33 protein-coding genes, 6 pseudogenes and 1 riboswitch are annotated in these 43,623 nt (G+C 69.2%); of the genes and pseudogenes, 27 read left to right on the top strand and 12 right to left on the bottom strand.

Going from position 1 to position 43,623, the window contains the following annotated elements; all coding sequences use genetic code 11:
- Nucleotides 1-89: 89 nt before the first annotated feature.
- The gene (locus OX89_RS01475) at nt 90-842 is read left to right on the top strand and encodes an alanyl-tRNA editing protein (RefSeq protein WP_047349293.1); all 753 of its coding nucleotides are present in this window, start codon (nt 90-92) and stop codon (nt 840-842) included.
- Between the two features lie 52 nt (nt 843-894).
- Nucleotides 895-3,111, top strand: coding sequence for a protein-disulfide reductase DsbD (locus tag OX89_RS01470; RefSeq protein WP_199856186.1), 2,217 nt, complete (start codon nt 895-897; stop codon nt 3,109-3,111).
- Here the strand turns inward: OX89_RS01470 and OX89_RS01465 are convergent, their stop codons facing one another.
- Nucleotides 3,112-4,158: a formylglycine-generating enzyme family protein gene (locus OX89_RS01465; RefSeq protein WP_047349292.1), complete on the bottom strand. Its 1,047-nt coding sequence runs from the start codon at nt 4,156-4,158 to the stop codon at nt 3,112-3,114.
- A gap of 181 nt (nt 4,159-4,339) precedes the next feature.
- On the opposite strand from OX89_RS01465, the gene nhaA reads away from it, so the two are divergent.
- From nhaA to OX89_RS01445, 4 genes are read left to right on the top strand one after another with little or no spacing between them, the layout of a single operon-like run.
- Nucleotides 4,340-5,590, top strand: coding sequence for a Na+/H+ antiporter NhaA (gene nhaA / locus OX89_RS01460; RefSeq protein WP_047349300.1), 1,251 nt, complete (start codon nt 4,340-4,342; stop codon nt 5,588-5,590).
- A gap of 49 nt (nt 5,591-5,639) precedes the next feature.
- Entirely contained in the window at nt 5,640-6,155 is a 516-nt protein-coding gene (locus tag OX89_RS01455) for a CoA-binding protein (protein WP_047349291.1), read from the top strand.
- Nucleotides 6,156-6,209: 54 nt separating this feature from the next.
- A complete protein-coding gene (locus tag OX89_RS01450; protein ID WP_047349290.1) occupies nt 6,210-7,538 on the top strand; it encodes an O-acetylhomoserine aminocarboxypropyltransferase/cysteine synthase family protein in 1,329 nt (442 codons plus the stop codon).
- Between the two features lie 36 nt (nt 7,539-7,574).
- Entirely contained in the window at nt 7,575-11,300 is a 3,726-nt protein-coding gene (locus OX89_RS01445) for a DNA methyltransferase (protein WP_047349289.1), read from the top strand.
- A gap of 39 nt (nt 11,301-11,339) precedes the next feature.
- On the opposite strand, the gene OX89_RS01440 is transcribed toward OX89_RS01445, so the two are convergent.
- Nucleotides 11,340-12,320, bottom strand: coding sequence for a TerC family protein (locus tag OX89_RS01440; protein WP_047349299.1), 981 nt, complete (start codon nt 12,318-12,320; stop codon nt 11,340-11,342).
- Nucleotides 12,321-12,478: 158 nt separating this feature from the next.
- Between OX89_RS01440 and OX89_RS01435 the strand changes: the two are divergent.
- The 7 genes and pseudogenes from OX89_RS01435 to OX89_RS01415 form a co-directional block, all read left to right on the top strand.
- Nucleotides 12,479-13,378: pseudogene (locus OX89_RS01435) on the top strand (LysR family transcriptional regulator); the annotation flags it as partial.
- 146 nt (nt 13,379-13,524) lie between these two features.
- Complete coding sequence (locus tag OX89_RS01430; RefSeq protein WP_047349288.1) at nt 13,525-14,676, top strand: glycerophosphodiester phosphodiesterase; 1,152 nt, start codon at nt 13,525-13,527, stop codon at nt 14,674-14,676.
- 83 nt (nt 14,677-14,759) lie between these two features.
- On the top strand, nt 14,760-15,881 hold the full coding sequence (gene hemE / locus OX89_RS01425) for a uroporphyrinogen decarboxylase (RefSeq protein WP_047349287.1): 1,122 nt from the start codon (nt 14,760-14,762) through the stop codon (nt 15,879-15,881).
- Nucleotides 15,882-16,521: 640 nt separating this feature from the next.
- A pseudogene (locus OX89_RS19325) lies at nt 16,522-17,574 on the top strand (DEAD/DEAH box helicase); the annotation flags it as partial.
- 159 nt (nt 17,575-17,733) lie between these two features.
- A pseudogene (gene priA / locus OX89_RS19320) lies at nt 17,734-18,618 on the top strand (primosomal protein N'); the annotation flags it as partial.
- A gap of 1 nt (nt 18,619) precedes the next feature.
- Nucleotides 18,620-18,830, top strand: a 211-nt coding sequence (locus tag OX89_RS18920; RefSeq protein WP_234305469.1) for a hypothetical protein, incomplete at its 5' end; no start/stop codon positions are given.
- 118 nt (nt 18,831-18,948) lie between these two features.
- Nucleotides 18,949-20,070 (top strand): asparaginase, encoded by a 1,122-nt coding sequence (locus tag OX89_RS01415; RefSeq protein ID WP_047349286.1) that lies wholly within the window; start codon nt 18,949-18,951, stop codon nt 20,068-20,070.
- 208 nt (nt 20,071-20,278) lie between these two features.
- Here OX89_RS01415 and OX89_RS01410 read toward each other — a convergent pair whose 3' ends face one another.
- On the bottom strand, nt 20,279-21,235 hold the full coding sequence (locus OX89_RS01410; RefSeq protein WP_047349285.1) for an AEC family transporter: 957 nt from the start codon (nt 21,233-21,235) through the stop codon (nt 20,279-20,281).
- 176 nt (nt 21,236-21,411) lie between these two features.
- Between OX89_RS01410 and OX89_RS01405 the strand changes: the two genes are divergently transcribed.
- The 4 genes from OX89_RS01405 (at nt 21,412) to OX89_RS01390 (ending at nt 25,774) form a co-directional block, all read left to right on the top strand.
- The gene (locus tag OX89_RS01405; protein ID WP_011806952.1) at nt 21,412-23,481 is read left to right on the top strand and encodes an ATP-dependent helicase; all 2,070 of its coding nucleotides are present in this window, start codon (nt 21,412-21,414) and stop codon (nt 23,479-23,481) included.
- Between the two features lie 4 nt (nt 23,482-23,485).
- Nucleotides 23,486-23,920: a hypothetical protein gene (locus OX89_RS01400; protein WP_047349284.1), complete on the top strand. Its 435-nt coding sequence runs from the start codon at nt 23,486-23,488 to the stop codon at nt 23,918-23,920.
- Nucleotides 23,921-23,961: 41 nt separating this feature from the next.
- Nucleotides 23,962-25,146 (top strand): phospholipase A, encoded by a 1,185-nt coding sequence (locus tag OX89_RS01395; protein WP_047349297.1) that lies wholly within the window; start codon nt 23,962-23,964, stop codon nt 25,144-25,146.
- Between the two features lie 241 nt (nt 25,147-25,387).
- Complete coding sequence (locus OX89_RS01390) at nt 25,388-25,774, top strand: hypothetical protein (protein ID WP_011806955.1); 387 nt, start codon at nt 25,388-25,390, stop codon at nt 25,772-25,774.
- 75 nt (nt 25,775-25,849) lie between these two features.
- Here OX89_RS01390 and OX89_RS01385 read toward each other — a convergent pair whose 3' ends face one another.
- Nucleotides 25,850-26,338, bottom strand: a complete 489-nt coding sequence (locus tag OX89_RS01385; RefSeq protein WP_047349283.1) for a universal stress protein — start codon at nt 26,336-26,338, stop codon at nt 25,850-25,852.
- Between the two features lie 102 nt (nt 26,339-26,440).
- Between OX89_RS01385 and tgt the strand changes: the two genes are divergently transcribed.
- Together tgt and OX89_RS01375 are read left to right on the top strand one after the other, a co-directional pair.
- Nucleotides 26,441-27,613 (top strand): tRNA guanosine(34) transglycosylase Tgt, encoded by a 1,173-nt coding sequence (gene tgt, locus OX89_RS01380; protein WP_015914401.1) that lies wholly within the window; start codon nt 26,441-26,443, stop codon nt 27,611-27,613.
- A 79-nt stretch (nt 27,614-27,692) separates the two neighbouring features.
- A complete protein-coding gene (locus OX89_RS01375) occupies nt 27,693-28,442 on the top strand; it encodes a DUF72 domain-containing protein (protein ID WP_047349282.1) in 750 nt (249 codons plus the stop codon).
- Here OX89_RS01375 and OX89_RS01370 read toward each other — a convergent pair.
- The 5 genes from OX89_RS01370 to OX89_RS01350 all read right to left on the bottom strand — a co-directional run bounded on the left by OX89_RS01370 (nt 28,439) and on the right by OX89_RS01350 (nt 32,083).
- Entirely contained in the window at nt 28,439-29,599 is a 1,161-nt protein-coding gene (locus tag OX89_RS01370; protein WP_047349281.1) for a serine endopeptidase, read from the bottom strand. The two genes, OX89_RS01375 and OX89_RS01370, sit on opposite strands and share 4 nt — an antisense overlap.
- Nucleotides 29,600-29,677: 78 nt before the next feature.
- On the bottom strand, nt 29,678-30,478 hold the full coding sequence (locus OX89_RS01365) for a DUF2145 domain-containing protein (protein WP_047349280.1): 801 nt from the start codon (nt 30,476-30,478) through the stop codon (nt 29,678-29,680).
- Between the two features lie 2 nt (nt 30,479-30,480).
- The gene (locus OX89_RS01360; protein ID WP_084001961.1) at nt 30,481-30,939 is read right to left on the bottom strand and encodes a hypothetical protein; all 459 of its coding nucleotides are present in this window, start codon (nt 30,937-30,939) and stop codon (nt 30,481-30,483) included.
- Nucleotides 30,940-30,962: 23 nt separating this feature from the next.
- Nucleotides 30,963-31,445, bottom strand: coding sequence for a YiaA/YiaB family inner membrane protein (locus OX89_RS01355; protein WP_015914406.1), 483 nt, complete (start codon nt 31,443-31,445; stop codon nt 30,963-30,965).
- Between the two features lie 128 nt (nt 31,446-31,573).
- Nucleotides 31,574-32,083, bottom strand: coding sequence for an Lrp/AsnC family transcriptional regulator (locus OX89_RS01350; protein ID WP_015914407.1), 510 nt, complete (start codon nt 32,081-32,083; stop codon nt 31,574-31,576).
- A gap of 140 nt (nt 32,084-32,223) precedes the next feature.
- On the opposite strand from OX89_RS01350, the gene OX89_RS01345 reads away from it, so the two are divergent.
- A complete protein-coding gene (locus OX89_RS01345; protein ID WP_015914408.1) occupies nt 32,224-33,240 on the top strand; it encodes a 1-aminocyclopropane-1-carboxylate deaminase in 1,017 nt (338 codons plus the stop codon).
- A 39-nt stretch (nt 33,241-33,279) separates the two neighbouring features.
- Here the strand turns inward: OX89_RS01345 and OX89_RS01340 are convergent, their stop codons facing one another.
- Nucleotides 33,280-35,235 carry an MFS transporter gene (locus tag OX89_RS01340; protein WP_047349279.1) on the bottom strand — a complete coding sequence of 652 codons (1,956 nt, stop codon included), beginning with the start codon at nt 35,233-35,235 and terminating at the stop codon, nt 33,280-33,282.
- A gap of 134 nt (nt 35,236-35,369) precedes the next feature.
- On the opposite strand from OX89_RS01340, the gene OX89_RS01335 reads away from it, so the two are divergent.
- Nucleotides 35,370-36,113 (top strand): helix-turn-helix transcriptional regulator, encoded by a 744-nt coding sequence (locus OX89_RS01335; RefSeq protein WP_047349278.1) that lies wholly within the window; start codon nt 35,370-35,372, stop codon nt 36,111-36,113.
- A 105-nt stretch (nt 36,114-36,218) separates the two neighbouring features.
- On the opposite strand, the pseudogene OX89_RS17865 reads toward OX89_RS01335, so the two are convergent.
- Together OX89_RS17865 and OX89_RS01330 are read right to left on the bottom strand one after the other, a co-directional pair.
- Nucleotides 36,219-36,572 (bottom strand): annotated as a pseudogene (locus OX89_RS17865) (alcohol dehydrogenase catalytic domain-containing protein); the annotation flags it as partial.
- A gap of 25 nt (nt 36,573-36,597) precedes the next feature.
- Nucleotides 36,598-37,005 (bottom strand): host attachment protein, encoded by a 408-nt coding sequence (locus OX89_RS01330; protein WP_047349277.1) that lies wholly within the window; start codon nt 37,003-37,005, stop codon nt 36,598-36,600.
- Nucleotides 37,006-37,367: 362 nt separating this feature from the next.
- Between OX89_RS01330 and OX89_RS01325 the strand changes: the two genes are divergently transcribed.
- From OX89_RS01325 to OX89_RS01300, 6 genes and pseudogenes are all read left to right on the top strand, one after another.
- Nucleotides 37,368-37,784: a YXWGXW repeat-containing protein gene (locus OX89_RS01325; RefSeq protein WP_011806969.1), complete on the top strand. Its 417-nt coding sequence runs from the start codon at nt 37,368-37,370 to the stop codon at nt 37,782-37,784.
- Between the two features lie 166 nt (nt 37,785-37,950).
- Nucleotides 37,951-38,148, top strand: a pseudogene (locus tag OX89_RS01320) (tripartite tricarboxylate transporter substrate binding protein); the annotation flags it as partial.
- A gap of 268 nt (nt 38,149-38,416) precedes the next feature.
- Nucleotides 38,417-39,205, top strand: a pseudogene (locus OX89_RS01315) (Bug family tripartite tricarboxylate transporter substrate binding protein); the annotation flags it as partial.
- A 32-nt stretch (nt 39,206-39,237) separates the two neighbouring features.
- Nucleotides 39,238-40,716 (top strand): NAD(P)-binding domain-containing protein, encoded by a 1,479-nt coding sequence (locus OX89_RS01310; protein ID WP_047349275.1) that lies wholly within the window; start codon nt 39,238-39,240, stop codon nt 40,714-40,716.
- Nucleotides 40,713-41,825 (top strand): peroxidase-related enzyme, encoded by a 1,113-nt coding sequence (locus tag OX89_RS17860; protein WP_084001960.1) that lies wholly within the window; start codon nt 40,713-40,715, stop codon nt 41,823-41,825. The genes OX89_RS01310 and OX89_RS17860 overlap by 4 nt, the downstream gene beginning before the upstream one ends.
- Nucleotides 41,826-41,996: 171 nt before the next feature.
- A riboswitch (glycine riboswitch) is annotated at nt 41,997-42,108 on the top strand.
- A gap of 93 nt (nt 42,109-42,201) precedes the next feature.
- Nucleotides 42,202-43,512 carry a D-amino acid dehydrogenase gene (locus OX89_RS01300; RefSeq protein WP_047349274.1) on the top strand — a complete coding sequence of 437 codons (1,311 nt, stop codon included), beginning with the start codon at nt 42,202-42,204 and terminating at the stop codon, nt 43,510-43,512.
- Nucleotides 43,513-43,623: the final 111 nt, after the last annotated feature.

Below are 43,623 nucleotides of genomic sequence, written 5' to 3'. Positions count from 1 at the left end.
CGTCCCTGATGCGTTCGAAAAGCACTTTTTCAACGGCCTGTTAGAGCCTGTCCACGCACTCCTGGGCGGACGCTCTACCATTGCCCACCATGACCCACGACCTTTTCCGCGCCGACAGCTACCTGCGCGAATGCAGCGCCACCGTCACCGCCCTCACGCCCGAAGGTGGCGTGGTGCTGGACCGCACCGTGTTCTACCCGCTGGGCGGCGGCCAGGCAGGCGATGCCGGCGTGTTGCTGCGCCCCGATGGCACGGCACTGGCCATCGCCGACACGCGCAAGGGCAAGGACGCCGAGGGGCGGCCCACCGCGGACATCGTGCACCTGCCCGCGCCAGGCCAGGCGCTGGGACTGGCGGTGGGCGACGCGGTCACAGCGCGCATCGACTGGGAGCGCCGCCACCGGCTGATGCGCTTTCACACCACCACGCACCTGCTGTGCCACATCGTCGCGCAGCCGGTGAACGGCTGCTCCATCACGCCCGACTACGCGCGCCTGGACTTCCACATGGACGGTGCGCTGGACAAGGACGCGCTCACCGCCGCCATCGCGCGCCTGGTGGCGCAGGACCATGCGGTGACCATCGGCGCGATCAGCGACGCGGCGCTGGACGCCAACCCGCAGCTCGTCAAGAGCATGAGCGTGCAGCCCCCGCGCGGCACCAGCACGGTGCGCACGGTGCGCGTGGGCGGCGCCTGCGACGGCGACGCCGCGCAGATCGACCTGCAGCCCTGCGGCGGCACGCATGTGGCGCGCACCGGCGAGATCGGCGCCGTGGTGGTCACCAAGATCGAGAAAAAGGGCGCGATGTCGCGCCGCGTGGTGCTGGGCTTGGGCGCCTGAACGCCAGCCCCCAAGGAACCAAACCCCGTCCCTGCCGCTCCCACCCTGCGCCATGTCCTGCCTTCGCCCCTTGCAGCGCTCCCTGCACACTCTTTTTTTCATAGCTGCCTGCGCTGTATCCACGGGCGCCATCGGCCAAATTCAGCTCAAGACAACCGCCGCCGCGGGCAGCAGCAGCGTCGTCACGCCGCATGTGCGCGCCGAGCTGGTGGCCCAGGCACCCGACGGTGTGGGCCCGGGCAAGCCGCTGTGGCTGGGCCTGTCGATCACGCACCAGCCCGAGTGGCACACCTACTGGAAGAACCCGGGCGACTCCGGCCTGCCCACGCAACTGGAGTGGCAGCTGCCGGCGGGCATCGATGCGGGCGAGGTCGCCTGGCCGGTGCCCAAGAAGATTCCTCTGGGCAACCTGGCCAACTTCGGCTACGAGGGCACGGTGCTGTTGCCCGTGCCCATGACTGTCTCCCCAGCATTCAACCCCGGCCCGCTGGCCAAGGAAGCGACCTTCCAGCTGAAAGCCTCGTGGCTGGTGTGCCGCCAGGAGTGCATCCCCGAGGAGGGCAGCTTCACGCTGCAATTGCCCTTGCGCGGTACGACGGCGTTGCATGCCGCCGCGTTCGATGCCGCCGCCGCGGCCCACCCGCGCGATCTGCCGGCTCTAGGCGGCAGCAGCGCGCAGGTCGAGGGCGACGCCGTGCTGCTGCGCGTGGCCGGCCTGCCCCCGGCGCTGCAGGGCCAGACGCTGGAGGTGTTCCCCGAGACCACGGGCGTGGTGGAGACCGCCGCCACGCCCACGCAGCAGTGGGACGGCGCGGTGTGGACCGCGCGCCTGCCGCTGTCGCCCCAGCGCAGCGACGGGCCCGCGCCGATGCCGGTGGTGCTGGCCCATGGCGGCCAGGGCTGGCGTGCCGAGCTGCCCGTGCCGGGCGGCTGGCCCGCCGTGGCGGCACTGAAGGGCATGTCGCCCGCGCTGGAGGCCGCGCTGAAAGCCAACGCCGCCAATGCCGCCGCGCCCACGGCCCCCGCCGCTGCGACACCCGCGCCGCTGGGCACCTGGCTGGCCGCGCTGGCCGGCGCGCTGCTGGGCGGGCTGATCCTGAACCTCATGCCCTGCGTGTTCCCGGTGCTGGCGATCAAGGTGGTGGGCTTTGCGCGCCATGCGCAGAACCAGCGCGCCCACCGCATCGGCGGGCTGGCCTACACCGCGGGCGTGGTGCTGTCGTTCCTGCTGCTGGGCGCGCTGATGCTGGGCCTGCGCTCCGCGGGCGAAGCCGTGGGCTGGGGCTTTCAGCTGCAGTCGCCAGCGGTGGTGGCGTCGCTCGCCGCGCTGTTCACGCTGATCGGACTGAACCTGGCGGGCGTGTTCGAGTTCGGGCGCATGCTGCCCTCGTCGCTGGCGGGCCTGCAGGCGCGCCACCCCGTGCTGGATGCCTTCCTGACCGGCGTGCTCGCCGTGGCCGTGGCCTCGCCGTGCACGGCGCCGTTCATGGGCGCATCGCTGGGCCTCACGGCCACGCTGCCCGCGGGGCAGGCACTGTCCATCTTCGCGGCGCTGGGCCTGGGCCTGGCCCTGCCCTACCTGCTGGCCAGCTGGCTGCCCGCGTTTGCGCGCGCCCTGCCGCGGCCGGGCGCGTGGATGGACACGCTGCGCCGCCTGCTGGCGTTCCCGATGTTCGCCACCGTGGTGTGGCTGGTGTGGGTGCTGGGCCAGCAAAGCGGCATCAACGGCGCGGCGGCGCTGCTGGCGCTGCTGGTGGCGCTCAGCATGGCCGTGTGGGCGCTCACGCTGCGCGGGGCCACGCGGGCTGTTCTCGCTCCTCTTTCAATAGCTGCTTGCGCTTGGCTGGTATGGCTTTGGGGCCCAAAGATCATTGAACTGGAAAGCACACCCATGGCCGCAGCCTCGGCCCCCAGCGGCGTGGCCGGCGTGACCTCCTGGCAGCCCTGGCGCCCTGGCCTGGCCGACGAGCTGGTGGCCCAGGGCCGCCCGGTGTTCGTGGACTACACGGCCGCCTGGTGCGTGACCTGCCAGTACAACAAGAACACCACGCTGGCCAGCGCTGCGGTGCTGCAGGACTTTGCCGCCAAGAACGTGGCCCTGCTGCGCGCCGACTGGACGCGGCGCGACCCCGCCATCACCGCCGCGCTGGCGCAGCTCGGCCGCAGCGGCGTGCCGGTCTATGTGCTGCATGCGCCGGGCAAGGCGCCGGTGGTGTTCTCCGAGATCCTGGGCGAGTCGGAACTGCGCGCCGCCGTGGCCGCGCTCTGATCACCGCCGCGCGCCGCGTGGCCGTGGCGATTGCGGCGGGTCGATCTCGCGCACCAGGCGCAGGCCCACCAGGGTGTAGCGCGTCTGGGGCGTGTTCCAGTTGCGGAACCCACAGCGCGCGTACAGCGGCCAGGTGTGCCAGGAGCCGCCGCGGCGCACGCGCACCTGGCCGGCGGCCGGGCCCTGCGGATCGTCCCGCGGGGAGTGCGCATAGCCCTCCTCGGCATACCAGTCCGACACCCATTCCCACACGTTGCCCAGCATGTCGTGCACGCCGAAGGCGTTGGGCGCGTAGCGGCCCACGGGCGCGGTGAACGCATGCCCGTCGTGCCCCGGCGCCGCCTGGGGCCGCCAGCGCGGCCAGTAGGGCGCGGCATCCTCGTCGAACACGTTCGCGTGGCGCGCCAGCGCGGCCGGGTCGTCGCCATGCGGGTAGCGCGTGCGCGTGCCGGCGCGGCAGGCGTATTCCCACTCGGCCTCGGTGGGCAGGCGGTAGCGGTGGCCCTCGGTGGCACTGAGCCACGCGGCCAGCGCATGCGCGTCGTGCCAGGTGATGTTGACCACCGGGTGGTCGTCGCCCTGGGCGAAGCCGGGGTTGCGCCAGGAATAGCGCGGGTCGCGCCCCTCGAATGCGTCGCCGCGCGCGCTGGCGGCGGGGTCGTAGGCCGGGTTGTAGCCGTAGCCGCCCGTGCCGTCGGCCTCGGACTCGGGCACGTAGCCGGAGGTCTGCACGAAGCGGCGGAATTGCCCCACCGTGACCTCCGTCTGCCCCAGGTAGAAGGCGCGCGTGATGCGCACGGTATGGGCGGGCGCCTCGTCGGCCAACTGCTCAAACCGCCAGCGCTCCAGCGTCGGGTAGGCACGGGCCAACGCGTCGACGGGCTCGCTGCTGCCCATGCGGAAGCTGCCTGGCGCGATGCGCACGAAGGGCATGCCCAGCGCATTCACCCAGAGGGCCGGCGCGGCCGGCTGCGCCTGCGCCGCGCTGGCGGCCAGGACAAGCGCCAAACAGACGCCTTGCAAAGCGGCAGAGGTGGCACGGACCATCGCAAACTCCTGGGCATGCGAAAAAAGCCAGTGTAGGGCCGGGGCATTGCGCGGGCACGCTGGGCGCGGCTTCCTATACTGCCCGCGGGTGTCCACCGCATGGGGCGGCAGGGCAGGATTGTTGCAGCGCAGGTCGGGCCGCCTGCGCACCACGGGCCGCAGCATGCGGCCCCGCCTGTCCATGACCGACCGCCTTACCCCGCGGCGCGCTGCGCCGCGCCAGCCCTCCCTGCTTCCCCTGGCCGACCGCTGCACCGCCCTGCTCTCGCGCCTGTCGCATGCCGATGCCGCAGGCGGCATCGTGCTGCTGATCGCGGCCGCCGCCGCGCTGGCCTGGGCCAATTCACCCTGGGCCGCCAGCTACCACGCGCTGTGGCATGTGCCGCTGTCGGTCGCCGTGGGCGGCTGGCAGCTCACGCAGTCGCTGCATTTCTGGGTGAACGATGCGCTGATGACGGTGTTCTTCCTCGTGGTGGGGCTGGAGATCCGGCGCGAACTGCACGAAGGCGCCCTGGCCCGCCCGCGCGATGCGCTGCTGCCCGTGCTGGCCGCGCTGGGCGGCGTGGCCGTGCCGGCGCTGCTGTACCTGGCGCTGGTGCCGCCCGCGTTGCGCAGCGGCTGGGCCGTGCCCACCGCCACCGACATCGCCTTCGCGGTGGGCGTGCTGGCCCTGCTGGGGCGCGGCCTGCCGCCGGTGCTGCGGGTGTTCCTGCTCACGCTGGCCATCATCGACGACCTGGTGGCCGTGCTCATCATCGCGCTGTTCTACTCGGGCGGGCTGCAGTGGCCGATGTTCGGCATCGCCGCGCTGGGCCTGGCGGGCGTGCTGCTGCTGCAGCAGCTGGGTGTGCGCCGCGCCTGGGCCTATGTGCCGGCCGGCGCGGTGCTGTGGTGGGGCATCTGGCAGACGGGCGCCCACCCCACGCTGGCCGGCGTGGTGCTGGGCCTGGTGACGCCGGTGCACGCACTGGCCGGGCGCGAGCCCGCGCCCCCGGTGCAGCGCGTGCAGGCCAGCCTGCACCCGTGGGTGACCTTTGGCGTGATGCCGCTGTTTGCGCTGGCCAATGCCGGCGTGGCGCTGGGCAGTGCAGGCGGCGCGCAACCGGCGGCGCCGGGCGCCGGCCTGCTCATGGCCGCGGTGGCCCTGGCGCTGGTGGCCGGCAAGCCGCTGGGCGTGCTGCTGGCCTGCTGGCTGGCCGTGCGACTGCGCCTGTGCGCCCTGCCCGCGGGCATGGGCTGGGGCGGGCTGCTGCTGACCGGGCTGCTGGCGGGCATCGGCTTCACCATGGCGATCTTCATCGCCACCCTGGCGTTCGACAGCGCCGCGCTGCTGGACGCCGCCAAGCGCGGCGTGCTGCTGGCCTCGGGCCTGGCGGCGCTGCTGGGACTGGCGTGGGGGTGGTGGCTCCAGCGCCGCGCCACGACCGCCTGAGGGGTGGCGCGGATACCCGTGGGCCCACGGCTGTGCATACACTGCCGCCATGCTCCGCACACCCGACACCATCAGCACTTTGCGTGACGTGCTCACGCAGTGCCACACCATCGCCGTGGTGGGCCTGTCGCCGCACTGGCACCGGCCCAGCCACTTTGCCGCCAAGTACATGCAGGCGCACGGCTACCGCGTGATTCCCGTGAACCCACTGGTCGCGCGCGAAGGCGGTCAGATCCTGGGCGAGACCGCCTACGCCAGCGTGACCGAGGCCTCCGCCGCGCTGGCCGCGCAGGGCGCGCGCATCGACATGGTGGATTGCTTTCGCAAGAGCGAGGACATCCCGCCGCTGGCGGCTGAAGCCATCGCGGTGGGCGCGCAATGCCTGTGGCTGCAGCTGGGCGTGTTCAACGAGGCCGCCGGCGCGCAGGCCGAGGCCGCGGGCCTGCGCGTGATCCAGAACCGCTGCGTGAAGATCGAGCACGCACGCCTGTTCGGCGGCCTGGGCTGGATGGGCGTGAACACCCAGGTGATCTCGTCCAAGCGCCTGCGCAAGCTCCCATATTGATAGCTGCTAGCGCTTGATGGATAAGCGCTAGAGGCCTATTTGACCTATAACACCATGACCGCATCCACCCCACCCGGCTCTGGAGCCGACCGTGCCTTCGGCTTCGGCACGCGCGCCATCCACGCCGGCGCCCAGCCCGACCCCGTGACCGGCGCGCGCGCCACGCCCATCCACCAGACCACGAGCTTCGTCTTCGACGACGCCGAACACGCCAGCAGCCTGTTCAACCTGCAGACCTTCGGCAACGTCTACAGCCGCATCAGCAACCCCACGGTCGCCGTGTTCGAGGAGCGCATGGCCAGCCTGGAGGGCGGCCGCGCGGCCCTCGCCTGCGCCAGCGGCATGGCCGCGCAGATGGCGGCGCTGCTGGCCATCCTGAAGGCCGGCGACCACATCGTGGCCGCCAGCACGCTCTATGGCGGCACGGTGGGGCAGCTGGGCGTGGGCTTCAGCCGCCTGGGCATCGAGACGACCTTCGTCGACCCGTCCGACCCCGAGAACTTCACCCGCGCCATGCGCCCGAACACGCGCGCCGTGTACGGCGAGACCATCGGCAACCCGCTGGTCAACGTGCTGGACATCGCGGCGATTGCGGAGGTGGCCCACGCCCACGGCGTGCCGCTGGTCATCGACAACACCGTGGCCAGCCCCTACCTGTGCAACCCGCTGGCCCTGGGCGCCGACATCGTGGTGCACAGCGCCACCAAGTACATCGGCGGCCACGGCACCACCATGGGCGGCGTGGTGGTGGAGGGTGGCCAATTCCCCTGGGTCAACGGCCACTTCCCCGAGATGGTGGAGCCCAGCCGCGCCTACCACGGCGTGAAGTTCTACGAGACCTTTGGCGACTTTGGCTACACCATGAAAGCGCGCATGGAGGTCAACCGCACCTTTGGCGGCGTGCTCTCGCCCCTGAACGCCTGGCTGCTGCTGCAGGGCGCCGAGACGCTGCACCTGCGCATGCGCGAGCACTGCCGCAACGCGCTGGCCGTGGCGCAGTTCCTGCAGCAGCACCCGCAGGTGGCCTGGGTCCACTACCCGGGCCTGCCCGATTCGCCCTACTACGCGCTGGCGCAAAAGCAGTTCCGCGCGGTGGATGGCAACCCTGGGGCATCGGGCATCCTGACCTTCGGGGTGAAGGGCGGCGCCGCAGCGGGCGAGCGGTTCATCGACGCCTGCGAGTTTTTGAGCCACCTGGCCAACATTGGCGACGCCAAGACGCTGGTGATCCACCCGGCATCCACCACGCACCGCCAGCTGAGCGACGAAGAACTGGCGCGCGCCGGCGTCAGCGCCGACATGGTGCGGCTGAGCGTGGGCATTGAAGACATTGACGACATCCTGTGGGATGTTGACCAAGCCCTGGCGCGATCGCAGCTTTAACCCCCGTGTAAGCCGCCGCTGTTACACATCGGCACCATGACGCGCCCCCACATGCCAGCTCCCACCGCCAAAGACGACCACGCCCACGACTTCATCCAGCGCTGGATCGGCACCACCGCCAGCGAGAGGTCCACGGCGCAGAGCTTTGTCAACGAGCTATGCGCGTTGCTGGGCGTAGAGCCACCACACCCCACGCCCGATCAAAGCTATATGTTCGAGCGCCACATTACCCGCCATCACGGCGATGGCAGCACCAGCAGCAAGTACATCGACTGCTACCGCCGCGGCCACTTTGTCCTAGAGGCCAAAAAGCTCAAGGCCGCCGGCCACACCAAGGGTTTTGACGACGGCCTGCTGCGCGCCCGCAGCCAGGGCGAGGCCTATGCCCGCGCCCTGCCTGCTACGGAAGGCCGCCCGCCCTTTGTGCTGGTGGTGGACGTGGGCACCGTGATCGAGGTGTATGCCGAGTTCAGCAAAACCGGCGGCACCTACACCCCCTTCCCCGACCCGCGCAGCCACCGGCTGCAGCTGGCCGACCTGGCCCGGCCCGACGTACGCGAGCGCCTGCGCCGCATCTGGCAAGACCCCGACAGCCTGAACCCCGCGCGCATCAGCGCCCAGGTCACCCGCGATGTGGCGGCGCTGCTGGCGCGCCTCGCCAAGTCGCTGGAGGGCAACGGCGCAGAATCCAAGCCAAACCAGCCACCAGCCCAATCACAGCAAGCGCCAGTAGCTCCTGAAGTGGTAGCAGCTTACCTCACCCGCTGCCTCTTCAGCATGTTTGCCGAAGACGTAGAGCTGCTGCCCAAAGGCGCGTTTCTGGGCCTGCTGCAAACCCACAAGGGCGACCCCGCCACGCTGCAGCAAATGCTGCGCATCTTGTGGGCCGACATGGACCGGGGCGGTTTTAGCGCCGCGCTGGCCAAGCCGGTGCTGCACTTCAACGGCAAGCTGTTCAAGGGCGCGCTGGATGACGGCTACAGCCTGCTGCTGACACCCGAGCAAGTGGACCTGCTCATCGCCGCCGCCAAGTGCAACTGGCGCGAGGTGGAGCCGGCCATCTTCGGCACCCTGCTGGAGCGCGCCCTGGACCCCGCCGAGCGCCACGCCCTGGGCGCGCACTACACGCCGCGCGCCTACGTAGAGCGGCTGGTGCTGCCCACCGTCATCGAGCCCCTGCGCGCCGACTGGGCCAACGCCCAGGCCGCCGCGCTGGTGCTGGCCCATGAGGCCGCCGCGCTGGAAGCGGCGGCACCCGCCGTCAAAACCAAGGCCGACTTTGCCGCGCTGGATCGCCACAACGCCAACGTCCGCGCACTGCGCAAAGAGGCACGGGAGCAGGTACGCGGGTTTTTGCACAAGCTGTGCACCACGCGCGTGCTGGATCCGGCCTGCGGCAGCGCCAACTTCTTGTATGTGACGCTGGAACACTTGAAGCGCCTGGAGGGCGAAGTGCTCAACCAGCTGGACGACTTGGGCGACACACAGGACGCTCTTGACCTGGGGCGCGAAACCGTCACCCTGCAGCAACTGCGCGGCATCGAGCTGAACGAGCGCGCCGCCGCCCTGGCCGAACTGGTGCTGTGGATTGGCTACCTGCAGTGGCACATCCGCACCCGTGGCAACGCCGCCGTAGCCGAGCCCGTGGTGCACAACTACGGCAACATCGAATGCCGCGACGCCGTGCTGGCCTGGGACGCGCAAGAACTCGCCTACGACGACGCGGGTCAGCTGCTCAGCCGCTGGGACGGCTGCACCTTCAAAACCCACCCCGTCACCGGCGAGCAGGTGCCCGACGAGGCCGCGCAGGTGCCGCAATGGCGCTACGTGGGCGCGCGCCAAGCCACGTGGCCACAGGCGGATTTCATTGTGGGCAACCCGCCGTTTATCGGAAACAAGCGGATGCGCGATGCGCTGGGCGACGGCTATGTGCAAGCACTGCGCGGCGCTTGGCCCGAAATTCCGGAAAGCGCCGACTTTGTGATGTTCTGGTGGCACCACGCCGCCGCGCAAGTGGCGGCAGGGCACACGCGGCGCATGGGGCTGATCACCACCAACAGCCTGACGATGGTTTTCAACCGGCGTGTGGTGCAGGCGGCGCTGGACAAAGGCACGCATCTGGAAATGGCGATTTCTGACCACCCGTGGGTGGACGGAGCGAACGGTGCTGCCGTGCGCATCGCAATGACCGTACTGTCCAAGGGTAACGGCGAAGGAAGCCTGCTCACGGTGACCGACGAACAGCCTGGCGAGCATGGCGAAGTCTCAGTCACGTTGACCGAAAAACTTGGTCTGGTTCACGCTGATTTGACTGTGGGTGCCAATGTGGCGAGCGCTAAGAAACTCGCGGCAAGCGCAGGTCTCTCCGTCAACGGAATGATGCGCGCTGGTGAAGGCTTTCTCGTCACGCCAGCGCAGGCAAAGGCGCTTGGACTGCACAAAACGCCGGGGCTCGAAAAGCACATCTTCGACTTCAGAAACGGACGCGATCTGACCGATGCGCCACGCGGCATGAAAGTAATCGACGCTTTTGGCCTAACTGCTGAGCAACTGCGCGAGCAGTTCCCATCCGTCTACCAATGGCTGTTGGAACGCGTCAAGCCTGATCGAGAGCAGAACAACCGCGCCCGACTGCGGGAGCAATGGTGGGTATTCGCCGAGCCCCGCAAAACTTTGCGCGCGGCACTCAAGGACTTGACTCGCTACATAGCCACTGTCGAAACAACCAAACACCGCGTTTTTCAGTTCCTGCCAACCTCCGTTTTGCCGGAACACAAACTCGTTGCCATTGCCCTCGACGACGCTTTCTCTCTGGGCATCCTTTCCAGTCAATTGCATGTCTGCTGGGCTTTAGCTACCGGTGGCACGTTGGAAGATAGACCGGTCTACAGCAAATCCACCTGCTTCGACACCTTCCCCTTCCCCGACGAAGACACCGGCCTGACCCCGCCGCTGCGCGAGCGCATCGCCCAGCTGGCCGAGCAGATCGACCAGCATCGCAAACGCGTGCTGGGCCTCGACAACTCCTTCCCCCTCTGGGGGAAGGCGGGGATGGGGGCCAGCGCCAACACCGCGCCCAATGACGAGCAGGCCCCTACCCCAGCCCTCCCCCAGCGGGGGAGGGAGCCAGCGCCAGCCCCTGCCCCACGCGCCAAGGGGCAAGAAGTGACCCTCACCGGCCTGTACAACGTGCTGGCCGCCCTGCGCGAAGGCCGCCCGCTGACGGCCAAAGAAAAAACCATCCACACCCAGGGCCTGGTGGGCGTGCTGCGCGAACTGCACGACGAGCTGGACGCTGCGGTGCTTGCCGCCTACGGCCTGCCCGCCCACGCCACCACCGACGACATCCTGATCCACCTGGTGCAGCTCAACACCCAGCGCGCCGCCGAAGAAGCCCAGGGCCGCGTGCGCTGGCTGCGGCCCGACTTTCAAAACCCGCAAAATTCACTATCAAAACAAGAGCTGCTACCGCAGGAAGAACAAACGCCAGAGGTTGATTTGGACACTGAAAAATCGCTATCAAAACCAGAGCAATTCACCCCCCCACAACAGCCCTGGCCCACCACCCTGCCCGAGCAGGTGCGCGCCGTGGCGGGTGTGCTGGCGGCCAGCCCGGCGCCGCTGCTGCTGCCCGCCATCGAAGCGCACTTCAAGGGCCGCGGCCCCTGGAAGAAGGGACTGCCCACGCTGCTGCAAACCCTGGAGGCCCTGGGCCGCGCCCACCCGGTGCCCACCGATGGCGGCACCGCCTGGCGGGGTTGACCCGCCCGGGTTGCAGGCTGCGGGCTGCGGGCGGCGCAGTCAATGCTTTGCCGACGCCTCCTGCGACGACCGGGCCGCGCCGCTGGAGCCGCGCAGCGACAGCACGATGGAGCCGGCAATCAGCGTGGCCGTGACCGCCAGCGCCCAGCCGATCGGGATCTTGTAGAAGTCGATCAGCAGCATCTTGCTTCCAATGAACACCAGCACCAGCGCCAGGCCATAGGCCAGCAGGTGGAAGCGGTTGGCCAGATCAGCCAGCAAGAAGTACAGCGCGCGCAGGCCCAGAATGGCAAAGATGTTGGCCGTCAGCACGATGAACGGGTCGCTGGTAATGGCAAAGATGGCCGGGATGCTGTCCACCGCGAAGATGATGTCGGTGGTGCCAATGAGCACCAGCACCACGAACAGCGGGGTGTAGTGCTTGACGCCGTCGATCATGGTGCTGAGCTTTTCGCCGTCAAACCGGTCGGTGATGCGCATGCGCTTTTTCAGAAAGCCCAGCACCGGGTTGGTAGAAATATCGGGCTCTTGGCCGGCGGCAAACCACATCTTGATGCCGGTAAACACCAAAAACGCGCCAAACACATACAGCAGCCAGTGGAAGGTGGCCAGCAACCAGGCGCCCACCAAAATCAGCACCGTGCGCAGCACGATGGCGCCAATGATGCCGATGATCAGCGCCCGCTTTTGGTACTGCGGCGGCACGGCAAAGTAGCTGAACAGCATCAGAAAGACAAAGATGTTGTCCACCGACAGGCTTTTCTCTACCAGATAGCCGGTGATGAACTGCATGGACACGGTGTTGGCCACCTCGCGGCCCTGGCTGCCGTCCAGGTACCACCACAAGATGGCCACGAACACGAAGGCCAGGCCAAACCACAGCAGGCTCCAGCGCGCGGCCTCGCCCATCGTGACCTTGTGTGCGCCCTGGCGCTCCATCACCAAAAGATCCACGGCAATCGCCACCACCACAAAGGTGGCGAAGCCCGCCCACATCCACCAGGTTCCTATGGTTTCCATGATTCCTTCTCCCAACAGGGTTTGTGCCACTGGGCCGACGGCCCGAGGTGGTGCAATGTAGAGTCAGAAACAATAAATAAAAACCTGCCTTATCGGTAGCGTGACTTCGGTTTTTACGAAGTAAGCCCCACCCAGCCCACCACAGCCCCCCATATCCCATGAGCCAGAGCTTCAATTACCGCCACCTGTATTACTTCTGGGTGGTTGCCAAAGAGGGCGGCATGGCGCGCGCCGCCGAGCGGCTGGACATGGCCGTGCAGACCATCAGCGCGCAGGTGCGCGAGCTTGAGAAAGCCCTGGGCGTGAGCCTGCTGCGCACCGAAGGCCGCAGCCTGATGCTGACCGAGGCCGGCGTGGCCGCGCTGCACGAGGCCGACCACATCTTCGCCCTGGGCGAGCAACTGCCCCAGCGCGTGCGCGAGGCGGCCAGCGGCCCCACGCTGCGCCTGAACCTGGGCATCTCCGACGGCATTGCCAAGCTGGCCGTGCACCGGCTGCTGACGCCCGTGCTGGACGAGCCCCACCTGCGCCTGCTGTGCCACGAGGGCGAGTTTCAGCCCCTGCTGGGCGAGCTGGCGCTGCACAAGCTGCACGCGGTGCTGGCCGACCGCCCCGCCCCGCCCAACCCGGCGCTGCGCAGCACCAGCCAGCTGCTGGGGACCAGCGCCATTGCCTGGTATGCCCCGCCGCTGTGGGCACAGGCCGCGCGCCACCAGTTTCCGCGCAGCCTGGCGGTGGTGCCGGTGCTGCTGCCCACCGACCACGCCGCCATGCGCGCGCGCATCGACCACTGGCTGGAGCGCGAGCGCATCCGCCCGCTGATTGCCGGCGAGTTTGAAGACAGCGCCCTGCTCAGCACCTTTGCCGCCACCGGCATGGGCGTGATGCCCGCGCCCGAAACCCTGGGCCAGCACCTGGCGCAGACGCACGGCCTGGTGCATGTGGGCACCACGCCCGAGGTGCAAGAGCAGTTCCACCTGATCTACAGCGCCCGCAAGGTGATGCACCCGCTGCTGGTGCGGCTGCTGGAGGCGGGGGCCAGTGGCGCGCTATTGAATCAGGAGCTGCAGGCGCTTTTCATACAAGGGCTTGATGCCAAGACAACCGGATTCGCGCCTGCGCGGGAATGGGGCAGACATGGGTCACGCGAATGTCACAGCAGCCCCCCAGGCTCGCCGCTTTTGCACAGACCACAGGCTTTCCGATGACCGCCACCTCTGCCCTCGCCAAACTGGTGCTTGCCACAAGCGCCGCCCTCAGCCTTGCCGCCAGCGGCGGTGACGGTGTGCCCGCATGGCCGCCCGAGCGCGCGGTGATCGCGCACCGCGGCGCTTCGGCGCTGCGCCCCGAGCACACGCTGGCCGCCTACCAGAAGGCCATCGACGACGGCGCTGACCTGATCGAGCCCGACCTGGTCATCACCAAGGACGGCGTGCTGGTGGCCCGCCACGAAAACGCCATCGCCATCCTGAACGCCGACGGTACCGTGCGCGAAGCCACCACCAACGTGATGGAGCGCCCCGAATTTGCCGACCGCAAGACCACCAAGGTGATCGACGGCAAGTCCATCACCGGCTGGTTCACCGAAGACTTCACGCTGGCCGAACTGAAGACCCTGCGCGCGCGCGAGCGCATACCGGCCGCTCGCCCGGCCAATACCGCCTACAACGACCAGTTCGAGGTGCCCACGCTGCAAGAGGTGATCGACCTGGTCAAGGCACAGTCCGCCGCCCGGGGCCGCACCATCGGCATCGAGCCCGAGACCAAGCACCCCACCTATTTCCAGTCCATCGGGCTGCCGCTGGAGCCGCCGCTGCTGGCCACGCTGGAAAAAAACGGCTGGAACCACAAAGCCGCGCCAGTGATCGTGCAGTCCTTTGAGGTGGGCAACCTGAAGGCAATCCACCAGCGCAGTAACGTGCGCCTGGCGCAGCTGGTCGGCAATGGCCGGCCCTACGACTTCGTGGCGCAGGGCGCGTCCAACACCCGCAGCTACGCAGACCTGGTCACCCCCGCCGGTCTGAAGGAAATCGCCACCTACGCCTATGCCGTGGCGCCGCACAAGGAGCTGATCATCCCGCTGGTGCGCGACGCCCGCCGGGTGGCCACGGGCCTGGGCCAGCCCACCAGCCTGGTGCGCGATGCCCACGCCGCCGGCCTGAAGGTGCAGGCCTGGACCTTCCGCCCAGAGAACCGCTTTTTGCCCGCCTCGCTCAAAGGCCAGCCGGACAGCGACGCCACCGCGCGCGGCGACAGCGTGGCGGAAATCCAGGCCTACCTGCAGACCGGCGTGGACGGCGTGTTCACCGACGACGCCGCCGTGGGCCGCCGGGCGGTGGATGGCTTGCAGCCCTGAGCGGCGCTGTCGCGCTCCCCGCCCTGGGCGCAGGGCCGGGCGCGGGGCCGGTAGCGCGGGGCCGCCCTGCGACAATCGCCCGCATGAATTCCTCCGCCTTCGCCCCCCTCCAGAACGACACCTTCCTGCGCGCCTGCCGTCGCCAGGCCACCGACTACACGCCCCTGTGGCTGATGCGCCAGGCGGGCCGCTATCTGCCTGAATACAAGGCCACGCGCGCCAAGGCCGGCAGCTTTATGGGCCTGGCGACCAATGTGGATTACGCCACCGAGGTCACGCTGCAGCCGCTCGAGCGCTTCCCGCTCGACGCCGCCATTTTGTTCAGCGACATCCTCACCGTGCCCGACGCCATGGGCCTGGGCCTGACGTTTGCCGAGGGCGAAGGCCCGCGCTTTGCCAAGGCGGTGCGTAACGAATCCGACGTAGCAGCGCTGGCCGTGCCCGACATGGACAAGCTGCGCTACGTGTTTGACGCGGTCACCAGTATCCGCAAGGCCCTGCATGGCCGCGTGCCGCTGATCGGCTTTTCGGGCAGCCCCTGGACGCTGGCCTGCTACATGGTCGAGGGCAAGGGCAGCGACGACTATCGCCTCATCAAAACGCTGATGTACAGCCGCCCCGACCTGATGCACCGCATCCTGGCCGTCAACGCCGACGCCGTGGCGCAGTACCTGAACGCCCAGATCGACGCCGGCGCCCAGGCCGTGATGATTTTTGACAGCTGGGGCGGCGTGCTGGCCGATGGCGCGTTTCAGGAGTTCAGCCTGGCCTACACCCGCCGCGTGCTGGCGCAGCTCAAGCGCACCGGGGTGGACGGCACCGACGTGCCGCGCATCGTGTTCACCAAGGGCGGCGGCATCTGGCTGGATGACATGAAGGACATCGACTGCGAGGTGCTGGGCCTGGACTGGACGGCCAACCTGGGCAAGGCGCGCGCCGTCGTCGGCGGCCCGGTGGGCGGCCCTGGCAAGGCGCTGCAGGGCAATATCGACCCCAACGTGCTGTTTGCGCCGCCCGATGCGGTGGCCGCCCAGGTGCGCGCGGTGCTCGACGGCTTTGGCACACCCCACACGGACAAAACCACCACTGGCCCCACGCACATCTTCAACCTGGGCCACGGCATCAGCCAGTTCACCCCGCCCGAGCATGTGGCGGCGCTGGTGGAGGCGGTGCACGGCTACTCGCGCAGCCTGCGGCAGCGGTAAACCCTTGCAAGCCGCAACTTGACTTATGCACACTTTTGGCTTTGCCGCACTGCGGCGCCAATGCGACTGCCGCCCGCCACGCATGGCGCGCGGCAATCACCAAAAACTCGTAAGTCATTGATTTATATAAGCCTGGTGGCAATGCCGCTTTTGTGGGCAGACTAAGCAAAGCACGGTGCGACAAGGCTTTACGCGGGGGCAACAGGGGATATCAACAAAGTTATCCACAGATAATCTGAACTTCTCCTGAATAGCCTGATAAATCAAGCACTTGCCGTCTGTTGTGCATCAAAAGTCCCGCTTCGGGCGCAGCGCTTACCACATTTTTGGCATGCCTCAAGCTATTGACACCGCAGTTGTGCACATGTTTGACGTATCTGTGACAGTGCTTCCTGGGTACCGACGGCAACTACACCGTTTTGCACAAAAGAGCAAAGATCATTGATTCATAAGGATTTTTTCTCGATTGATTGCATCAATACGCTAGCACCGCAGCGCGCAACCATGCGCCTTTCGGGGCAGGTACCGGTATCTGTCAACAAAGTTATCCACAGAAATGGCTTTTGCTTGGGGACAAGGCTGTGGAATGATCGCCGCCGCACCCTCTCACCCGCCCGCCTGCCTGCCTGCCCCCTCACCCATGCGCCCCACGGACTTTGCCGCAGACCTACCGCCGCAAGCCAGCCACCTGCTGCCGGTGGCCGTCAGCACGCCCGCGCACAGCGCCGTGGGCGACCTGCTGAGCTACGCCAGCGCCCGCCCTCTGCCGCCGGGCACGCTGGTGCGCGTGCCGCTGGGCCGGCGCGAGGTGCTGGGCGTGGTCTGGGATGCACCGGCGCAGCCCGCCCCCCTGCCCCCCGGCATGGCGGCGCGCCCCATTGCGGGCGTGCTGGACGGCATTGCGCCGCTGGATGCCGCCTGGCGCCGGCTGGTGGCCTTCACCGCGCGCTACTACCAGCGCGCGCTGGGCGAAGTGGCGCTGGCCGCCCTGCCGCCGCAGCTGCGCGACCTGACGCCCGACCAGCTGGCGCGCCGACTGCGCCGCCCTGCACCCGCTGCACCGGCTGCACACAGCCCCGAAGCAGCTACACCATCCATAGCACTTTCCGCAGAGCAGACAAGCGCTACCGCCCAAATTGATGCTGAACGCGGCCCTTTCTTGCTGTTTGGCAGCACCGGCAGCGGCAAGACCGAGGTCTATCTGCACTGCGTGCAGCGCGCCCTGGCCGCCCACCCCGCGGCGCAGGCGCTGGTGATGGTGCCCGAGATCAACCTCACCCCGCAGCTGGAGGCGCGCTTTATAGAGCGCTTTGCGCCTTTGTGTGGCGACGCCGCCGTGGTCAGCCTGCACAGCGGCATGACCAACCCCCAGCGCCTGAAAAGCTGGCTGGCCGCGCACACGGGCGCCGCGCGCATCGTGCTGGGCACGCGCATGGCGGTGTTTGCCAGCCTGCCCGGTCTGGCCCTGATCGTGGTGGACGAAGAGCACGACGCCAGCTACAAGCAGCAAGAAGGCGCCCGCTACTCCGCCCGCGACCTGGCCCTGTGGCGCGGGCGCGAGCAAGGCGCCAAGGTGATCCTGGGCAGCGCCACCCCGTCGCTGGAGAGCTGGCACGCCAGCACCCCGGCCAGCGAGGGCGGCCCCGGCCGCTACCTGCGCCTGCACATGCCCAGCCGCATCGGCGCGGGTGCTGGCGAAGGCCCGACAGCGGACGACGGGGCGGGTTCGGGTGAGGGCACGGGTGCGCCGGTATTACTCCCTCTCCCTCTGGGAGAGGGCGGGGGTGAGGGCAGCCGGCCAAATCCAAAGCACATCGCCAATCCGCCGAGCACCACCCCAAGCCCACACGGCCTACCCCGCCTGCGCCTGGTGGACATGGGCCAGCAGCCACGCGGCACCGTGTTTTCACCGCCGCTATTGGCCGCCATCACCGAGCGCGTGCAGCGCGGCGAGCAATGCCTGGTGCTGCTCAACCGCCGCGGCTTTGCACCCGTGCTGCACTGCCACGACTGCGGCTGGAAAAGCGACTGCCCGCACTGCAGCGCCCACCAGGTGTTTCACAAGATCGACCGCACGCTGCGCTGCCACCACTGCGGCTTTGCCCAGCGCGTGCCGCGCGCCTGCCCCACCTGCGGCAACCCCGACATCCTGCCCCTGGGCCGCGGCACCGAGCAGCTGGAGGAACAACTGGCCGCCCTGCTGCGCAACGTGATCACCCCGGACCGCCGCGCCGCGCGCGTGGCACGCATCGACGCCGACACCACCCGCGCCAAGGGGGCGCTGGAGGAGCAACTGGCCCAGGTGCACAGCGGCGAGGTGGACGTGCTGGTCGGCACGCAGATGGTGGCCAAGGGGCATGACTTTCGGCGCATCACCCTGGTGGCGGCCGTGCAGCCCGACGGAGCGCTCTTCAGCAGCGACTTCCGCGCGCCCGAGCGCATGTTCGCCCTGCTGATGCAGGCCGCGGGCCGCGCGGGGCGCGATGCGCGCTATGTGGCCGCGCAAGGCAGCCCGCCCGAGATGTGGATCCAGACCTGGCACCCCGACCACGCCGTCTATGCCGCGCTGCGCCGCCACGACTACCCGGCCTTTGCCGCGCGCCAGCTGGCCGAACGCCAGGAAGCCGGCATGCCGCCCTTCGCCTATCAGGCGCTGGTGCGCGCGGACGCCCGCACGCAGGAGGCGGCCCAGGCCTTCCTGCAGGCCGCCAGCGACGCCGCGCGCGCCGCCGGGCTGNGGGGCTGGACCAGGTCTTTCTGTTCCCGCCGGTGCCGCTCGCCATCCAGCGCGTGGCCAATGTGGAGCGCGCGCAGATGCTGCTGGAAAGCCCCCAGCGCGGTGCGCTGCAGCGCTTTCTGGCCGCATGGCAGCCGCTGCTGCATGCCGAGCGCCCGCGCCACCGCGGCCTGGTGCGCTGGCTGGTGGACGTGGACCCGCAGGCGATCTGAGGCCGCCACCGCTGCGGGCGGTGCCCGCGGGTTTTCGCGCATGGCATGTGCTGTGCCATCGGGGCAAAGTTCCGCCCCCGGTCCACGAGACCGCTTTTCTTTTTTTTTGGAACCCACAATGACCTTCCAAGCGTTTCGCATGTCGCTGGTGGCCGCTGCCATCACCATTGCCGGTTTTGCCGGCGCCCCCACCCTCGCCCACGCGCAGGACACGCGCGCCACGGCGGCCACGCAGGCCCAGCCGGCCGCCGCCAAGCCCCGCGTGGTAGTGCTGGCCACGGGCGGCACGATCGCCGGCGCCGGCGCCTCGGCCATGAACAGCGCCACCTACACGGCCGCCAAGGTGCCCGTGGACAAGCTGCTGGCCGGCCTGCCCGAGCTGTCCAACGTCGCCCAGGTGTCGGGCGAACAGGTGTTCCAGATCGCTTCCGAGAGCTTCACCAACGAACACCTGCTGAAGCTGGCCCAGCGCGTGTCGCAACTGGCCAAGCAGGGCGACGTGGACGGCATCGTGATCACCCATGGCACCGACACGCTGGCCGAGACCGCCTACTTCCTGAGCCTGACAGTGCGCACCGACAAGCCGATCGCGCTGGTCGGCTCCATGCGCCCGGGTACTGCCCTGTCGGCCGACGGCGCGCTGAACCTGGTCAACGCCGTGAGCGTGGCGGCCTCCAAGGATGCGCGCGGCAAGGGCGTGCTGGTCACCATGAACGACGAGATCAACACCGCGCGCGACGTGAACAAGGACATCAACATCCAGACCAGCGCCTTCAAGAGCCAGTGGGGCCCGCTGGGCATGGTGGTGGAGGGGAAGAATTACTGGTTCCGCGCGCCGGTGAAGCGCCACACCACGCAATCGGAATTCGACATCGACAGCATCACCTCGCTGCCCCAGGTGGACATCGTCTATGCCTACGGCAACGTGCAGCCCACGGCCGTGAACGCGCTGGTGGCCGGCGGCGCCAAGGCCATCATCCATGCCGGCACGGGCAACGGCTCAGTGGCCGACCGCATGGTCAAGCCGCTGCAGGACGCGCGCGCCCAGGGCGTGGTCATCGTGCGTTCGGCGCGCGTGCCCTACGGCTTCGTGCTGCGCAACGCCGAGCAGCCCGACGACAAGCACGACTGGGTGGTGGCCCACGATCTGCGCCCCGAAAAGGCGCGCATCCTGACCATGCTCGCGCTGGCCAAGGGCGCCAGCACGCAGGACCTGCAGCGCATGTTCTGGGAGTATTGAGGTCTGCCCCTCAGGCGCCCGCGTCTTCCCTCTCCCCTCGCATCGCAACACGGGCAGGGGGACGGCACCCTCGCTGCGCGGCGCGGCCGGTCCAGGTCCTTGCCCAATGGCCGTCGGTCTGGCGCTCGCGGTACAACGGCTGCGCTTCAGGTGGATACTTTTTAGCCAAATCGACACCTAGCGCAGTCCCACCCTGCGCCAAGCGCTCTCATTTTTGAACCAAAAGCGCAACGGCGGCCGAAAAGCTGAGGAACGCCAGCGCCGTACTCACCAGGATGATGCGCGCCACGCGCCCGCCGTGGGACCCGAAGCGCTCCACCAGCAGCGCCACGTTGCTCGCGCTGGGCAGCGCGGCCAGCAGCACCATCACCGTGAGCGTGAACGGCGACAGGTCCACCCCCAGCGCCATCGCCGCACGCCCCACGCACCACACCAGCAGCGGGTGCACGACGAGCTTGGCCAGCGCGATCGGCACGTACTGGCCCGGCGGCACGTATTCCTGCTGGTTCATCTGCGAGCGCGCCAGCACCGCGCCAATGGTGAACAGCGCCACCGGCGATGCCGCGCCCGCCAGCATGGCCAGGGTCTGGTCCACGGGGCCCGGCGGCTGCCACTGCAGGACCGACGCCACGCCGCCCAGCACGATGGACCAGGGCATGGGGTTGGTGGCCATGCCGCGCAGCGCGTTGCGCAGCGCCACGGCCACGCCGTGCGCACCCGCGCCATCCAGGCGCGACAGCGCGATGCACGCCGAGCTGGTGATCACTAGGTCCACCGCCAGCACCACGATCACGGTGCCGGCACTGGCCTCGCCCAGCAACGCCACCAGCAGCGGAACACCCATGAAGCCGGTGTTGGGAAAGGCAGCCACCAGCGCGCCGAAGGCCGCATCGTTCCACCCCCGGCGCCGCAGCGTGAGGGCCACCGTGCCGCCCACCATGAGCAGCGCACACAGCAGGTACAGCCCGGCGACGGCCGGGTCCAGCAGCTGTGCGATGGGCGTGCTGGCGCCGAAGCGGTACAGCATGCATGGCAGCGCAAAATACAGCACGAAGCTGTTCAGCCCTCCGATGGCGGACACCGGCAGCGCCCCGGCCCGCGTGGCCAGATAGCCGCACAGCACGAGGGCGAAGAAGGGGAAGGTGATCAGCAGGACGGACAGCACGGGCGCGATTGTCGCAGCGCCGCCGCGCGCTGAAACGCCTTGTCACCGGGCGTGCCACCCCGGGCAATCACCCTGGTGCGCGCACGCCGCTATCATGCACACCCGCTGTTCTCCCTCTCACCCGCCGCCCGCCGCAACCCGTGGCGCAGGCGCGCCCCGTTCCTCCCGCTGCATCCATGTCCGGTCTCAATCTTGCTCAGTTGCAGGCAGTGCACTACACCGAGGGCCCGTGCCTGGTGCTGGCAGGCGCGGGCTCGGGCAAGACGCGGGTGATCACGCACAAGATCGCGCGGCTGATCGAGACGGGCCTGGCGCCCCGGCGCATCGCCGCCATCACCTTCACCAACAAGGCCGCGGCCGAGATGCGCGAGCGCGCCGCCGGCCTGATCGGCCGCCAGGCCAAGGACGTCCTGGTGTGCACCTTCCACGCCCTGGGCGTGCGCATGGTGCGCGAGGACGGCCATGTGCTGGGCCTCAAGCCGTCTTTCAGCATCCTGGACCAGGACGACGTGACCGGCATCCTCAAGGACTGCGCGGGCGGCACCACCGACCTGGCCACCGCGCGCCAATGGCAATGGACCATCAGCAACTGGAAGAACCAGGGCTGGGATGCGCGCAAGGCGCTGGCCATGGCCCAGGACGACCATGAGCGCAGCATCGCCCTGATCATGCAGCGCTACGAGGAGCGCCTGACGGCCTACCAGAGCGTGGATTTCGACGACCTGATCGGCATGCCCATGCGCCTCTTGCGCCACCACCCCGAGGTGCGCGAGAAGTGGCAGCGCCTCTTGGGCCACGTGCTGGTGGACGAATACCAGGACACCAACGCCACGCAGTACGAGCTGCTGAAATACCTGGTGGGCGAGCGCGCGCGCTTCACCGCCGTGGGCGACGACGACCAGAGCATCTACGGCTGGCGCGGCGCCACGCTGGACAACCTGAAGAAGCTGCCGCAGGACTTCCCGCAGCTCAACGTCATCAAGCTGGAGCAGAACTACCGCTCGACCAGCGCCATCCTGCGCGCGGCCAACCACGTCATCCAGCCCAATCCCAAGCTGTTTCCCAAGACGCTGTTCAGCGAGCTGGGCGAGGGCGAACCCGTGCGTGTGGTGGACTGCGACAACGAGGAGCACGAGGCCGAGCGCGCCGTGGCGCGCATCCAGGGCCTGCGGGCAGCCAGCAATCCACCGCCGGCGTGGAAGAACTTCGCCATCCTCTACCGCGCCAACCACCAGGCCAAACCGTTCGAGAAGGCCCTGCGCAAGGCCAACATCCCCTACAAGGTCTCGGGCGGCACCAGCTTCTTCGACCGCGCAGAGATCAAGGACCTGTGCGCGTGGTTCCGCCTGTGGATCAACAACGACGACGACCCGGCCTTTCTGCGCGCCGTCACCAGCCCGCGGCGCGGCGTGGGCCACACCACGCTGGCGGCGCTGGGCGAGTTCGCCACGCAGCACAAGCAAAGCATGTTCGGCGCGCTGTTCAACGCCATGCTGCCCGCCGTGATCCCCAAGCGGGGCCTGGAAGGCCTGCTGGAGTTTGGCCGCACCGTCAACGACCTGGAGCATCGCGCACGCCACACGCACGGCCACGAAGCCGCGCGTGCCTTCCTGGCCGACTGGCTCAAGGACATGGGCTACGAGCAACACCTGTACGACAGCGAGGACAGCGAAAAGGTGGCCGCCGCGCGCTGGAGCAACGTGCTGGAGTTCTGCGACTGGATGGCACAGCGCGCGGGCGGCCAGATCGACGACACCGCGGGCGCGACGGTGCAGGCCGCGACCAAGAGCCTGCTGGAGGTGGCGCAGACCATCGCCCTGCTGTCCACCATCTCCGAGCGCGAACAGGAGCAGGACATGGTGGTGCTGTCCACGCTGCATGCCAGCAAGGGGCTGGAGTGGCCGCACGTGATCCTGGCCGGCGTGACCGAGGGCATGCTGCCCTTCAAGCTGGACGATGACGACGGCCGCCAGCAGAAGGTGAGTGACGACACCCTGCAGCGCCTGCAGGAGGAGCGCCGCCTGATGTACGTGGGCATCACCCGCGCCCAGCGCACGCTGGCCGTGAGCTGGACCAAGAAACGCAAGAAGGGGCGCGAGATGGTGGCCTGCCAGCCCAGCCGCTTCATTGCCGAGATGAAACTGGACGCCGCCACGGCGCGCGAGAACCCACGCGACAAGTTGCGCCAGTTGCGCGAGGAATTCGCGCGCAAGGCCCAGGCCGCCCCCAGCCCCGCCACACCCTGAACCCATGTTGAAAACTATATTTTTGATAGCTGCCAGCGCTTTACTGGCAAGCGCTTGCGCCCAAAAACTCTCTCAACCTCCCCGCCCGGCCTGCCCCACGGCCGCGCAGATGGAGCAGCCCGAACTGGTGGGCCGCTGGCAGGCGCGGCTGGACGGCATGGCCGAGCCCGTGCTGCTGGAACTGGGCCCCCACCCCGAATGGGACGGCACGGTGAAGGGACGCATCCAGTGGCCGGGCTTCACCTCGGTGGTGGTGGGCGACGTGCACCAGGGCCGGCTCACCCTGGAAGAGTCGCGCGACGGCACGCGGGTCAGCGGCAACTGGAGCGGCGACGTCGTCGAGGGCAGCTGCGCGCGCGAGATCCGCGGCGAATGGACCGACGAGGCCGACCGGCCCTACACCTTCACCCTGCGCAAGCAGGCCCCTTCCCGGCCCTGACCTGCATGCCAGCCGTCACCGACCACGCGCATCATCCGACCATGACACAGCCTTCACACCCCCTGTCCCGCCTGGGCCTGGCCACCGCGCTGCTGGGCACGGCCCTGCCGCTGGTCAGCTGGGCCGAAACCGCCGCAGCACCCGCCGTCAACCGGGCGGCCGGCTGGCGCCAGTGCACCGCCCTCACCGGTGACAGCCAGGCACGCCTGGCCTGCTTTGACCAGTGGGCCGGCGAGCAGAGCTGGCAGGCGCCGCCCGCTTCGGCCAGCGCCCAGCCCGCCGCCGCCGCCACGCAGGCGCCGCCCCCGCCGGTGGACGCCACGCTGCCGGCCACGCGCATCATCGACGTGGCGCAGGTGGACGGCTGCCGCGACGGCCAGTACAGCACCCTGTCGCGCTTCTGGGAGCTGGAGACGGGCAGCGACTGCGGGGCGTTCCGCTTTCGCGGGTACTGGCCCATGAGCGTGTCCGTCGTGGGCGCCACCAGCGTCAACCGCCTGCCCACCTCGGGCAGCCCGGACAACAACGCCACCAGCGAAGTGGACTACCGCAAGACCGAGATGCGCGTACAGCTGTCGGTGCGTACCAAGCTCGCGCAGGGCCTGCTCACTCGCGGCCACCCCACGCTGCGCGACTCGCTGTGGGCGGGCTACACGCAGCAGTCGTACTGGCAGCTGTTCTCGCCGGGCATTTCACGGCCGTTCCGCAACACGGACCACGAGCCCGAGATCATGTACGTGTACCCCACCGACGCCAAGCTGCCCTTCGGCTGGCGCTGGCGCTACAGCGGCATCGGCCTGGTGCACCAGTCCAACGGCCAGAGCCTGCCGCTGTCGCGCAGCTGGAACCGCGTGTACCTGATGACCGGCATGGAGCTGGACAACCGCTGGACCGTCACCGGCCGCCTGTGGAAGCGCCTGCACGAGAGCGCGGACAGCGACGACAACCCCGGCATCAGCAACTACGTGGGCCGGGCCGAGCTGGGCCTGACCTGGAACGTGGACAAGGACAACACCCTGGCGCTGACCGCACGGCATTCGCTGGGGGCGACCGGGCGCGGCTCGGCACGGCTGGAATGGCTGCAAACCCTCGGAACCAGCCTGGTGGGCAATCGCACCAACCTGCGCCTGCACACCCAGCTGTTCACGGGCTACGGCGACAGCCTGATCGACTACAACCGCAAGCGCACCGTGTTCAGCGTGGGCCTGAGCCTGGTGGATTTCTGAACCCCACAGCGCGAATGGATGGGCGGGCGCGCCACGCGCGCCTGCCGGCCCGATCACAACCGGTTACCCTTTGACCGGGCCGGCGGGTTGAAGGCGCCGCAGTGCGCCGACACAATCGGGCGCACCCCGGCGCCGCCGGGGGCGGGCCCGCGCCCTGCGCAATAAGCGCCTGCTTTCGCGCGGTATTCGCCCCATCACCGGCCAGCGCCGTCCGCACAATGCAGCCCGGAGGACGACGACCATGGACCTGCAATACCAGCTGAAGGCCGGCAGCTACTACCTGTACGACATGCGCGAAACGCCCAGCGCAGTCACGGGCGAGCGTCGCTTCAAGCTCAAGACCGACACCGTGGCCATTGCCTTCGACCTGCACACCGGCGAGGTGCACCAGCACGGCAGCCCGGCACGCATCCAGTCCTGGGCCACGCACACGCGCCGGCGCCTGCGCGCCGCTGGCGCGGCGGACGTGGCCAACGACATCGTGGTCGTCTCCGGCCCGCTGCCCGTGGACGAGCTCAACAAATGCCTGTGGATCAGCGGCTACTGCCGGCGCATGTTCACGCGCCTGGCCAGCCTGCCGCACGGCAAGCTGCAGCGCGCGGCGCAGCAATGGAAAAAAGCGGCCTGAACGCCCTGTCCATCTGCGCCAGCAGCTCTTGATTCAATAGCACAACGGGTCCCGCGGGACCCGTTGTTTCTGGTGTCAATCCTGCGCACCTACGTCGTCGTCCTGGTCGTCATCCTCGGGCAGTTCCTCCGGCTCCGCATGCTTGACCACGGTGACGGGCACGGGACTTTGCTGCACCAGCGCCTGCGACACCGAGCCCAGCAACGTGCCGCGCAGCCCGCCCAGGCCGCGCGCGCCGATGATGAGCGCGTCGCAGCCGCAGCGCTCCACCATGTCCACCAGCGTGGCCGCCACGGGGCCCAGACCGATCTCGGTCTCATACGGCACGCCCGCGGCCTCCGCCATCGCCACGGCCGATGCCATCAGGTGCTGGCCCGCCTCCACGCTCGCAGCGGCCACGGCGTCGGCGCCCTGCGTGGCCAGCTCGATCAGCGAGGCCTCTTCCTGCACGTGGCCCAGCACCAGCGTGGCCTGCAGGCCGCCACGGCGCACCAGGGCCACGCCATGGCGCACGGCGTCGAGCGCGAGTTCGGAGCCATCAACGGCGATCAGGATTCGGAACATGGGGGCACCTCCTTGCAATGCTGTGTCGATAGGGTCAGTGTAGGCCGCGCGGGGCGCCACGGGCACCAATCCCCGCCGGTGCAGTCTGGGACAATCGCGCCCATGCTCAAGTTTGAAATCCTGGCCACCGACACCTCCAGCCACGCGCGCCGCGGCACGCTCACGCTCAACCACGGCGTGGTGCAGACCCCCATCTTCATGCCCGTGGGCACCTACGGCACCGTCAAGGGCGTGATGCCGCGCAGCCTGCGCGAGATGGGCGCGCAGATCATCCTGGGCAACACCTTCCACCTGTGGATGCGGCCCGGCCTGGACGTGATGCAGAGCTTTGGCGGCCTGCACGGCTTCGAGCAATGGGACAAGCCCATCCTCACGGACTCGGGCGGGTTCCAGGTCTGGAGCCTGGGCAGCATGCGCAAGATCACCGAAGAAGGCGTGCATTTCGCCTCGCCCGTGAACGGCGACAAGCTGTTCATGTCGCCCGAGGTGAGCATGCAGATCCAGACCACGCTCAACAGCGACATCGTGATGCAGCTGGACGAGTGCACGCCCTACGAGACCAACGGCCACAAGACCACCGAGGCCGAGGCGCGCAAGAGCATGGAGATGAGCCGCCGCTGGGCGGTGCGTTCCAAGAATGAATTCGAGCGCCTGGGCAACCCCAACGCGCTGTTCGGCATCGTGCAGGGCGGCATGTACAAGAACCTGCGCCAGGAATCGCTCGAAGCCCTGGTGGAGATGGACTTTCCCGGCTACGCCGTGGGCGGCGTGAGCGTGGGCGAGCCCAAGGACGAGATGCTGGACATCATGGCGCACACGCCCCACCGCCTGCCCGCGCACAAGCCCCGCTACCTGATGGGTGTGGGCACGCCCGAGGACCTGGTGGAGGGCGTGGCCCAGGGCGTGGACATGTTCGACTGCGTGATGCCCACGCGCAATGCGCGCAACGGCACGCTGTTCACGCGCTATGGCGACCTGAAGATCCGCAACGCCCGCCACAAGACCGACCACCAGCCGCTGGACCCGAGCTGTACCTGCCACGCCTGCGCGGGCACCGAGGGCGTGAGCTGGAACGACGGGGGCCGCGGCGGCTTCTCGCGCGCCTACCTGCACCACCTGGACCGCTGCGGCGAGATGCTGGGGCCCATGCTCACCACCATCCACAACCTGCACTACTACCTGAACCTGATGCGCGAGGTGCGCGAAGCGCTGGATGCCGGCCAGTTCGGCGCATTCCGCGCGCGCTTCAAGGCCGAGCGCGCACGCGGCGTGTAGCGCCGCGTAGGCGGCGGCTGACGGCGACGGCCGGCGCAGGCCGCGCGCGGCGCCGCGCCGTCCTTCCTATGCTGGCGCGATGGACACACGACCGTCGACGGCCGCGCCGCTGCACATCGGCACCGCGGGGTGGAACGTGCCGCAGGGCAGCCGGCACCGGTTCCCGGCCGAAGGCTCACACCTGGAGCGCTACGCCGCCCGGCTGCCCGCCGTGGAGATCAATTCATCGTTCTACCGCCCCCACCAGCGCAGCACCTTCGAGCGCTGGGCCGCGTCCACGCCGCCAGCGTTCCGCTTCAGCGTCAAACTGCCACGCAGCATCACGCACACGGCGCGCCTGAAGGGCACGGACACGCTGCTGGAGGCTTTCCTGGAACAGGCGCAGGGGCTGGGGGAGCGCCTGGGCTGCCTGCTGGTGCAATTGCCGCCCAGCCTGCGGCTCGACCGGCCCGTCGCCGACGCGTTCCTGCGCGGCCTGCGCGAACGGCATCCCCACGGCAGCGTTGCCGTGGAGCCGCGCCACGCCAGCTGGTTCACGCCGGAGGGCGACGCGCTGCTGCGCGCCTGGCAGGCCGGCCGCGTGCTGGCCGACCCGGTGCTGCACGCGGGCGGCGAAGTGCCCGGCGGCTGGCCCGGCCTGGTCTACTGCCGGCTGCATGGCGCACCGCGCGTGTACTACTCGGCCTATGACGCGGCGCTGGTCGACGCGCTTGCGGCACGGCTGCGGGTCGCCACCCTGGCGGCGCGCAGCGTGTGGTGCATCTTCGACAACACGGCCAGCGGCGCGGCGGCTGCCAACGCGCTGGACCTGCACCAGGCCTGCGCCTAGCGATTCCCTGGCGCGCCGGGCATCGCACCGTGGGGTGGCGTACCGGTGGGGGCCGCACCGGCGGGCGGCATGCCCGAGGGGACAGCACCCGCAGGGGCCGCACCGGGCGAGGCCATCCCGGACGGCGCCGCACCGGCCCCGCAGGCATGGCAGAAACGGGCGAAGGCGCTCTTGCGCGTGCCGCAGGCACCGCAGCGGTCGAACAGGCCGATGCCGCAGTGCGGGCAGAAGTCGGTCACCCCGTCCTTCAGGTCCACCAGCCGTTCGCACCCCGGGCACACGCCCTTGGCCAGGCGTGCCAGGGCCACGTCGTAGCCCAGCTCCTTGCGGCGCTCCTGCTCGGGCAGGGCCTCGGCCTGCTTCTGGCGTTCCAGGTAGCGGTTGAGCGCAAGGATCGCGTAGCGCCCCACCAGCGCCGTGACCACGATGCCCACCACGTAGCGCACATAGCCGCCATAGCTGGGCAGGTAGGGCACCAGCTCCACGAAGAACGCGAACACCGCGAAGAAGATGAAGCCCCACACGAACGGCCACCAGGTGCTCTTGCGCTTTTTGGCGAACAGCCAGCCTGCCGCCACCAGCAGCGGCAGCGTGAGCGCCAGGCGGTAGAGGAACACGCGCAACTCCACCTTGCGCCGCTCGGCGGCCATCTTCTCGTAGCCGCCCTGCTCCAGGCGCCCCAGGCGCTGCTGCGCGGCCTGCGCGGCCTGGCGCGCGTCCAGCAGGGCTTGGTCTTGCGCCTGCACGGCCTGCTGGGCCCGGCGCTCCTGGGCCTTGAGGGCGTCCAGCGCCTGGGTGCGCGCGATCACCTCGGGGTCGTGCTCGGCGCGCTGGGTGGCGCGGCGTGCGGCCAGCCAGTTGCTGAAGGTCTCGCGCTCGGCCTGCGTCTCGCTGCGCGCCTTGGCGTGCTGCAGCCGGGCCTGCTCCAGCGCGGTCTGGGCCTCCTGCTCGGCCTGGCGCGCTTCCTTGACCTGGGCGCGCAGCGCCTGGGCGGCGTTGCGGTCCAGGAAGTCGTCCAGCTGCAGGGGCGCCTCCACCTTGGGCAGGTCGCCCACGATGGTGCCGCCCAGCCCGATCAGAAAGCTGGCGAACACCAGCGCCACCAGCCACAGGCCGCGGCGAAACCATTTCTCCGACAGTCGCAATGCCTTGCTCATGTGTGATCCCTCACGATGTTTGCTATTGAAATAGCAGCTGCTCGCGCTTGATGGATAAGCGCAAGAGCCCATTTTTGCTTAAAACTTCTCCGGGCCCAGCACCTGCACCTGCGGGGCGCCCGCCAGCCGCGCATGCTGCAGCCATGCGAGGGCGGAGTCCACCGTCACGGTCCCGATGCGGTCGGCGTAGCGCTGCGCGGGCGGATGGTCGTCGAAGGCGACGTTGGCCGCCGTCATGCGCCCGCCCAGCCGCGTGAGCGGCCCGATGCGCAGCACCGTGGGCTGGTAGCCCTGCAGCCGCAGCCAGGCCTGGGCCTGCGCGCGGGTGTGGGCGCGCTCGGGCTCCATGGCCAGGGCCAGGGTCTCCAGCGCCCACTGGTTGGACTGCTGGTAGGTCGTGCCCCACGCATAGCTCACCATGCTGTAGGCACGCTGGTGCAGCCGCGTGGCGCGCGCGCCGTCGGCCAGCACGGGCAGCAGCGCCTGCTGCACGGCGGGCGTGGGCACGGCCCACACGGCCTCGTGGCGCCACAGGTCGTCCAGGAAGAACTCGCCCAGCCCCTGGCGGTACACGGCGGCCACGGCGGTGCCGCAGTCGTTGAGCTTGTGCACCACGCGCCACGGGCCCTCGGGCGTCTTGTAGGCCCAGCCCAGGTGCGAGTAGCGCAGGCCGTAGCGGGACAAGTCCTGCCCCGCGCGCGCCAGCACCACCACGCGGGCGCCGCTGGCGTCCAGCGCCTGGGCCGTCTGCTGCGCCAGCTGCATGCCCTGGGCGATGGTCTGCGCCGTGGGTTGGCGCGGCTCGCAGGAGCGGCCCGCATGTGCCGCCATGGCCGCCAGTGCCAGGGCGGCGGCCGCGATCCAGTGCAGGGTGCGCATGGTCAGAGCCTTTCGTTGTGCAGCAGCGCGCGGCCCAGCGCGTTGGGCACGAAGGCCAGCACCTCGCCCGCGGCCGACAGGATCACGCCCGTGCCGATCACGCTGCAGGTGAGCACCGTGCCCACGGCACCACTGGCGGCACCGGCGGCGCGGCCCGAGACCTCCACGCTGGCCTGGGCGCCGTCCGATGCACGCTCCAGCAGGTACACCGTGCCCGTGGCCGAGGCCTGCACGGCCTTCACCGTGAGCACCGCGCCGCCCACCGACAGCGCCGCCGGCAGGGCCACCACGGCGCCCGCCGCCGCGGACGCCCCGCCCGCGGCCACGACCACGGAGGCCACCGGCATCAGCGACAGCGCGGCAGAGGCCTCGCTGTGCGCCCGCGCCGGCAGCGCCGCGCCGCACAGCAGGCCCAGCGCCAGCAGCGCGGGGGCGAAGGTTTCGCGAAAAAGGGTTGGCATGTGGGTCTCCTGCGCGGCGGGCATCATTCAGCGGCCTCGGTGCGGGCCTGCAGGCGGCTGCGCAGGCGGGCGTCGGCCAGATCCGCCTCGTGGCGGTCGCGCAGCATCTTGGCCAGCGTGAACGCGCAGGTGATGAGGTACAGCCAGCTCACGCCCAAAAAGGCCTTGTAGGTGGCGCTGATCGCCATGCCCCACAGCCCCCAGCCGGTGAGCCCCATGGCCACGGCAAAGCCGCCCCAGACGACGAGCTTCCACAGCGGGGTGTCGCCACCACCCTGGCCGGCGCCGCGGCGCGCGCCCTGGTTGTCGCGCACGAACTTGGCCAGCATGAAGGCCGCCGACAGGCAGAACACGTAGCCCATGAACATGAAGGCCACCTCCAGCCGCTCGCCCGGCAGCCAGGCCAGGCCGGTGGCGCACAGGAACACGGCGATGCCGAACGAGGCCCACACCTGGAACTGCCAGGCCCGCGTGTCGCGCTGGAGGGTGGGGGTAGAGGAATGCATGGTGGTCGGTGCCCGCAGGCGTTGGTTGAACACGGGGCGGATGCTGCGGCCGCGCGGCGCCAAAGCAGCCGATATTCCGACGCAGTAACCTATCCAGCGGCGAAAAGTATCGCCATGCGATACCGCATTCAGATCGCCAGCGGCAGCTCGGTGGTGGACAGCACGTTGCGCAGCACCATGAACGAGCGCACCTGCCGCACGCCCGGCAGGTACAGCAGCTGCTCGGCATGCAGGCGGTTGAAGCTCTCGCTGTCGCGCGTGCGGATCAGCATGAAGTAGTCGAACTCGCCCGTGACCACGTGGCATTCCATGCAGCCCGAGATCTTGGCCGCCGCCTTCTCGAAGGCCGAGAACGACTCGGGCGTGGAGCGGTCCAGCACCACGCCGATCATCACCAGCATGCCCGCACCCACCGCCTGCGGGTTCAGCCGCGCCACCACGCCATCGATGAAGCCCAGCCGCTTGAGCCGCTCCACGCGGCGCAGGCAGGCCGGCGGGCTCAGGTGCACCTTGGCCGCCAGGGCCACGTTGGACAGCGACGCGTCGCGCTGCAGCAGGCGCAGGATGGCGCGGTCGGTGCGGTCCACCTCGGCACCCTCTGCCGCGGCATTCACGTTGCGTTTTTTTATTGCGGCCATGGCTTGATTGGAGAAATGAAATACTGCTATTTGGCGTTGAGTACTTTTTTTGATTCTTGAAATCATCTTATTTCACAACCCTGTTAATGCGCGGTTTTCCTACGATGCAAGGCACCTTCCCCATCGACCGGAACACCGCCATGAACCTGCAGAAATTCCCCCGCCATCCCCTGACCTTCGGCCCCACGCCCATCCAGCCGCTCAAGCGCCTGTCGCAGCACCTGGGCGGCAAGGTGGAGCTCTACGCCAAGCGGGAGGACTGCAACTCGGGCCTGGCCTTCGGCGGCAACAAGACGCGCAAGCTGGAGTACCTGATCCCCGAGGCGATTGCCGGCGGCTACGACACGCTGGTGTCCATCGGCGGCATCCAGTCCAACCAGACGCGCCAGGTGGCCGCCGTGGCCGCGCACTTGGGACTCAAGTGCGTGCTGGTGCAGGAGAACTGGGTCAACTACAGCGACGCGGTGTACGACCGCGTCGGCAACATCGAGATGAGCCGCATCCTGGGCGCCGACGTGCGCCTGGACGCGGCGGGCTTCGACATCGGCATCCGCCCGAGCTGGGAGCAGGCCATGGCGGACGTGAAGCAGGCCGGCGGCAAGCCCTTTCCCATTCCTGCTGGCTGCTCCGAGCACCCTTATGGCGGCCTGGGCTTCGTCGGCTTTGCCGAAGAGGTGCGCCAGCAGGAAAAGGAGCTGGGCTTTCGGTTCGACTACATCGTCGTGTGCTCGGTCACGGGCAGCACGCAGGCGGGCATGGTGGTGGGCTTTGCCGCCGACGGGCGCGCGCGCCGGGTGATCGGCATCGACGCATCCGCCACGCCCGAGAAGACCCACGCGCAGATCCTGCGCATCGCGCAGAGCACCGCCGATCTGGTGGAGCTGGGCCAGGACATCACTGCCGAGGATGTGGTGCTGGACACGCGCTACGGCGGCCCGGAATACGGCCTGCCCAATGAAGGCACGCTGGAAGCCATCCGCCTGTGCGCTCGCCAGGAGGGCATGCTCACGGACCCGGTGTACGAGGGCAAGTCCATGCACGGCATGATCGAGCGGGTGCGCAACGGCGAATTCCCGGCCGGATCGAAGGTGCTGTACGCGCATCTGGGCGGCGTGCCGGCCCTGAACGCGTACAGCTTTCTTTTTCGCAACGGCTGAAGCCGCAGCGGATGCGCAGGCCCTGGGGCGCCTGCTGGCTCAGGCGCTGATCTGAAGCAGCCCCGCCACCCGCTCACGCAGCAGGGCTGGCTGCACCTCGGCAGCCGGCAGCGGCGCGCCCACGTTCAGCCCCACGCGGTTGAACATGCCTCGGCGGAACGGCCGCACCATGGCGCCGCCCTGCTCGATGCGGCTGAAGAACGAGCCCCACAGGTTGGTCAACGCCATGGGCACCACCGGCGCCTGCACGCCGTCGGCCTGCGCGCGTTCGATGATCTTCATGATGCCGCCCTTGAACGCCTGCAGTTGCCCGTCGCGCGTGATGCCGCCCTCGGGGAAGATGGCGAGCAGGTCGCCGTCCTTCAGCACCTGGGCCGCGCGCTCGAACGCGGCTTCGTAGGTGGCGGCATCGTCCTTTTGCGGCGCGACGGGAATGGCCTTGGCCAGGCGGAACAGCGCACCCAGCACCGGGATGCGGAAGATGCGGTGGTCCATGATGAAGTAGATGGGGCGGGGGCTGGCCGCCATCAGCAGCACGGCATCGACGACGCTCACATGGTTGCAGGCCAGGATGGCCGCGCCCTCCGTGGGAATGTGCTCGTCGCCGCGCACCTTGAAACGGTAGATGCAGCGCGACAGCACCCAGGCCACGAAGCGCAGCAGGTACTCGGGCACCAGCAGGAAGATGTAGAACGCCACCACCGCATTGGCTATTGCCGTGAACAGGAAGATCTGCGGCACCGTGAAGCCCGCCGACAGCAGCGCCCCCGCGAGCACGGCACTGGCGATCATGAACAGCGCGTTGAGGATGTTGTTGGCGGCGATGATGCGCGCGCGGTGCGTGGGCTGGCTGCGCATCTGGATCAACGCGTACATGGGCACGCTGTACAGGCCCGCGAACAGCGACAGCAGCAGCAGGTCGGCCATCACGCGCCAGTGCGCGGGCTGCGCCGCGAAGGCCGCCAGGGTGAGCACCTCCGACGGCGGCAGGGCCCGCGAGGCGAAGTACAGGTCGATGGCGAACACGCTCATGCCGATGGCGCCCAGCGGCACCAGGCCGATCTCCACATGACGGCGGCTCAGCACCTCGCACAGCAGCGAGCCGATGCCAATGCCCACCGAGAACACCACCAGCAGCAGCGACGCCACCTGTTCGTTGCCATGCAGCACGTCCTTGGCGAAGCTGGGGAACTGCGACAGGAACACCGCGCCGAAGAACCACATCCACGAGATGCCCAGCAGCGAGCGGAACACCACGGTGTTGCCGTGCGCCAGCTTCAGGTTGCGCCACGTCTCGCTGACCGGGTTCCAGTTCACCGTCAGGCCCGGGTCGGTGGCCGGGGCCGGCGGAATGAACTGCGCCACCAAGCGGCCCAGCAAAGCCAGCGCCAGACAGGCCAACGCCACCGTGGTGTGGCCGATGCCCGGCAGCGCCACCAGCAGCCCGCCCGCCACGTTGCCCAGCAGGATGGCGACGAAGGTGCCCATCTCCACCATGCCGTTGCCGCCCGTCAGCTCGCGCTCGTTCAAGGCCTGCGGCAGGTAGGCGAACTTCACCGGCCCGAACAGCGTGGAATGCAGCCCCATCAGGAACACGCAGCCCAGCAGGATGGCCGCGCTGCCGGCCACGAAACCCGCGCCCGCCACCAGCATGATGGCGACCTCCAGGTTCTTCACGAAGCGGATGATGCGCGTCTTCTCGTATTTGTCGGTGAGCTGCCCCGCCGTGGCCGAGAACAGCAGGAACGGCAGGATGAACAGCGCCCCGATCACCAGGCCTGCCAGCGCCGGCGGCATCCACGACACGCTGAGCTGGTAGGTCACCATCACCGTGAAGGCGAACTTGAACAGGTTGTCGTTGGCCGCGCCGGCGAACTGCGTCCAGAAGAACGGCGCGAAGCGGCGCTGGCGCAGCAGCGCGAACTGGTTGGGGTGCGCCGCCGCCTCGGCAGGCTGGGCGGTGGGCGACAAGGTCACGGGGTGCTGCGCGCTCATATGCGGTGTGCTGGGGTGTGAAGGTGCCGCGCATTGTGCGCACAAAGCCCGCACAGGCCAGCCGCTTGTGGGCCTTGGTGGCTTGGATCACACTTAGGGTATCGCCATTCGATACTTTTCACCTCCAGCACCCCATGAGCACCACCGCCGACCTCGTCATCGCCCTGAAGAAGGAACTCAAGTCCGCCCAGATGACCTATGCCAGCCTGGCACAAGCGCTGGGCATGGCCGAGTCCAGCGTCAAGCGCATGCTGGCCAAGGGCGACATGCCGCTGTCGCGCATCGACGCCATCTGCCGCGTGCTGCGGCTGGACTTTGCCGACCTGGCGCGGCGCGTGGCCGACAGCCAGCCGCTGCTGAGCGAACTGACGCAGGAACAGGAAAAGGCCGTGGTGGCCGACAAGAAGCTACTGCTGATGGCGATCTGCGTGCTGAGCCAGTGGACCCTGGAGCAGATCACCACCACCTACCGGCTGAGCGAGGCCGAGGGCATCCAGTACCTGGCGCAGCTCGACCGCATCGGCATCATCGAACTGCGCCCGCTCAACCGCTACCGCCTGAAGCTTGCCAAGACCTTCCGCTGGCGCCCGCACGGGCCGGTGATGCACTACTTCCGCGACCATGCACTGCTGGACTACTTCAACGGCGGCTTCGACGCGCCGGGCGAGGGCGTGCTGCTGGTGCACGGCTCCATCGCACGCAGCCTGGCGCCCGCGTTCACCGAGCGGCTGCAACGCGTGGCGCAGGATTTCGCGCAGCAGCACCTGGCCGACCAGCGCCTGCCCGAGCGTGAGCGCGAGGGCTACACCCTGCTGCTGGCCATGCGCAGCTGGGAGTTCGAGGCCTTTGCCCAGATGCGCCGCACCGCAAGGCCGTGATGCTCCTATATTAATAGCTTGTGGCGCTTGATGGACGGGTGCCAGCGCCTTAAAACACCCAAAACCCGACGCAGTCGGCCTGCCATTGACTTCCCCCTTCGCGGTGCCCACACTGGACCATCCGTCGCCCCCACACGCCTGCACGCACAGGTTCTCGCGCCCACTGGAGCAGAACCGGCAGTGCCCACAGGTCCACCCCAGCCAAGGAACGCCTACCCGCGGTCCCTGCCGCCAGCCCCGCACGCCCGGCCCCAGGCCGGCGACACGGGCCACGATCTCATGCCCCGGCACAAGGGGCCACACCGCGTCCGGCAGCTCGCCGTCACGCAGATGGAGATCCGTGCGGCACACGCCGCAGGCTTGCACCGCCAGCAGCAACTGGCCTGCCTGCGGGACGGGGCACGGCACCTCCGCCAGCCGCAGCGGCTGGCCGGGTCCGTCCAGCACCATGGCGCGCATGGTCGGTCCTCACACCGGGGCCGTGTCAGCCGCCGCGTTCTGCCTGCAAATGCCGCGCCAACTCCTGCAAGCTCAGGTGCGTCAGATCCTGTGCATGGCTGGCCACCAGCCGCTGATGGGTGACACCATCCAGCTGTTCCATCAGCTCGCCGAGGAAAGGATTGGACGCGAACACGGCCTCGCGCAGCGCGTGGGCCACCTCGCGCGCGAAGGTGCGCCGCTCCTGCGCGGCGGCCTCGCTGCGCGGCGCCAGACCGCTGCGTCCTGCGATCGAATGTCCGGGCGGCTCATGCCCCGCCGCACTGCCATGCAGGCGGGCGGCCGGATGCATCAGGCATTGCCTTTCCGTCCAGTGCGTGGCTGCCGCAGGGTCAAGCTCCAGCAGGCGCGCCATCGAGCCATTGGCCACCAGGGCCCAGTTGGGTGTGTCCATGCAAAGCCCCTAGTTCTCCAAGCCGTGTGCGGTGTTTGATCTTGGGGGGCGGCCCCAGAGGGGTCAATCCCACGGTACATGCAAGCAATCGTGGCGTGGCGGGCGGCGCGCCAAGCACCGCGGCGCCTCGCCGCGCACTGGTCGCGCCTCTCTCACTATTGAAAAAGGAGCTTGTACCGCTTCGCTGACAAGGGCTTCAGCCCTACCAGCACCTGAATCCTGCCCGCCGAAAGGCCGCCGTCACACCTGCTCACACACCTTTGCCGGGGATGCAACAACGCGCCCGAAACGTTGACATGCGGTCCGCAGCATGGAGTCTCCCGCAGCGCCCCGCGCCGCATCCCACAACACAGGAGAACGCCATGGTCCGCACCACCACCCTTGCCGCAGCCGGCAGCCTCGTCGCCCTGCTGTCATTGGCAGGCGCCGCGCATGCGGCCACCAACGCCACCGTCGTGATCCAGGCCGGCACGCCCCACTACTCGGCACCGCCCGCCTATGCGGTGCAATACCACGCGCCACCGCCTCCACGCTACGAGCGCGTGCCTGCACCGCGCCGCGGCATGGTCTGGTCGCAGGGCCACTGGGAATGGCGCGGCCACCGCCATGTGTGGGTGCCCGGCCAGTGGATGCAGGTGCGCCACGGCCACCATTACCGCCAGCCGCGTTGGGTGCAGCGCAGTGACCAATGGCGCTTCGTGCGCGGCGGCTGGGACCGCGATGGCGACGGCGTGCCCAACCGCCACGACCGCCGGCCCGACAACCCCTACCGGAGATGAACGGCCGAGCGCCGGTCGTCCGCGCCCAGCATGGCCCGGGACGGCGACGGGCCGTCCATATGCATATAGCGCGTGCGCATGTGAATTTCTCCACAATGGGCGTGTTTCGGCTGTGCCTACACGATAGGGCGCCGCCTTGCACTGACCCATCACAAGGAAATTCGCCATGCCCCTCCTGCGCCACGCCACCGCCGCCCTGGCCACGCTGCTGACCGTCACATCCGCCCTCGCCCAGGCCACAGACTGGCCCAAGCAGCCCGTCACCCTGATCATGGGCTTTCCGGCCGGATCGGGCGTGGACGTGGTGGCGCGCGCGGTGCAGGAGCCGCTGGGCCAGAAACTCGGCCAGCCCGTGGTCATCGACTAGGGCCTGTTCACACTATTTTTGCCAGATGCGTTGCGATCAAAAAGGGCCAGGCGCAAGGCGCCAAACGAAGCTGGGGTGCTACCCCAGCGAGGCTTGGCAACGCCGCGAATGGCCCTTTTTGATCGCAACCCGGAGGGAACGGAGTGAGAACCGCGCCATTCGTCGTTGCCCTCCTAGCCAAGGCCCCGGCCTTGGCGTCGTCACGCGCCTAGATTGGCGCGGTTTTCACGCCATTCGCACTGGCAAAAATAGTGTGAACAGGCCCTACAAGTCCGGCGCGGCCGGCAACATCGCCAGTGAGTACGTGGCCCGCGCCAAGGCCGACGGCTACACCCTGGCCTTCGGCACGGCCGCCACGCACGGCAGCAATGCCGCGCTCTACAAGAACCTGCCGTTCGACGTGGAAGCCGACTTCGTGCCCGTCGCCCCGCTGATCGACGTGTCCAACGTGCTCACCATCAACCCCGCGGTGATCGACGCCAAGAACCTCAAGGAGTTCGTCGAGACCGTGCGCGCCAACCCGGGCAAGTACAACTTCGCATCCACCGGCAACGGCACGGGCACGCACATGGCCTTTGCCGAGCTGAATGCGCGCCTGGGCCTGAACATGGTGCACGTGCCCTACAAGGGTGGGCCCGAGGCCATCACCTCCGTGCTGCGCGGAGAGACCTGCTGCATCATGAACCAGGTGCAGACCGTGCTGCCGCACTACAAGACCGGCAAGGTGCGCCTGCTGGGGGTGACCACGGCCAAGCCCGTGGCGGCCGTGAAGGAGGTGCCGCCCATCGGCGCCAGCGGCCTGCCCGGCACCAAGGGCTTTGACAGCTCGATCTGGTTCGGCATCTTCGCGCCCAAGGGCACCGACCCGGCCGTGGTCCAGAAGCTGAACACCGCCTTGCGCGAGGTGCTGGAGCAGCCCGACGTGCGCCAGCGCTTCGAGTCGCAGGGCAACACGGTGCGCATCGAAACGCCCGAGCAGTTCCGCCAGACGGTCCACAAGGACCGCGCGAAGTGGGCGCAGGTGGTGAAGGACGCCAAAATCAGCATCGACTGATTTCGCCCTCCACGCTTTCTTCGACGCCCTCCATGTCACTTTCGCTTCCCCTGGGGGCGGCCGGCCTGGCCGCCCTCGAAGACCGCCTGCGGCACGACCTGCTCACCCTCAACTGGCGCGCCCGCGCATGGCTGCCGCCACGCACCCATGAAGGGCAGCCCGTCACCGACGTGCTCATCATCGGTGCCGGCCAGGCGGGCCTGGCGGCCAGCATGGCGCTGGCGCAGCAGGGTATTGCCGCCGTGCTGCTGGACCGCGCGCCCGCCGATTACGAGGGCCCCTGGGCCACCACGGCGCGCATGGACACGCTGCGCTCGCCCAAGGAGCTCACCGGCCCCGCGCTCGGCGTGCCCTCGCTCACCTTCCGCGCCTGGTTCGAGGCCCAGTGGGGCCGCGAGGCCTGGGCCGCGCTCGACAAGATCCCGCGCCTGCAGTGGATGGACTACCTGCGCTGGTACCGCCGCGTGACGCAGGCCGACGTGCGCAATGAACACACCGTCACCGCCGTGCACCCACGCGCCGACGGCCTGGTGGCGGTGGACGTGCAGGCCCCCGCCGGCCACGCCACCTGGCTGGCGCGCCGCGTGGTGCTGGCCACGGGCCGCGACGGCCTGGGCGGCCCGCAGGTCCCTGCCTTCATGCACGGCGTGCGCCACGCCGCACAGGGCGGCCTGTGGGCGCATTCGTCCGACGTGCTGGACTACGCCACGCTCAAGGGCAAGCGCGTGGGCGTGATCGGCATGGGCTCGTCCGCGATGGACAGCGCCGGCACGGCGCTGGAATGCGGCGCCGCCAGCGTGGACCTGATCGCGCGCCGCGCGGTGATGCCCACGGTGAACAAGTCCAAGGGCTCGGGCGTGCCCGGCCTCACGCAGGGGCACCACGACCTGCCCGACGCATGGAAGTGGCGCATCCGCCATTACATCAACGTGCAGCAGGTGCCGCCGCCGCACGGCAGCACGCTGCGCGTGTCCGGCCACGCCAACGCCTTCTTCCACTTCGGTTGCGCGGTGCAGGGCGTTACGCAGGTGGGCGACGCGCTGCACGTGGCGACGGCCCAGGGCACGTTTGCGTTCGACTTCCTGGTTCTCGCCACGGGCTTCGTGATCGACTGGGCACAAAAGCCCGAATTCGCGCCGTTTGCGCGCCATGTCCGCACCTGGGGCGAGCGCTACCAGCCGCCCGCCGGCGATGAAGACCGCGAACTGTCCGACTCGCCCGACCTCGGCCCGGTGTTCGAATTCCGCGAGAAAACCGCCGGCGCCTGTCCCGGCCTGGACCGCATCCACTGCTTCTGCTACCCGGCGGCGCTGTCACACGGCACGGTGTCGGGCGACATTCCCGCCATCAGCGACGGCGCACGGCGCCTGGCCAGCGGCATCGCCGGCCTGCTGTACCGCGAGGACGTGGAGCACCACTTCGCCGCGCTGCAGGCCTATGCCGAGCCGGAACTGCTGGGCGACGAATGGACGCCCGCCGACACCTCCCAACGCATCCTGCCTTCGCCATGACCGACACCATCGACCAACTCGCCCGCCTGGGCCATGCCCCCCATGCCCAGGCCGCGCGCCAACAGCGCGCCAAGGCCATCACCGCCACCCAGGCCTGCGAAGACCTGCTGCTCGCGCCCGCACTGCCCGGGGGCCTGGCGCTGGCCGAGCGCCTGTCCGTGGCCCAGGCCGTGGCGGCCGCCAGCGGCGTGGCAACGCTGGCCGACCATTACGGCGCGCGCCTGGCCGGCCTGCCAGCCCCGCTGGCGGATGCGCGCTGGCAAGCCATCACGCATTTCACGCAGCTGCTGGCCACGCAGCCCGCCGCGGCCGACCGCGCGGCCCTGCTCGCCCTGCCCCAGGCGGGCCTCGCCACGCCGGACGTGGTGCTGCTCGCGCAGCTCATCGGCTTCGTGGCCTACCAGGCGCGGTTGGTGGCAGGCGTGGCGGCGCTGGCCGCCCTCGGCCCCGCGGGCACCGCAGCCAAGCCGGTCGCTGCCGCCACAACGCCAGAAGCGCCCTTCGTGCACCCCGCCAACCTGCCCCCGCCCGGCGAGCCGCTGCGCCTGGCCGGCTACACCAGCGAGACGCTGGACTGGAAGGCCTGGCTGCCCGTGGTGGACCCCGCCACCGCCAGCGCCGAGCAGAACGCCGTGCTGGACGCAAGCCACCCCAAGGCACGCACGTCGGACTTCTACCTCGTGCTGGCGCACCAGCCCCGCGTGCTCGCCGAGCGCTCTGAGGCGTTCAACGCCATCATGTACGCGCCTGGCGGCCTGCCGCGCGCCGAGCGCGAGGTGGCCACCACCGTGGTCTCGCGCATCAACGGCTGCGTGTACTGCGCGTCGGTGCATGCGCAGCGCTTCGAGCAGCTGGCCAAGCGCAACGACGTGATCGCGCAGATCTTCGCCGACCCCGACAGCGCCGGCACCAACGCCCGCGAACGCGCCCTGGCGCAGGCCAGCGCCGCGCTCACGCGCGCGCCCGGTGCATTCGGGCCGCAGCACATCGCGCCGCTGCGCGCCGCGGGCCTGAGCGACCTGGAAATCCTGGACACGGTGCACGCCGCCGCGCTGTTCGCCTGGGCCAACCGCCTCATGCTCAACCTGGGCGAAGCGGTCTACCCCTGAGCATGCACCCGGCGCCCCGCCCTGAGAGCGTGTTCATGGTCTGAGGGTTAGCCCGCTGGGGCCGCCGCGCCCGGGCCACTACGATGGCCGGCGCAGGAGAGCAAACGGCCATGTGCCGTTTCACCGAAGGCGCAAACTCCCATACACGCTCAGGTTCCGTACTGCACACCCACACAGCCGTCTGGAGAGCCGCCACGCCCGCCGTGGCGCACCGAAGGAGCAAGTGCCGCGCACGGTCCCGCGCGGCATGAATCTCTCAGGTACCAAGGACAGGGGGAGCGGCAGCCAGGCCAGGTCGCGCCCGCTGTTCGCTATTTATTCAATAGCTGCTCGCGCGCGCCCTGCCTGCGCAAACCTTGAAAAAGGCTTGTAAACCATGCGCGTGATCGTTCTGGGCGCCGGCGTCGTCGGCACCACCTCTGCGTACTTCCTCCAGCAACTCGGCCACGAGGTCACCGTCATCGACCGGCAGGCTGTGCCCGGTGCGGAAACCAGCTTCGCCAACGGCGGCCAGATCTCGGTCAGCCACGCCGAGCCCTGGGCCAACCCCGGCGCGCCGCTCAAGGTGCTGCAGTGGCTGGGCAAAGAGGATGCGCCGCTGTTGTTTCGCCTGCGCGCGGACATGCGCCAGTGGCTTTGGGGCCTGCAATTCCTGCGCGAATGCACGCCCGCGCGCACGCGCCACAACATCGAGCAGATCGTGAGCCTGGGCAGCTACAGCCGCAGCACGCTGCAGCAACTGCGCACCGACACGGGCCTGCAGTACGACCAGCGCACACAGGGCATCCTGCACTTCTACACCAGCACCCAGGAGTTCGACGCCGCGCTGGCGCCCGCCGAGCAGATGCGTGCGCTGGGCTGCCACCGCCGCGTGGTGGACGCGGACGAGGCCGTGCGCATCGAGCCGGCCCTGGCCCACGTCCGCCCGCAGCTGACGGGCGCCACCTACACGGCGGAGGACGAGTCCGGTGACGCCCACCTGTTCACGCGCGCGCTGGCCGGCGTGGCCCAGGCCGCGGGCGTGCAATTCCGCCTGGGCTGCCACATCACCGCGCTGCACCCGGCGGGCGGCGCCATCGACCATGTGGAGATCACCAACGAGGCCGGCGGCTACGAGCGCGTGCGCGGCGACGCCTACGTGCTGGCGCTGGGCGCATTCACCCCGCTGCTGGCCCAGCCCCTGGGCCTGCGCCTGCCGATCTACCCGGCCAAGGGCTATTCGGTGACGCTGCCGGTGCGCGACACGGCCGCCGCCTACCAGGTGAGCCTGACGGACGATGAGTACAAGCTGGTCTTCTCGCGCTACACCAGCGCGCAGGGCGACCGGCTGCGCATCGCGGGGACGGCCGAGCTCAACGGCTACGAGCGCGCGCTGAACGCCGTGCGCTGCGAAGCCATCGTGCGGCGCGTGGAGCAGCTCTTTCCCGGCGCGGGCGATGCCAGCCAGGCGCAGTTCTGGAGCGGCCTGCGCCCCGCCACGCCGAGCAACGTGCCGCTGATCGGCAAGACGCGCTACGGCAACCTGTTCCTGAACACCGGCCACGGCACGCTGGGCTGGACCCACGCCTGCGGCTCGGGCAAGTCCATCGCGCGCATCGTGAGCGGGCTGGAGCCGGAGCTGGACTTCGCGTTCTGCGGCCTGCCGCGCCCTGCTGCGGCGCCCCGCCCCGCCGTCATCGGCGTTTGAGCAAGCGCCACGGCGCTATGCATTGCATAGCTGCTTGCGCTTGATGGACGGGCGCTAGGGCCTGCTCACACTATTTTTGCCAGATGCGTTGCGATCAAAAAGGGCCAGGCG

It is taken from the genome of Diaphorobacter sp. J5-51 (assembly GCF_001023515.1).
In the GTDB taxonomy this organism is placed as follows: Bacteria; Pseudomonadota; Gammaproteobacteria; order Burkholderiales; family Burkholderiaceae_C; genus Diaphorobacter; species Diaphorobacter nitroreducens.
This window is presented reverse-complemented; position numbering and strand designations above follow the sequence as displayed.

Excerpts from the sequence above, each read along its gene's own strand:
- OX89_RS01475 (WP_047349293.1), top strand. The coding sequence starts at position 90 with ATGACCCACGACCTTTTCCGCGCCGACAGCTACCTGCGCGAATGCAGC.
- OX89_RS01470 (WP_199856186.1), top strand. The coding sequence starts at position 895 with ATGTCCTGCCTTCGCCCCTTGCAGCGCTCCCTGCACACTCTTTTTTTC.
- OX89_RS01465 (WP_047349292.1), bottom strand. The coding sequence starts at position 4,158 with ATGGTCCGTGCCACCTCTGCCGCTTTGCAAGGCGTCTGTTTGGCGCTT.
- nhaA (WP_047349300.1), top strand. The coding sequence starts at position 4,340 with ATGACCGACCGCCTTACCCCGCGGCGCGCTGCGCCGCGCCAGCCCTCC.
- OX89_RS01455 (WP_047349291.1), top strand. The coding sequence starts at position 5,640 with ATGCTCCGCACACCCGACACCATCAGCACTTTGCGTGACGTGCTCACG.
- OX89_RS01450 (WP_047349290.1), top strand. The coding sequence starts at position 6,210 with ATGACCGCATCCACCCCACCCGGCTCTGGAGCCGACCGTGCCTTCGGC.
- OX89_RS01445 (WP_047349289.1), top strand. The coding sequence starts at position 7,575 with ATGACGCGCCCCCACATGCCAGCTCCCACCGCCAAAGACGACCACGCC.
- OX89_RS01440 (WP_047349299.1), bottom strand. The coding sequence starts at position 12,320 with ATGGAAACCATAGGAACCTGGTGGATGTGGGCGGGCTTCGCCACCTTT.
- OX89_RS01430 (WP_047349288.1), top strand. The coding sequence starts at position 13,525 with ATGACCGCCACCTCTGCCCTCGCCAAACTGGTGCTTGCCACAAGCGCC.
- hemE (WP_047349287.1), top strand. The coding sequence starts at position 14,760 with ATGAATTCCTCCGCCTTCGCCCCCCTCCAGAACGACACCTTCCTGCGC.
- OX89_RS01415 (WP_047349286.1), top strand. The coding sequence starts at position 18,949 with ATGACCTTCCAAGCGTTTCGCATGTCGCTGGTGGCCGCTGCCATCACC.
- OX89_RS01405 (WP_011806952.1), top strand. The coding sequence starts at position 21,412 with ATGTCCGGTCTCAATCTTGCTCAGTTGCAGGCAGTGCACTACACCGAG.
- OX89_RS01400 (WP_047349284.1), top strand. The coding sequence starts at position 23,486 with ATGTTGAAAACTATATTTTTGATAGCTGCCAGCGCTTTACTGGCAAGC.
- OX89_RS01395 (WP_047349297.1), top strand. The coding sequence starts at position 23,962 with ATGACACAGCCTTCACACCCCCTGTCCCGCCTGGGCCTGGCCACCGCG.
- OX89_RS01390 (WP_011806955.1), top strand. The coding sequence starts at position 25,388 with ATGGACCTGCAATACCAGCTGAAGGCCGGCAGCTACTACCTGTACGAC.
- OX89_RS01385 (WP_047349283.1), bottom strand. The coding sequence starts at position 26,338 with ATGTTCCGAATCCTGATCGCCGTTGATGGCTCCGAACTCGCGCTCGAC.
- tgt (WP_015914401.1), top strand. The coding sequence starts at position 26,441 with ATGCTCAAGTTTGAAATCCTGGCCACCGACACCTCCAGCCACGCGCGC.
- OX89_RS01375 (WP_047349282.1), top strand. The coding sequence starts at position 27,693 with ATGGACACACGACCGTCGACGGCCGCGCCGCTGCACATCGGCACCGCG.
- OX89_RS01370 (WP_047349281.1), bottom strand. The coding sequence starts at position 29,599 with ATGAGCAAGGCATTGCGACTGTCGGAGAAATGGTTTCGCCGCGGCCTG.
- OX89_RS01365 (WP_047349280.1), bottom strand. The coding sequence starts at position 30,478 with ATGCGCACCCTGCACTGGATCGCGGCCGCCGCCCTGGCACTGGCGGCC.
- OX89_RS01360 (WP_084001961.1), bottom strand. The coding sequence starts at position 30,939 with ATGCCAACCCTTTTTCGCGAAACCTTCGCCCCCGCGCTGCTGGCGCTG.
- OX89_RS01355 (WP_015914406.1), bottom strand. The coding sequence starts at position 31,445 with ATGCATTCCTCTACCCCCACCCTCCAGCGCGACACGCGGGCCTGGCAG.
- OX89_RS01350 (WP_015914407.1), bottom strand. The coding sequence starts at position 32,083 with ATGGCCGCAATAAAAAAACGCAACGTGAATGCCGCGGCAGAGGGTGCC.
- OX89_RS01345 (WP_015914408.1), top strand. The coding sequence starts at position 32,224 with ATGAACCTGCAGAAATTCCCCCGCCATCCCCTGACCTTCGGCCCCACG.
- OX89_RS01340 (WP_047349279.1), bottom strand. The coding sequence starts at position 35,235 with ATGAGCGCGCAGCACCCCGTGACCTTGTCGCCCACCGCCCAGCCTGCC.
- OX89_RS01335 (WP_047349278.1), top strand. The coding sequence starts at position 35,370 with ATGAGCACCACCGCCGACCTCGTCATCGCCCTGAAGAAGGAACTCAAG.
- OX89_RS01330 (WP_047349277.1), bottom strand. The coding sequence starts at position 37,005 with ATGGACACACCCAACTGGGCCCTGGTGGCCAATGGCTCGATGGCGCGC.
- OX89_RS01325 (WP_011806969.1), top strand. The coding sequence starts at position 37,368 with ATGGTCCGCACCACCACCCTTGCCGCAGCCGGCAGCCTCGTCGCCCTG.
- OX89_RS01310 (WP_047349275.1), top strand. The coding sequence starts at position 39,238 with ATGTCACTTTCGCTTCCCCTGGGGGCGGCCGGCCTGGCCGCCCTCGAA.
- OX89_RS17860 (WP_084001960.1), top strand. The coding sequence starts at position 40,713 with ATGACCGACACCATCGACCAACTCGCCCGCCTGGGCCATGCCCCCCAT.
- OX89_RS01300 (WP_047349274.1), top strand. The coding sequence starts at position 42,202 with ATGCGCGTGATCGTTCTGGGCGCCGGCGTCGTCGGCACCACCTCTGCG.